Origin of the sequence: Rhizobium sullae (assembly GCF_900169785.1) — a bacterium.
Taxonomy (GTDB): Bacteria; Pseudomonadota; Alphaproteobacteria; order Rhizobiales; family Rhizobiaceae; genus Rhizobium; species Rhizobium sullae.
Window position 1 is genome coordinate 1 of record NZ_FWER01000051.1, and the last position, 46,483, is coordinate 46,483.

43 protein-coding genes and 8 pseudogenes are annotated in these 46,483 nt (G+C 58.7%); 17 read left to right on the top strand and 34 right to left on the bottom strand.

Going from position 1 to position 46,483, the window contains the following annotated elements:
* From BN1800_RS30740 to BN1800_RS30750, 3 genes are all read right to left on the bottom strand, one after another.
* Positions 1 to 887, bottom strand: an 887-nt coding sequence (locus tag BN1800_RS30740; protein WP_179213931.1) for an SH3 domain-containing protein, incomplete at its 3' end; no start/stop codon positions are given.
* Between the two features lie 86 nt (positions 888 to 973).
* Entirely contained in the window at positions 974 to 2,695 is a 1,722-nt protein-coding gene (locus BN1800_RS30745; protein ID WP_087002924.1) for a tetratricopeptide repeat protein, read from the bottom strand.
* 96 nt (positions 2,696 to 2,791) lie between these two features.
* Complete coding sequence (locus BN1800_RS30750) at positions 2,792 to 3,070, bottom strand: hypothetical protein (protein WP_087002927.1); 279 nt, start codon at positions 3,068 to 3,070, stop codon at positions 2,792 to 2,794.
* A gap of 243 nt (positions 3,071 to 3,313) precedes the next feature.
* Here BN1800_RS30750 and BN1800_RS30755 point away from each other — a divergent pair, with 243 nt between their 5' ends.
* The 4 genes and pseudogenes from BN1800_RS30755 to BN1800_RS30770 form a co-directional block, all read left to right on the top strand.
* On the top strand, positions 3,314 to 4,075 hold the full coding sequence (locus BN1800_RS30755) for a hypothetical protein (RefSeq protein WP_087003029.1): 762 nt from the start codon (positions 3,314 to 3,316) through the stop codon (positions 4,073 to 4,075).
* A gap of 25 nt (positions 4,076 to 4,100) precedes the next feature.
* Entirely contained in the window at positions 4,101 to 5,501 is a 1,401-nt protein-coding gene (locus tag BN1800_RS30760) for a DUF1254 domain-containing protein (RefSeq protein ID WP_087002930.1), read from the top strand.
* A gap of 16 nt (positions 5,502 to 5,517) precedes the next feature.
* Positions 5,518 to 6,558, top strand: a complete 1,041-nt coding sequence (locus tag BN1800_RS30765) for a DUF1254 domain-containing protein (RefSeq protein ID WP_087002933.1) — start codon at positions 5,518 to 5,520, stop codon at positions 6,556 to 6,558.
* A gap of 65 nt (positions 6,559 to 6,623) precedes the next feature.
* Positions 6,624 to 6,968, top strand: a pseudogene (locus BN1800_RS30770) (sulfatase-like hydrolase/transferase); the annotation flags it as partial.
* A 188-nt stretch (positions 6,969 to 7,156) separates the two neighbouring features.
* Here the strand turns inward: BN1800_RS30770 and BN1800_RS30775 are convergent.
* The 4 genes from BN1800_RS30775 to BN1800_RS30790 all read right to left on the bottom strand — a co-directional run bounded on the left by BN1800_RS30775 (position 7,157) and on the right by BN1800_RS30790 (position 9,392).
* Positions 7,157 to 7,639 (bottom strand): helix-turn-helix transcriptional regulator, encoded by a 483-nt coding sequence (locus BN1800_RS30775; RefSeq protein WP_087002936.1) that lies wholly within the window; start codon positions 7,637 to 7,639, stop codon positions 7,157 to 7,159.
* Positions 7,640 to 7,878: 239 nt separating this feature from the next.
* Positions 7,879 to 8,268, bottom strand: coding sequence for a hypothetical protein (locus BN1800_RS30780; protein ID WP_087003032.1), 390 nt, complete (start codon positions 8,266 to 8,268; stop codon positions 7,879 to 7,881).
* A 4-nt stretch (positions 8,269 to 8,272) separates the two neighbouring features.
* On the bottom strand, positions 8,273 to 8,686 hold the full coding sequence (locus tag BN1800_RS42960) for a hypothetical protein (RefSeq protein ID WP_244564715.1): 414 nt from the start codon (positions 8,684 to 8,686) through the stop codon (positions 8,273 to 8,275).
* Positions 8,679 to 9,392, bottom strand: coding sequence for a ParA family protein (locus BN1800_RS30790; protein WP_087002939.1), 714 nt, complete (start codon positions 9,390 to 9,392; stop codon positions 8,679 to 8,681). The genes BN1800_RS42960 and BN1800_RS30790 overlap by 8 nt, the downstream gene beginning before the upstream one ends.
* Positions 9,393 to 10,073: 681 nt before the next feature.
* Here BN1800_RS30790 and BN1800_RS30795 point away from each other — a divergent pair.
* The gene (locus BN1800_RS30795; protein WP_087002941.1) at positions 10,074 to 10,475 is read left to right on the top strand and encodes a plasmid mobilization protein; all 402 of its coding nucleotides are present in this window, start codon (positions 10,074 to 10,076) and stop codon (positions 10,473 to 10,475) included.
* A 360-nt stretch (positions 10,476 to 10,835) separates the two neighbouring features.
* Here BN1800_RS30795 and BN1800_RS42965 read toward each other — a convergent pair whose 3' ends face one another.
* A complete protein-coding gene (locus tag BN1800_RS42965; protein WP_244564716.1) occupies positions 10,836 to 11,018 on the bottom strand; it encodes a hypothetical protein in 183 nt (60 codons plus the stop codon).
* 87 nt (positions 11,019 to 11,105) lie between these two features.
* Between BN1800_RS42965 and BN1800_RS30800 the strand changes: the two genes are divergently transcribed.
* Both BN1800_RS30800 and BN1800_RS30805 read left to right on the top strand, forming a co-directional pair.
* Positions 11,106 to 12,986 (top strand): conjugal transfer protein TraA, encoded by a 1,881-nt coding sequence (locus tag BN1800_RS30800; protein ID WP_244564717.1) that lies wholly within the window; start codon positions 11,106 to 11,108, stop codon positions 12,984 to 12,986.
* 6 nt (positions 12,987 to 12,992) lie between these two features.
* Positions 12,993 to 13,202 carry a hypothetical protein gene (locus tag BN1800_RS30805; RefSeq protein WP_087002947.1) on the top strand — a complete coding sequence of 70 codons (210 nt, stop codon included), beginning with the start codon at positions 12,993 to 12,995 and terminating at the stop codon, positions 13,200 to 13,202.
* A 4-nt stretch (positions 13,203 to 13,206) separates the two neighbouring features.
* Here BN1800_RS30805 and BN1800_RS30810 read toward each other — a convergent pair whose 3' ends face one another.
* Genes BN1800_RS30810 through BN1800_RS30875 form a run of 14 tightly spaced genes read right to left on the bottom strand, consistent with a single transcriptional unit; the run spans position 13,207 to position 26,683 of the window.
* The gene (locus tag BN1800_RS30810; protein WP_087002949.1) at positions 13,207 to 13,695 is read right to left on the bottom strand and encodes a hypothetical protein; all 489 of its coding nucleotides are present in this window, start codon (positions 13,693 to 13,695) and stop codon (positions 13,207 to 13,209) included.
* A gap of 17 nt (positions 13,696 to 13,712) precedes the next feature.
* Complete coding sequence (locus tag BN1800_RS30815; RefSeq protein WP_087002952.1) at positions 13,713 to 15,833, bottom strand: type IV secretory system conjugative DNA transfer family protein; 2,121 nt, start codon at positions 15,831 to 15,833, stop codon at positions 13,713 to 13,715.
* Positions 15,830 to 16,858 (bottom strand): P-type DNA transfer ATPase VirB11, encoded by a 1,029-nt coding sequence (gene virB11, locus BN1800_RS30820; RefSeq protein ID WP_087002955.1) that lies wholly within the window; start codon positions 16,856 to 16,858, stop codon positions 15,830 to 15,832. Before virB11 ends, BN1800_RS30815 begins: the two co-directional genes overlap by 4 nt.
* The gene (gene virB10 / locus BN1800_RS30825; RefSeq protein WP_087002958.1) at positions 16,839 to 18,047 is read right to left on the bottom strand and encodes a type IV secretion system protein VirB10; all 1,209 of its coding nucleotides are present in this window, start codon (positions 18,045 to 18,047) and stop codon (positions 16,839 to 16,841) included. The genes virB11 and virB10 overlap by 20 nt, the downstream gene beginning before the upstream one ends.
* Positions 18,044 to 18,856, bottom strand: coding sequence for a TrbG/VirB9 family P-type conjugative transfer protein (locus BN1800_RS30830; RefSeq protein WP_087002960.1), 813 nt, complete (start codon positions 18,854 to 18,856; stop codon positions 18,044 to 18,046). The genes virB10 and BN1800_RS30830 overlap by 4 nt, the downstream gene beginning before the upstream one ends.
* Positions 18,853 to 19,548, bottom strand: coding sequence for a VirB8 family type IV secretion system protein (locus tag BN1800_RS30835; RefSeq protein ID WP_087002963.1), 696 nt, complete (start codon positions 19,546 to 19,548; stop codon positions 18,853 to 18,855). The genes BN1800_RS30830 and BN1800_RS30835 overlap by 4 nt, the downstream gene beginning before the upstream one ends.
* Positions 19,549 to 19,584: 36 nt before the next feature.
* Complete coding sequence (locus BN1800_RS30840) at positions 19,585 to 20,613, bottom strand: TrbL/VirB6 family protein (protein ID WP_087002966.1); 1,029 nt, start codon at positions 20,611 to 20,613, stop codon at positions 19,585 to 19,587.
* Between the two features lie 15 nt (positions 20,614 to 20,628).
* A complete protein-coding gene (locus tag BN1800_RS30845) occupies positions 20,629 to 20,856 on the bottom strand; it encodes a hypothetical protein (protein WP_087002968.1) in 228 nt (75 codons plus the stop codon).
* Entirely contained in the window at positions 20,846 to 21,565 is a 720-nt protein-coding gene (locus tag BN1800_RS30850) for a type IV secretion system protein (RefSeq protein WP_087002971.1), read from the bottom strand. Before BN1800_RS30850 ends, BN1800_RS30845 begins: the two co-directional genes overlap by 11 nt.
* Positions 21,566 to 21,576: 11 nt before the next feature.
* Positions 21,577 to 22,662 carry a lytic transglycosylase domain-containing protein gene (locus tag BN1800_RS30855; protein ID WP_087002974.1) on the bottom strand — a complete coding sequence of 362 codons (1,086 nt, stop codon included), beginning with the start codon at positions 22,660 to 22,662 and terminating at the stop codon, positions 21,577 to 21,579.
* On the bottom strand, positions 22,659 to 25,070 hold the full coding sequence (locus BN1800_RS30860) for a VirB4 family type IV secretion/conjugal transfer ATPase (protein ID WP_087002978.1): 2,412 nt from the start codon (positions 25,068 to 25,070) through the stop codon (positions 22,659 to 22,661). The genes BN1800_RS30855 and BN1800_RS30860 overlap by 4 nt, the downstream gene beginning before the upstream one ends.
* 3 nt (positions 25,071 to 25,073) lie before the next feature.
* Positions 25,074 to 25,373, bottom strand: coding sequence for a VirB3 family type IV secretion system protein (locus tag BN1800_RS30865; protein WP_087002981.1), 300 nt, complete (start codon positions 25,371 to 25,373; stop codon positions 25,074 to 25,076).
* 3 nt (positions 25,374 to 25,376) lie between these two features.
* Positions 25,377 to 25,721: a TrbC/VirB2 family type IV secretion system protein gene (locus tag BN1800_RS30870; RefSeq protein WP_087002983.1), complete on the bottom strand. Its 345-nt coding sequence runs from the start codon at positions 25,719 to 25,721 to the stop codon at positions 25,377 to 25,379.
* Between the two features lie 11 nt (positions 25,722 to 25,732).
* A complete protein-coding gene (locus tag BN1800_RS30875) occupies positions 25,733 to 26,683 on the bottom strand; it encodes a lytic transglycosylase domain-containing protein (RefSeq protein WP_087002986.1) in 951 nt (316 codons plus the stop codon).
* A 159-nt stretch (positions 26,684 to 26,842) separates the two neighbouring features.
* Between BN1800_RS30875 and BN1800_RS30880 the strand changes: the two genes are divergently transcribed.
* Genes BN1800_RS30880 through BN1800_RS30905 form a run of 6 tightly spaced genes read left to right on the top strand, consistent with a single transcriptional unit; the run spans position 26,843 to position 30,029 of the window.
* Positions 26,843 to 27,448: a hypothetical protein gene (locus tag BN1800_RS30880; RefSeq protein WP_087002989.1), complete on the top strand. Its 606-nt coding sequence runs from the start codon at positions 26,843 to 26,845 to the stop codon at positions 27,446 to 27,448.
* Positions 27,445 to 27,981: a thermonuclease family protein gene (locus BN1800_RS30885; protein WP_087002992.1), complete on the top strand. Its 537-nt coding sequence runs from the start codon at positions 27,445 to 27,447 to the stop codon at positions 27,979 to 27,981. The genes BN1800_RS30880 and BN1800_RS30885 overlap by 4 nt, the downstream gene beginning before the upstream one ends.
* Entirely contained in the window at positions 27,978 to 28,673 is a 696-nt protein-coding gene (locus BN1800_RS30890; RefSeq protein ID WP_087002994.1) for a thermonuclease family protein, read from the top strand. Before BN1800_RS30885 ends, BN1800_RS30890 begins: the two co-directional genes overlap by 4 nt.
* Positions 28,674 to 29,075, top strand: a complete 402-nt coding sequence (locus tag BN1800_RS30895; RefSeq protein ID WP_087002997.1) for a hypothetical protein — start codon at positions 28,674 to 28,676, stop codon at positions 29,073 to 29,075. It abuts the gene before it with no gap.
* Between the two features lies 1 nt (position 29,076).
* Positions 29,077 to 29,589: a hypothetical protein gene (locus BN1800_RS30900; protein WP_064697190.1), complete on the top strand. Its 513-nt coding sequence runs from the start codon at positions 29,077 to 29,079 to the stop codon at positions 29,587 to 29,589.
* A 17-nt stretch (positions 29,590 to 29,606) separates the two neighbouring features.
* Complete coding sequence (locus BN1800_RS30905) at positions 29,607 to 30,029, top strand: hypothetical protein (protein WP_087003001.1); 423 nt, start codon at positions 29,607 to 29,609, stop codon at positions 30,027 to 30,029.
* A 51-nt stretch (positions 30,030 to 30,080) separates the two neighbouring features.
* Here the strand turns inward: BN1800_RS30905 and BN1800_RS30910 are convergent, their stop codons facing one another.
* The 4 genes from BN1800_RS30910 to BN1800_RS30930 form a co-directional block, all read right to left on the bottom strand.
* On the bottom strand, positions 30,081 to 30,416 hold the full coding sequence (locus BN1800_RS30910; RefSeq protein WP_087003004.1) for a hypothetical protein: 336 nt from the start codon (positions 30,414 to 30,416) through the stop codon (positions 30,081 to 30,083).
* A gap of 563 nt (positions 30,417 to 30,979) precedes the next feature.
* Positions 30,980 to 32,461, bottom strand: a complete 1,482-nt coding sequence (locus BN1800_RS30920; protein WP_143534173.1) for a hypothetical protein — start codon at positions 32,459 to 32,461, stop codon at positions 30,980 to 30,982.
* The gene (locus BN1800_RS30925) at positions 32,458 to 37,506 is read right to left on the bottom strand and encodes an AAA domain-containing protein (protein WP_087003014.1); all 5,049 of its coding nucleotides are present in this window, start codon (positions 37,504 to 37,506) and stop codon (positions 32,458 to 32,460) included. The genes BN1800_RS30920 and BN1800_RS30925 overlap by 4 nt, the downstream gene beginning before the upstream one ends.
* Positions 37,507 to 37,524: 18 nt before the next feature.
* Entirely contained in the window at positions 37,525 to 38,166 is a 642-nt protein-coding gene (locus BN1800_RS30930; RefSeq protein WP_087003017.1) for a recombinase family protein, read from the bottom strand.
* A gap of 591 nt (positions 38,167 to 38,757) precedes the next feature.
* On the opposite strand from BN1800_RS30930, the gene BN1800_RS30935 reads away from it, so the two are divergent.
* Both BN1800_RS30935 and BN1800_RS30940 read left to right on the top strand, forming a co-directional pair.
* Complete coding sequence (locus tag BN1800_RS30935) at positions 38,758 to 39,576, top strand: IS5 family transposase (RefSeq protein WP_087003020.1); 819 nt, start codon at positions 38,758 to 38,760, stop codon at positions 39,574 to 39,576.
* 126 nt (positions 39,577 to 39,702) lie between these two features.
* Positions 39,703 to 39,963 carry a hypothetical protein gene (locus BN1800_RS30940; protein WP_027513878.1) on the top strand — a complete coding sequence of 87 codons (261 nt, stop codon included), beginning with the start codon at positions 39,703 to 39,705 and terminating at the stop codon, positions 39,961 to 39,963.
* Between the two features lie 160 nt (positions 39,964 to 40,123).
* Here BN1800_RS30940 and BN1800_RS42970 read toward each other — a convergent pair.
* The 4 genes and pseudogenes from BN1800_RS42970 to BN1800_RS30960 form a co-directional block, all read right to left on the bottom strand.
* Positions 40,124 to 40,827, bottom strand: a pseudogene (locus BN1800_RS42970) (transposase); the annotation flags it as partial.
* A pseudogene (locus BN1800_RS40720) lies at positions 40,810 to 42,096 on the bottom strand (Y-family DNA polymerase); the annotation flags it as partial. The pseudogenes BN1800_RS42970 and BN1800_RS40720, both read right to left, overlap by 18 nt.
* Positions 42,097 to 42,105: 9 nt before the next feature.
* Entirely contained in the window at positions 42,106 to 42,846 is a 741-nt protein-coding gene (locus BN1800_RS30955; protein WP_087003022.1) for an ImuA family protein, read from the bottom strand.
* Between the two features lie 91 nt (positions 42,847 to 42,937).
* Positions 42,938 to 43,129, bottom strand: coding sequence for a hypothetical protein (locus BN1800_RS30960; RefSeq protein ID WP_084606773.1), 192 nt, complete (start codon positions 43,127 to 43,129; stop codon positions 42,938 to 42,940).
* Between BN1800_RS30960 and ligD the strand changes: the two genes are divergently transcribed.
* The gene (gene ligD, locus BN1800_RS30965; protein WP_087003025.1) at positions 43,128 to 44,192 is read left to right on the top strand and encodes a non-homologous end-joining DNA ligase; all 1,065 of its coding nucleotides are present in this window, start codon (positions 43,128 to 43,130) and stop codon (positions 44,190 to 44,192) included. The two genes, BN1800_RS30960 and ligD, sit on opposite strands and share 2 nt — an antisense overlap.
* A 61-nt stretch (positions 44,193 to 44,253) precedes the next feature.
* A pseudogene (locus tag BN1800_RS30970) lies at positions 44,254 to 44,622 on the top strand (SOS response-associated peptidase family protein); the annotation flags it as partial.
* Between the two features lie 74 nt (positions 44,623 to 44,696).
* On the opposite strand, the pseudogene BN1800_RS30975 reads toward BN1800_RS30970, so the two are convergent.
* The 4 pseudogenes from BN1800_RS30975 to BN1800_RS40735 all read right to left on the bottom strand — a co-directional run.
* A pseudogene (locus BN1800_RS30975) lies at positions 44,697 to 45,395 on the bottom strand (IS6 family transposase); the annotation flags it as partial.
* Positions 45,396 to 45,445: 50 nt separating this feature from the next.
* Positions 45,446 to 45,727, bottom strand: a pseudogene (locus BN1800_RS44430) (IS6 family transposase); the annotation flags it as partial.
* Between the two features lie 142 nt (positions 45,728 to 45,869).
* Positions 45,870 to 46,260: pseudogene (locus BN1800_RS30980) on the bottom strand (IS6 family transposase); the annotation flags it as partial.
* 12 nt (positions 46,261 to 46,272) lie between these two features.
* A pseudogene (locus BN1800_RS40735) lies at positions 46,273 to 46,404 on the bottom strand (IS256 family transposase); the annotation flags it as partial.
* Between the last annotated feature and the right edge of the window lie 79 nt (positions 46,405 to 46,483).

Here is a 46,483-nt window from a genome sequence, read left to right on the forward strand (position 1 = left end):
AGGCTGGATAGCTGCGGAGGAAGCGTCTCGGCTTCCGTCCAGTCGCCATCGAGGCTCGTCGACTTCAGCCAGCTCTTTTCGTCGCGAAGGTAGAAGGTCTTGTCTGCGTCGGTCCGGAAGACGTCCCAGTTGGTGTTGACCACGAAGGAAAGCCCTTGCACGCCCTTGGCTGGGGACACCACCGCCTTGCCGTCGGTCTGCACGAGGATCGCGGGCGTCTCGCTGGTGAACACGGGCGGCGGGTCAGCTTTCAGTCCCGAGACGTCGTTCAACCGCTTGTAGTCGGCGAGGCTCGCCGTCAGGCGGTCCTGCGAGACGGTAATCGGATCCGTCGGCATGATCTTGCCGACGCCGAGGGCGAGCTTCGAAAGCTGCTCCTTGTCGAGCGTCGAGAAGTTCACTTCGGTCGGCTGCACGTCGGTCAGGACGACGTTGCCCGTCTCGTCGTCGGCGACCGTCTTCGCGGAGATGCCGATCACGCCGTAGACGGGCTGGGCGTCCTCCGAGGTCTTGAGTTCGGCCGCGACGAGCGCGTCAAGCTTTACGAAATCCGGCCAGTCGACGACCTGCGGTTGGAACAGAGTGAGCGTCGCGCCGCTGTCGGCCGTGAATGTCCTCGGCCACGAGGGCGTGTCCGCTGCCGACTGGCTGAGATATCGTCCGCTGACGAAGCCGTTCCCCTTGCCGAACGCGACCGCGCACCATGCGCCGCTCGCGTCGCATTCCTTGAGATCGACCTGGGCGCCTTCAGGCAATTTGCCGACGGCGGCAAAGCCCGTACCGGGGCCGGATCTCAAATTGACCCCGGTCGTGATGACCGCCGGATCGGCGAGAACATTGCCGGTGAGAAATATGGAGGCGACTAGGAAGACTAGCAGCTTTCGCATCGTGGCGGCCCTTCGACATCATCGCCCGCTATCTGCGGACCTGTCGAAGGAATGCCATCGGAGGCTTCAGGACAAGGATGTTACTGTTACATGGCCCCGCTGCTGACGAGTTCCGGCACCTTCAGGCCGGCTTCCTGTATTCCCGCCCTGAGTGCGGCTTCGAGCTCCGGGTCGTAACGGGTGCCGGAGAACATCGCCGCCACCGTGCGGTCGAGATCGGGATGCTGCAGCCGGGCGGCGGCTATCTCCTTCTCAGTGACCGACCGGTCGCCGATCCGGGCGATCGCCGCCAGTTTCAGCACCACCGTCGGGGTGTCGGCCGCGGGAACCTGTCTCGCTTGAAACACCGCCTGCGCGTAGTTCCCCTGACGGTAGGCGTCGAGGATCATCACGAAGCTCGCATCCCTGATCGGCTGACCGGCGACGTCGGTCGCTTTTTGCGCAAGCTCAGCACCCCCCTGCCACTTCCCGCTCAAGAAAAGGACCATCGAGAGCTTTGCAAGCAGGTCGGCATTCTCGGGGTTCAACGCGACGCCGCGTCGACCGGCCGCGATGGCGGTATCGTTTTGTCCGAGCTGGTACTGGGTCGCCATCTGCGCGAGCGCAGCTCTGGGCGACGACGGCGAGATGGTGGCTGCCCTGTTGGCGAGATCGACGCCTCGTCCGAAGTAGCTGTCGTCTCCGGTCGTGCGGCCCGTCCACAACATCACGCGCGCGAGCGTCGCCATAGCGTCGGCGTCCTTGGGATCGGCGGCGATCGTCGCTTCAAGGCACGGCCGGGCCGCTTTCAGGCCCGCGGGATCACGAAGCTCGACCGCGAACTCGCCGCGAAGGACGCAAATGTTGCCGGTCGCCGTCTGAGGGAGGTTGCGCCTGAGCTCGATGGTGTTGACGACGCCCGCTGGTCCCGCGAGCCTGCGCGAGACGCCGTAAACGAGGTCGCGCACCGCGTCGTCGCGTGAACCCTCGGAGGCCGGGCGACGTTCTTCGTCGGTCCAGACCGCCTCTCCAGTGCCAGCGTCGGAGACCTGCCACCATATGGAAACGGATCGCGCGTCTTCCGCGTATCGCATCTTGATGTCGTAGGAGTTTTCTTCCGGCGCGTCGGCACGGGACCGCGTCGCGACGGCGCCCGACTTAAGGCGCACGGTCCCAAAACGGGCCAGCGACACCGCCAGATCCTCCATGGCCGCCCGGCTGGCCGCCTCGTCCGGGCGCGCCGCGTCCATCGACAACGCGATCAAAGGCTTCCGCGTCTCCACGAGCGCGGGGCTCGCGGCGCGATAGGCGAGACCTCCTGTCACGGCGATGGCGGCGACTGCCGCGCCTGCCATGATGGCGTAGCGCCAGCTTCTATCACCTGCCCCTGAACTCGGCTTGACCGCCGCTTCGGTTGCGAGACCGACGTCCTCGTGCTCGTCAGTGTCCTCAGGGCGGGGGCGATGGTTCCGCTCGACGAAGATCGGCACGTAGCGTCCGCGCGGGATGTCGAGCCGCGCGCCCGGTTCGTCGGCGAGCTGCTCGTAATATTTCTGGAGCGTCTCACGGAGGCGGGTCGCCTCGATGCGGACGATCGGATCGGAGGATGGATCGAAGGACGGGGGCCGGTTGAAGACGTCGACGGCGATCGAGTAAGCTTTGACCGCGTCGCTGCGACCCTCGAACAACGCCTCCACGATGTATTTCAAAAAGGCCCGGTGGCGGTCCGATACGTGGAGCCTTGGATCGGCCAGCAGCCGCTCCGCTTCCAACCGCGCCTGTCCTTCGGAGACCGTGCGTACCCCATTGCTCACGCCGTTCGCTGCCATATCGCCCTCGCGCCCGTCCGCCCATAAGCAGTGGGAAATGTTACGCTACAGCACCCTCGGTTGCAATCCGGAAACCTGACGTGGCGTCTTGAACGCTTAAGAACGGGTTCGCGCCTTCCGTGCACGACACCGAGCGACGATGTCCGTTTCCAGTGCCAGACACACGGTCCGGTACTCTTCGATCAATCCGTCTTCGCCGTCTCCCGTGCGTTTCAGGAGCCGCTCGAGCGTCGTGGTCGCGTCTTCGTAGGCCTCGCACAGGGGTTCAAGGTCGGCATCCTTCTGCCAGAGCAGTTGAAGCTGCCCGCGTAGCAAAGGCAACCGGAGCATCAGCTTCAACAATCCGCGGTGCGCGGCCTCCCTGGCGGTGTCCATGGCGTGCAGGCGTTCCTTTCGAGCAGGATGCGTGCGAGGAGCGGGGATACGCCCTCGGTCATTCTCGCGCCGGTCAACGCGAAAAAGCGAGATTGTTACTGTTACATTGAACGTCGACGCGGCCCGGGCAGCCTGCTTGTTACTGTAACAACCTGTGATCCTAACGCCTTTCGTGCTGGATTGCTCGTACTGAAACCGGAGGCCTTCGTGCGCTCGAATTGTTATCGCATTCCTGCGTTCCTGATGCTGACGACCGCCCTCCCGGCGGCCGCGCAGGAGGCCCATGACGTCGTCAACGAGGCGAACAACCCGTTGACGCCGAAGATCACCATCAACTTGCAGGACTATTATATTCCGAGCTTCGTCGAGACGCCCGGCGATCCCGAGGCGAACCAATTCCTGCTGCGCGGCCTCATTCCGTCAGACATGTTCGGTCTGCCTCAGCTTCTGCGCTTCACGCTTCCGGTCGCGATGTCGCCGGACGTTCCGAGCGGCTACGTCACCGGTCTCGGCGATCTGACGCTCATCGATCTCTTCGTCCTGCCAAAAGCGGGCGACATGACGTTCGCCGCCGGTCCTGTGCTCGTCATCCCGACCGCAACGGACGAGCAACTCGGAAGCGGCAAGTGGCAGGCGGGCGCCGCGGAGGTCGTCGTCGCGCCTCAGAGATGGGGCATGCTCGGTGGTCTTCTAACCTATCAGATTTCCTTTGCAGGGGTCGACGACCGCGAGGACGTGAACCTTCTGACCTTTCAGCCGATCGTCAACGTCAACCTCTCGGACGGTTGGTACCTTCGATCCTCCGCGATCTGGAACTTCAACCTTGAGAGCGGCAACAGCTACATCCCGGTTGGTGCAGGCGTCGGCAAGGTCTTCCAGCTCGACAAGGGCGTTACAATGAACGCCTTTGTAGAGCCGCAGTACACGGTCTGGCACGACGGGCCGGGCGCGCCGCGCTGGCAGATCTTCGCAGGCGTGAACTTCCAGTTTCCAATAGGCCGTTGAGGCCGTCGTATTCAAGGAGACCAAGATGCGCAACCTCGCCATGGCAGTTCTCCTGCTTTCCTCCACCGCGACCGTGTCGTTCGCCCGCTCTCCGGAAGAGCTGACGTCGCTAACGGTCGAACGCCGCGCAGTCGAAGCTGTCATCTGGGGCATGCCCGCGGTCAACTACGACCTGATGCTCCAGGAAGCGGTCGATGCCGGGAGTGGCGTCAACCAGATCGTCTATTGGTCGCGGCTACCAACGTGGAAAAACCAGACGCTCACGCCGAACCCCGACTCCGTCTACCTCATGGCCTTCTTCAACACGAAGGCCGGACCTGTCGTGCTGGAAATTCCGCCCGCCAACGGTGGCTCGATCACGGGCAACATCGACGATGTCTGGCAGCAGGCATTGGAGGACGCGGGGCCGAGCGGGGCGGACAAGGGCCGAGGCGGCAAATATCTGATCCTGCCGCCTGGTTATGCGGAGAAGGTGCCCGACGGATACATCCCGCTGCGATCGGACACGTACGGGGGCTATGCGCTGCTGCGCTCGACTCCTGCGAGCGGCAGCGGCGAAGACGTCGCCAAGGCGGTCGAATACGGGAAGCGGGCAAAACTGTACCCGCTGTCTCAGGCGGACAACCCGCCGGCGACAAAATACGTCGACGTGATCGACACCGTCTTCGACTCGACCATTCCCTACGACTTCCGCTTCTTCGAAGCGCTCAACCGCATCGTGCAGGAGGAGCCCTGGCTCGAGCGCGACAGGGCGATGATCGACCAGCTCAAGTCGATCGGCATCGAGAAGGGCAAGCCCTTCGCTCCGGATGAAAAGACCAAGGCGATTCTCGAAGATGCTGCCAAGGAGGCCCATGCCTGGCTGCAATTCAAGTACGAAACAGCCTTTGATCCCTACAACGAGGGCCACCAATGGGGCGTGCCTGCCAAGCCGGAGGTCGTTGAGGGTCAGGCGAATGCCTACGCGAAGCCTGACATCTACCCCACCGACGACCGCGGTCTCACCTACACATACGGTTTCATTGGCATCAAGCGCCTGGGCGCTGGCCAGTTCTACCTGATGACGATCAAGGACAAGGACGGCCAGCATCTGGACGGAGGCCAGACCTATCGCCTCACCGTGCCGGCGAACGCGCCTGTCGGGCAGTACTGGTCGGCGACCGTCTATGACAGCACCACCCATGCGTTCATCCGCGACGAGGAGCGATTCAGCCGATCCTCGCAGAGCCCGGACCTGCAGACCAACGCCGACGGCTCGGTGGACATCTTCTTCGGTCCAAAGGCCTCGGCAGGCAAGGAGTCAAACTGGATACCCACGAGCGCCGGTGGAGGATTCGAAGTCCTCTTCCGCTTCTACGCGCCGGAGAAGCCGCTGTTCGACAAGACGTGGGTGCTACCCGACATCGAAAGGATCGCGGCGCAATGATCAGGGAGGTGACGCCATGAAAGCCATTCGCACATCCATCTGCGCCGGTTTAGCGCTGGCGGCAATCGTTTCCCTTGCGCTCGCACAAGCGCCGTCAGGTGGCGCCACACTGGTCACCCCCGACAATTTCGTGCGCGCTGAGAGCGGCCTTTACTTCGGCAACGTCGTCAAAGATGCGGGAGGAACCGGCAGGTTCTTTCATCATCGCGAAGTGACGCCAATCGATAAGCAACCGGTGATTCGCATGAATCGTGACACGCTCTATTCCGGGGCTCTGTTCGATCTCGATGCCGGCCCGGTGACGATCACGTTGCCCGATGCCGGCCAGCGCTTCATGTCGATGCAGGTGATCGACGAGGACGAGTACACTCCGATGGTCATCTACGACGCGGGGCCCCACACCCTCGCTAAGGAGGAGATCGGCACTCGCTATGTGATGACGGCGATCCGTATCCTCGTCGATCCGGGAAATCCCAGCGACGTCAAGCAGGCTCACGCGCTCCAGGATGCAATCAAGGTCGACCAGCCAGGCGGCCCGGGAACATTCCAGGTGCCCGCCTGGGATCAGACAAGCCAGAAACGGGTACGCGAGGCGCTTCTCGTGCTCGCCTCAACGCTGCCCGACACGAAGAGTGCGTTTGGCCCGCGAGGACAAGTCGATCCGGTGCGGCGCCTGATCCAGGCCGCGGCAGCCTGGGGCGGCAATCCCGAGAAGGACGCGACCTATCTCAACTTTACGCCGGCCCAGAACGACGGCACGGCAATCTACAAGCTCAGTGTCAAGGACGTGCCCATTGACGGCTTCTGGTCGATCAGCATCTACAACGCCAAGGGTTACTTCGAGAAGAATCCGCATGATGCGTACACGCTGAACAATTTGACCGCGAATAAGGAAGCGGACGGCTCGGTCGCCATCCGGTTCGGCGGATGTGACGGCAAGATTCCTAACTGCCTGCCGACCATGGCGGGCTGGAACTATCTGGTGCGCCTCTATCGCCCGCATCCCGAAATACTGGACGGCAGCTGGAAATTCCCGGAAGCGCAGCCGGTGAACTGATGGGGAAACGCCAGCCTGTGTGCTCGGGACGGACCCGCGTCTTCATGTCGATGCAGGAGGAGACCATGGACAGTCAAGAGAAGAGCGATCAGTCGGCAGCAACGGACGTTCCCGTCAGCCGGCGCAGCATTTTGCTGGGTGGCACCGCGCTTGTGGCTGCTTCCGCACTCATTGCGAGCAATGCGGCACCCCAGAGGGCAAAGGCGCAGGAGCAGCCTACCGCACCCTACGGCGGCAAGCCAAACATCCTCGTCATCTGGGGCGACGACATCGGATTCTGGAACCTCAGCGCCTACAGTCGCGGCGCGATGGGCTATCGCACGCCCAATATCGATCGCATCGCAAACGAAGGAGCGATCTTCTCCGACCACTACGCCCAGGCAAGCGGCACAGCGGGACGTGCGGCCTTCAGATATCGACGCTCTGATGCCGTGGAACGTCAAGAAGTAACGGCCTCACGTCACCGCTTACAACCAAGGCGCGGCGTGGTGAATTCTCCGTCGGACCGATGCTGATGGCTCTGGCGCGGACTCAGGATCGTGATGGCTGATTGCAAGGCTTTGCATCTATCTTCGAGCCAAAGCAGCAGCAGGGCAGCTTAGCGTTCTTCGCCCTTGGCTGCGATGGCGTCGGCCGCCTGTTGCTGGGTTGCCATACGCTTGACCAACGCAAGAAGATCGCGCGTCGTATCGTGCGGCAGCGCCAACACAAGTTTCGCCAGCGCGAGATGATCGGAGGCCTCCTCCGGGGTTCTACCCAAAAGATGCGGCGCTGCTTCATAGATCATGTCCAGCGGCATGAAGCCCAAGATCTCACAGAGATGGATCATGCGAGTAACATGCATTTTGGAGAAGGCGCGCTCGTATCGTCCATAGACTGGGATCGAAAGGCCGAGCAGCGGCGCAAGGTCGCCGCGAGTCAAACCTTCGTCCTCTCGAGCCTTGCGAAGGTAGGCAGCGATTTTCTCGTCCATTTCGCCCAGGGAGGTGATGCCATCAAATCCGGGTCGCCGGTATACCGGCTTATCAATTTCCGGATCGGTCGTTTCAACCAACCCCTTTGCACTTCTATAGCTGCTCATATCCCGCGTCACAGAGTCGATCCCTTTACCTTAAGCCGCCCGAAGCTGGCACTATGCTTCAAATCGATTAAATTTGGCACTTTTCCCAATCACCTGAATTAGCTTTGTACCCTACCATTTTGGGGGCGTTTGGATGAAAGCAAGAACAAACGAAATGTTACCGATATGCTTCTGCACGCGAAGGCACTTGGCGAACCGTAGCCGGAATCGATCATGGGAGACCAGCGGCTATCAGAGTATCAGCGATTCTTTGCTGCGACCATATTCCAACCGTCTGGCCCGCCTTCGAAAATCGATTCAACAAGTTTCTCGCCTTCGATCCAGCCAAGATGCGCCACGAGTTCACAAGCTACTGTATTTTCGTAAATACTAATGCACCGCTTCACATTCACCGTCGATCCATCGCCATGCTTCGTTATATCCCATTTGGATATACGAAATAGTTCTGACTTCGCACGGTCGTCCGTTGGCCGTGTAGCCTTATCGGGCACATGCTCAGAGCCGGTTCCCAACTTCGAAAGGACATTTGACATCTTGCTAAGGCCTATTCTCGGGCGGCCGAGCATAGGCGCCGCGTAGAGGCCGATGACGATACCGAGAGCTATTCCTAAGAGGAAGCTGCGGCCCATCCGCTCAGTACCCATTGTCGCGGAGATACTGGTCGATCGCCGCTTTCATGATGACTGTCATCTTCAGATCATTTTCGTAAGCGGCCCGTTCCAGCCGCTTTTTCGTGTCGTAGTCCAACGGCACGTTGACGAAATGTTTCGATTCACGCTCGCGCGCACGTTTCAGGTCTCGTAGCCTGTTACGAGAGTTTTCCTGTTCCAGTGCTCGCTTCGTCACTCGCTCGCGGCGTTCGGTTTCGGTCGCGGGTGCAATGCGAGCAGCGGCTATCTCTTCAGTCTCCGCCGGCGTCGCGGCTGCGAGTGACGAAGACGATTGCTCCTCAGGAAGGCCGACCTCCTGGGCTGGCCTATCCTGGCTCACCTTGGGCCGGCGCGGGGCAACGGCAAAATCAGAGATTGTCGTTTTTTCTTTAGCCATTCGTGGCCTCCTTAGCGGAAGTCGCGAGCAGGCTCTCAATGTCAACAAGCAGCCTATGCACTTCCGCCCTTGCCTTCTTCACCGGCTCGGTCAATTCAAGCATCTGCAATGTCCCGTATCCATTGCGAACCTCACGATAACAGTTTCGTTCCAGCAGCTCCGTTTCCAGCAGGTAGGAGTCATATCCGTTTTCCCGGAGGTTCTGCACAAAAGGCCGGATCAATCGATATGCCTCAAGATTTCGCGCGGGGATCGTTAGGCGAGTGACGAAATTCGCCTGGGGAATCGCGCGCCCGATCTGGTCCGATACTTCCGCCGCCGCTTCGGCCGCTTCGCCAGCGGCTTTAATTTCGTCCTGGTTTGGCTGGATTGGCGTGAGGATCATGTCGGATCTTCGGATGATGGTATCGCGCACGACGCTATCGGTACCGGGCGAATCCATCATCACCACTTCATACTTGTCAGCTTCGGCGTCGAGGATCTGCTGGATCGAATTTTGACGCGCAGCCGTCACCAAATCGATGCCATCAGGGATGTTGTCCTTCGCCGCACAACGCTTCCACCATTCTTGAAGGTTCTGCCTCCCGTCAGCATCGATGAGCAGGACACGCTTTCCTTGCAGAGCATATTCCCCAGCGACCAGGATAACAGCCGTCGTCTTGCCCGCACCGCCTTTGCCGCTCACGGCAGAAATTGAAAGTGGCATGTTTGCTCGATACCTCCGTCTGCCAGTCCAAAGTCAATCCCAGTCCGGATTTTTTGATCAGTGGGCGTTTAGTACATTTCCACATGCTGTGAAAAAGCTGCCACAGCCAGGCTCAACACGGTGCTGAAATGGAATGTGAACCATTTTTCACAGCATGTGGAAATGTACTAGAAAAACTCGCTATGTCCACACGTTATTGAAATGTCGAAATATCACACGTGCAAGATCGTGTGCCTAAGTCGTGTGTTTTTCTCGTGTGGGAACGGCCGCCGATGCTCCGCGCTCTATATCGCGGATAGCGACTTCTCCGGGGTTCTGCCGAAGTGGTGAACCCCGGAGCCGCGTGAAAGGCCGTCTGTGCCCCCCCTCGCACGCAAGCTGCAAGGGCGTAGAGCGCAGCGTCCCTAGCGGCTGAGTACGAGGGGCACACAAAGGCCTCCCTAGCGGTCTTCGGATGTGAACCCTGGTGAGCGTTTCAATGAATAAAAACCGGGACGTTAGGCCCGGTGCCAGCAAAGTCAAAGGGCCGAGCGGAGCGAGGCCATCTCGAAGTTGTCTAGTCGAACTTCACGTTGTTATTGAGTATGGCAGGATACGGAAAATTGTGCTACGCCATTTTCCAACAATCGACGGACGAGCCCTCGATGTCTGTCGCAAGCGCCAGTAGGGGATCCAAAGGGCATGGATGACGTGAAATTCGACGTCCGGCTTGAGCCGGAGAAGAAAGAGCGGACCGTGCATGCCCGCATTACCGCCGATGAGTACGCGGCGCTCGAGGAAGCCGCGAAGGCGGCTGACATGACGGTATCAGGTTTCTTCCGATCGCTGACGCTTGAGGGCGCAGGCGTGCGGCCGATCATGACCAAGGACGACCGGCTGGTTATGGCGATGTTGCTGGAGGACATGCGCATGATCGGCGTGAACCTGAACCAGGTAGCGCGGGCGCTGAACAGCGGCCGGGGTGTTGATCCGAGCGAACTCGACATCAATCTAGCGAATGTGCAGCGGGTACAGGCGGCGGTAATGACCGAGTTGCGAGCCTTGACGAAACGGGCGGGTCATCAGCGGCGCGGCGGGGGCTGAGCCTTGGAATTCTTCTTCGGCGCCTTCGCGAGCGAATGGGAACAGCGACGAGCGGCCCTGCTGCATGAGCTATCGTTTGGCGGCCGACGCCGATTGACGGCCGAGGAAGAGTTGCGGAAGCGGATGAAGGCCCTGGCCGAGCTTGGCGCGGCGGGTGGCGGAGGAAGCGGCGGGAGTAGCACGGCGCCAAAAATGCGCAAGGCGGCAAGGACTGCCCACCACGCGGCGGCAAGAGCCTCCTCCGCAGCACGGCCGATGCAGGTCCGGCTTACAGCGGTGGCGCAGGGGAGCCAGCCAGCCGTCGTTAAGATGGCGTCTTATGGCGGCGGCGCGCGGGTCGGCGCGATGCTTAATTACGTGTCACGCGGCGGCGATCTTTCCGTCGAGAACGAGAACGGCGAACGGCTTCGAAGCCGCGAGGATCTTGCCGGTATTCGTGCGGATTGGGATCATCTTTTCCAGAACCGGGCGGAAAGCCGGGACATCGGCGGCTTCACGGTAGAGATCGCTGCTACGGCTTTCGCGACCGACGATCAGATGCATGAGTTCGTCAGAAATGGCCTGACGAGCGGCTTTGGCGATCGGCGCTTTGCCTATGCGGTCGAAAAGAATGCCGACGGCTCATTGACCGTGCAAGGCGTCGTGGTGCTCCGGAGTGGGCAGGGCGAGCGACTTACGGGTGACGAGAAGGCGGCCGGTATTATTCAGTCTCGATACGATTCCAGCGCGGCGGCAAGCGAAGCGGCCGCGCGGTTTTCGTTTCAAGGTTACGGGAATGGCGTCGAGTACGGCGCGACCAAGTTGCGTGACTTGGTCGCTCGTCACGGCGGCGATGTCCGTGACGATCGCGGTCGGCCTGTCGCGGATGAAAAGAGCGCTGGCGACCTGGTGCAAAAAGAATGGCGCGGAGATCTTCACAGCAGAAAGGGCCGCGACGTGATGCACCTCATCATGTCGGCCCGGGCCGGGACGGATGTTGCGGCCTTCGAAGGTGCCGTGCGCGATTTTCTGGCGGATCAATTCGCCGGCCATCGTTATGTGTTCGCGATGCACGATCCGGCCAATGATCCGAAAGAGGCAGGGGAGGGGGGTAAGCGGCCGCACGTTCACGCCCACGCGATTATCACCATGAAATCGGAATCCGGTGATCGGATCGAGACGACGCCGGCAGTTTTTCGGCAATGGCGGGCGGCGATGGCGGAAAAGGCCCGGGATCATGGTATTGCCATGGAAATGACCGATCGCCGGGAGTTCGCAAGCCCGCCGGCCTACACGCGCAACCAGGTGCGGCCCGTCAATAGGGAAGGGCGGACAGAGCATATCGGCACGAGCGCGGCGGCGCAGGCGCGATATGACGCCAAGCGGGCCGGCCGGAGAACCGTCGCCAAGAGCGATAGGAGCCGCGAGTATACCGTAAAGGCTAAGCAGAGTTGGCAAAAGATTGCCCTCGCGAGCGGAGATCAGCGTATTGTCGCTTATGCCGCTCAGCAGCAAGACCAGCTGGTTTCCGGGATTTCTACCGGACAGGTTGAAAGCAACTCCAATATTGTGCGCGCAGAATTCGGGTCAAAATTCCGCGCCAATCTGGTAACATTGCAGAAACTGGTTTTGGAGGGTGACGAATTACGTGAGACATCGAGGGTAGAATTCGAGGCGTATGAAAAAAAGGTCGAAACGGCCTTGTTCAAGTTGGAGCGCAGCGTTGGGCCGGACGATCGCAGCGACTTTGACGAAGTAGCGAACCTGGCGCGGGAACATGTCAATCAACGGCGCGAGCTCGTGCAGCTTTACGAGCAGCGCAACGAGGCTATGGCCGAGCAGGGTAACGATGATCAGCGGCCAGATCGGCGCGATGAAGTGAACGAGCAGTGGGAAGCTGCAGTCGCCAAGCACGGTGAAGCGGTTGTTGAAGCCGCGAATGAAGTCCTGATGGAGATTGACGCCACGACTTCTATGCTGGCTGATCTTGAGAGGCCGGAACCGAGGCACGATCCTGAAACCGGTGTCTACACATACACCGTTGGCGAAAAGGAACGTGAAGAGACCGAGCAGTTGCGGGCGAAGATCGAGCAGCAGCACGACGAAGCGATTTCGCGCGCTGCGCGTCTTGCGATCGAGGGCAACACCTACATTCGTGAGGTGGCCGAGCAGGATCCGGATCTGCAGCGCGCGATCGATCAGGCCGAGAAGGATACGCGGTGGCCGGAGGAAGAAAAGAACAAGACCCCGACCAATGTCGATGCGACCGACGAGCAGCAACGCGATCTTCGCCAGGAGGAGCCGGATCGACAGCCAAACGACCCGGATGCTCGCGAGGCTCACGAGCTGGCTTCAGCAGTCGACGCTACAAATCGTCTGCAAGATCGGGTAAACAAGGACAAGGAAGCCGCGCAGCGCGGCGGAGAGACAACACGGACCGACCCCGCACAACAGCATATTCCTCGTCTTGAGGAGCTGGAGCGGGAAGAATTGGAAAAGAGGGAACGCGACCGCGACGACCGGGAACGTTAGGCTATCATGAAAGACAACCGTCACGACTATATCTATCAGACCACTGACCCTAAGAGTGATGAAGCTGTCGGGACGATGATTTTTGCGGTCATGGTCCTCGTTGGCATTCTTTATATCCTTCAACTGATCTTTGAGACGGTCGAAGGGTGGTACTATGCCGCTATGAATTGGGCGAGTGAAACGGCGGCCTATGTCGCCAGCTTTTGGCCGTTCTAGCGCTTCATTCCTTGAGGTCGGCGTCAAGCATTCCGGCCTCATACCATCGGCCGTCAGCGGATATCGATCGTTCCCAACAGCCCCTCTCGAAAAGCGGCGTATTTTCAGGAAAATCCGCTACATAGAAGATCATCGGCGACGGCCAGGACGGCTTTGTCGCTCTCTCCAAGAGCGTAAAATAGCCCTGATCAGTCTGGCAGATTGTGTCATATCGCTCCGACTGGTTTCCGTCTTTAAGACCAATCAGATATGCGTGCGCCATGTCGAAGCTCTGGTGCCGGCGAACGACGACGGAATATCGATCGCCGGAGGCGATCGACCGAACCTGCTTCATTTCGACAAGATCCGGGTAGGCCGAGCGATCTGGAGAAAGAGTGTAGTGCACCTGGTCGCGAAGCGCCGCTCGATAGATTCTGGGAAACGTAATGCTCAGCGGTGTGCAAATCACGTCGGCCGAAGATGCAGCATTAGGGAAGGTGATTACATTCGTCATTGCGTGCGCCCAACATATCATTCGGCGGAAATTCCGACCTCTAACGGGTCCGGAACCGTGGCGGAAAAGATGTCGAGATAATTTCGGCGCTTCGTCGGGGATTGGTCGCCAAGCTTTTCGACTTTTCGCGCCACGGATTCTTTCAGGCGCTCAGCACTCGGCTTCAATCCGTCCTCGACGGCCTTGATCCTGTCTTCGACCGCAGTAACGTTCTCTTTCGCGTTCTCAGCACCACCACCGGAAGCCCTCTTTGCGGGCTTTGCGCATAGTGCTTTCTTGTTGACGGTTCGGCCGTTGGCGGCCGGTGTCGACGCTTTCGTTTCCGGTTCTTTCTCTGGTGCGGCCGTAGTCGATGCTACGGGCGCTAGCGCCGGCGCTGCCGTTTTCGTGCCCGTACCGGCCACTGCAATCGGCTGAGGCTCCGCCTCTTCGGACGCTTGTCCGGCGCGCGCATATTCCGTTGTCGTCGCCGGCACTGGCTTTACCGGCAGATATTCTATCTGCGGAACTTCTGGAGTGTGGGCCTGCGAGAATGCTTCGGCCGATTTGAAGGGCTGCGTTTCGAAGAACCGCAACTTTTCTCCGAAAATCGGGCGCTGGCCTTCAATGAGAAGGATCATCTTCCTTTCCGGCATCTGCCGGATTTCCTGCGGCATCATCAGATCCCGCTCACGAATCTGCTCGACTTTTGTGCGCCGAGGCAGGCCCATGAGCTCGATTGTGCGCGATTCCGACTGGTAGCGGATCGTGCGCTTGCCAAGCGCTCGCGAAGCATATTCGGCAGTGGCCTGGTCATTGGCGCCGAGGACGAGCTGATAGCCGCAATTTCCAAGCAGCGAGTGACGCGACGTCTCGCCGTAAATCTCATCCAAGTTTTTGAGGTCTTGAATGATGAAGGCAAGCTTGATGTTGTAACCGGCGACGTAAGGCAGCTTGGTCATGATCTCGTCCATTTTCTTCAGCTGGCGAAACTCGTCGAGAAGGAAGTAGACGGGCAGGGAATTGGGATCGTGCTCGAGCGTCAGGATGTCCATCGTTTGCTGCACAAACAGCGTGAGGAGGGGGCGCAACAGGGTAATATCGGTGATGTTCGGTGCGAGGTAGATCGAGATCGGCCGCCGTTTCATAGCGCGCAGATCCATGTCGGTGACATTTGTCGCCGCTTCGATTCGCTCATTCTTGAAAGGCCGCATGGCCTTTTGAATGTCGAGCAATGCCGAGGCGGCGGCCCGTTCAGAAAGGGAAAGGTAGGAGTTAAAGCTCTCCATGGTGAACTTGGATAGGTAGGGCTCTTTCTCTTTGATGAACCTCATGAGAGCCTGCAGGTCGACACCGCTATTAAAGAACGAATTCACCTCTCCGAGATTGCGACGGTCCTTATAGAACGGGCTTTCCAACACATAGCTGATGGCGCCGGCCATCACCTGTTGGGCCGTCGCCTGCCACACGGAGTTTTCAGATTGGGTGTTTTCGGGGACGAGGATGCTCGCCATGTTCTGGATATCGGTCGTCCTGTTGCCGCGTTCCTGGCGAACGAAGTCCAAAGGATTGTAGCGGTTGGTCGATTCCGCCCCAGGGGCGAAGAGGAAAACCTGATTACCATTTCGGCGGCGATAGCCCGCCGTCGCCTTAAAAACCTCGCCTTTCAGATCGGTCACGATCATCGATCCGTGATGCATGAGGGCATTTGGAATGACGTAGCCAGCGCCTTTACCGGACCGAGTAGGGCCAATGATCAGATGATGACGATCATCTTTGATCCGCAGGACGTTGCGGCCGATACGCCCGAAAATATGGCCTTGCTTGCGAAACCACTTGCCGCGGCGAAGTGATGCGAGGTCTTGAAACGCCGCGTCACCGAGCGGGCTGCTTTGTGTCTTCAGACCGATGTAAGCGGCTAGGCCGGCAACCAGCACTGCTGGCAGCAATGAGCCGATCGCGACCCGTTGTAGCGACGGGCTGGTCCTGTAATGCCAAAACTGCTGAATTGGAGCGAATGGATTGCTCGTGATCGTCGTCTCGAGGATCCGTCCGTCTTTATAGAAGAGTTGCAGCCCGAGGCCGTAGCCGAGCATCCAGACGGCGAATGCGATGCCGACACAGAAGAGCAGATAAAAGGACTGATAGCCCTTACTCATGACTCGTCTCGGGCGAAAAAGATCTCGGAAACGCCACGCTTGCCGCCATCTCGGCGCAGTTGGATGACGATCGGGATCACCATCTGGATATAGGACATGAGATCGTGTTTCGAGTAACCGGAAGACATACCGGCTTGCTGCATCATCATGGCGAGCTGTTCATAAGCGCCCATCGGCGTATCAGCGTGCACCGTCGACATGCTGCCGGGGTGGCCGGTGTTTATTGCCCGCAGGAAAGAGAATGCTTCAGCGCCGCGAATCTCGCCGACAAACAGTCGGTCAGGCCGCATACGTAGCGACGCTTCGAGCAAGCTTTGAATCGTCACGTCCGCAGTGCCCTGGTCGCCTTTCGAGGCGATCAGATGAACCTTATTGGCCTGAGGCGGAAACAGCTCGCGGGTGTCCTCGAGCGTCAGTATCCGCTCATGCGGATCGATGCTTTTCAGGCAGGCATTGAGGAACGTCGTCTTGCCCGACGACGTTCCGCCGCTGATCAGGATCGATACCCGCTTGGTTATGGCCGTATGGATGAAATCATAGATTCTATTTGTCCGGAGGTGAGCGATCAGCTCTCGATCGATATCGCTCAGGCCACCGACGGCGACAGAGACTTTCTCCAGCGAGCCGTTGTCCCGATACTCTTCCAGGGTGAGATTGTTCACGACCTGCTTTCTGATCGAGATTGATCCTCCTTCCGGCGCGGCCGGCGGTAAGACGATCTGGATGCGCTCGCCGGTCGGCAAGGCGGCACTCAGGATCGGCTTGCTACGGCTGATGAACTGGCTTGTGACGCCGGCGACTCGTTCGCCGATATTCTGGATCTCGTCAGCCGTCAGCTCGGCGATTTCGTGATGCTCCATATGTTCAGCCCCAAGCCGTTCCACGTAGACGTGTCCCGGCTTATTGACGGCAATTTCGACCACTCGCCGATCATTCAGAAGGTCGCGGATCGGTTCGAGGGCGCGATCGAGGAAGTAATATGGATTGCTGGCAGTGTTGCCGTTGTTACCTACCGCGACGTTCACGTTGAATTTCCTTCATGGCTTCAGTGACCGGATCGTCGTACATGGCGCTGAAATCGAGATCCTGGCGGACATAGACAAAAATTCGCTCGCCCTGGCTGACGCTGATGGTTGGCGGAATGCGAAGGTTCTCGCTCAAGGCCTGGTTCGCCATGTCGGAGAAGGTCTCGGCGATCGTCTCGCGGGCCAGTTCCTCGCCTCTTTGCGCTTCATCGTTATTTTCTCCGAATGCTTCATCGCTTCCGTACCCCGTCAGGAAGCTGGCGCCGGCGCCGACGACTGAAAGCATGATTGCGGATCCGAATCTTTCCCGCCATTTGTTGTCGACAATGCCTGTCAGGCCAGAACGCCCAAGGCTGTCCGTACCGATCGAATTGAGCCGCACCGACACTCCGTCATCGCGGATCAGCCGGCTCCAGATGACAAAGATGCGTTTTTGTCCTCTCGTGACTTCAGACTGATACTCGCCGATCAGTCGTGTTCCGGTTGGGATGAGGACGCGGCGGCCGTCGAACGAATAGACGTCCTGGGAAGTGATCGCACGAATTTGGCCCGGGAGGTCGCTGTTGATTGCCGTCTCAAGAATGCCGGGGATTAACGTGCCTTCGGGGATCACTGCGTCGATACGCTTGATCTGTGTCGCTTGCGCGCCTCGATCAGCGAGGCTCGACGCCGCGGCAAGGAACTTGCTGTTGCGGTCCTCGCCGGCAACGGTTATTCCCGGGCCGTTCTCGCCAGTGAGGCTTCCGACGCCATCATCGCCTTTTTTGGCATCGAGGGTGATCAAACCCGACTTGAACCGCGCCGGAAATTCTTCTGCTGGCGGCGCAGCTTCCGGGGTCGTTTCAATGGCTTCTGGCGGCGGCGGGACCTTGAACTCGGTCGTATCGACTTCTTCGACCACCTCAGGAGGTGGCGGCAAATTGATAACGTTGTTGTCGGGCTCCGGCTCCGGCTTTTCTTCCTCGCGGACAAATGACGGCGGCCGGAATGTCGTCGTCCTGAATTCTTCGTCGCCGTCTGTCACGTCGCGTGGCCGTTCCTGCGGGGCGGCCAGGACGAAATAGGCCGCTGCGGCTCCGGCGAGCAGCAGAGCAGACATGCCCAGGAGCTGGTTGCGTTTGACGTTTTTGTTGCTGACTGCCGTTTCGTCGGCCGACAGCATGGCCTCTAATTCGGGTGTCCGGTTCATTTGTTGCCGCTCCTCCAACGCTTGGACGCCTGTTGATCCGGCGCCGGCCCGAGGACGTCGGGGTCCGGCGCGCCAAAATCAGGCTTTCGAAGGTTGAAAATGCATGTCCACTGATTGCCATCGCGCAGGGTGTATTGCGTCGCAACTCCATCGACGACGAGATATTCTCCCTCTTTCCGGAAGTTGCGCAGCGTCTCGGAAAAATCAGACTGGACCGCGAAAATCGCGGGCACGCGGCCATTGAACTTGAAGAAGGTCTTCTTGCCGTCGTCAAAGATCATCGATGGCTTCAGCGCGGGGTCGCCTGAAAACGAGTAGTCGATGTTGACGTTCGCCTTGTCGATGCTCGAGACGTTCGGATTTGCCGCCCGGTACTCCGCTTCCTTCCGGAGGGCTGCATTCAGATCCTTCTCAGGATAGACGAACCGGACGCCGAACACCTTTTTGTTGGCATCCGGTGCATAATCGTTGAGCTCGATGAAATAGATTCTCTTCGTCGTCACGATGTTCATGTTGGTCGTGACGTTCTTTGCGACAGGCTTCACGAACAGGATGTTGCCTTTTTCGGACGGGGCAACCTGCCAGCTATCGGTGTCGCCAAGTGAAATTGTCTCGAACTTCTCATCTTCATCGAAAATGATCATCGTCGAGATTCCATAGGTGGCGGCCACCTTCACGACGTTGTTCGGCTGGTAAACAACGCTCGTTACACGGGCGTCGAGATTGCCCGGCCGGGGCGTTTGCGCCGCATGGGCGTGAGTCAAGATCGCGGCGGAGACCGCCGCCGACAACAGGAGCCGTTTCATCATCCCTGACCTCCCGGCGTCACCGTCTCTTGATCACGACGATAGTTGTAGACCTGGAAGCCGAGCGGATTTTCAAAGCGCCATTCGTTGGTCTCTGGCGTGTCAGTGTAGCGATAGCGCACAACGGAGATGTAATGCCGGACGATGGATTCCGCGTCTGATTTCTCCGTGGTCGAAAACCGGACCAATGCGGTGCTGGCGTTCGAGAAGGTCACGGATTTGATGTCAACCAGTACCCGCTTGTTTTTGCCGAGCACTTTCGCCGGATTGTTCGCGTTGGCGGCACTGTACTCTTCCTGCAGCTCCCGGGCGGCATCGCTCGTCGACAAAAGTGCGGCAATGCCGAAATTCTCTTCGATCGCGAAGGGGTCGTATCCTTCGCGGGCGCGGATGTATCGAACGACATTAGCCTGTGTGATCGCCTGCTGTTCGGTCAGGCTCGCCGGCCTGGTCAGGCCTGTTTTCACCTCGACGTAGCCAGTGTTCTTGTCGACTTCGACGATGTATGGTTCGAAGCTCTTCAGCGGCACGAGCAGTACCAAGGCGGCGAGTGCCAGTAGTGTAATAGCTCCAAAAATCGTGGTGACGAACCAGGCAAGCGTCCGAGAGCGCTTAGCCTTCTTGACGATTTCGTGTTCCCAGCGATCACCGTCCTGAAAATAGCTCCTGAGAGCAACGTCCTTCGTTTCTGCCATTTCGATCTAGCCCTTACGTAACTTCTAACTCACAGCTCAACGCGGCATGCTGTTGTTGCTAATTCGGTTCTGCATTGCTTCGGCGCCGGCGTTCCGGATGTTTGTTCTCATGCCTTCGATCGTGCGCTCGCGCGCCTGCATCCCGGCCCGTCCCACGGCTCCGGACGCGGTGCGGCCGGCGTTTAACGCCTGCAACGGACCAGTAATGCCAGTGTATCGGCCGACCGATTTAGCAATATTTCCGACACCCGCTGCCATACCGCCGACAATGCCTTGCGCCAGGACTTGAATGTTAAAAAGCACAAACGCGCCTGCGCAGCAGAGCAGAAGGAACCCTGCAATATCAGAGAGTTCGATTTGCTTTTGGCCCGCGGCGTTGGTCATTTTTGTAAGCTCGGGATCCATCGCGGTGATAAGGAAGGCGGCTACGACGTAAACGAACATCGGGATCAGTGCGTATAGTAGGACTTGTTGAAACCATGCGAGCCCGTAGCTGCGCGTTTGCTCAAACAACATGCAAGCGATGAAAATCGGCGCTGTTCCGATCAAAACCCACATCATCACCTTGGCGAGCAGCAAAATTGCCAACGCAACGGCGATGAAGATCAAGGCGCCAATCATCACGACGACGCCAACGAGAGAGGGAAGAACGGCAAAATACCCGGATTGCTCCGCGAATTCCGACGCTGCTTGGTTAGCGGATCTCCAAATCATCGAGAGCCCGTTTGTTGGCTCCGTGATCCCGGTCGATGTTGCGGTCAGCAGAGCCCGGCCGACATCTTCCGGTGTGTTGGCCAGCCACCGATAAAAGAAGTCATTGAAATAGCTCCACTCCTTTATCAACGTCAGGATCAGTATCATTCGGACCACACGTCCAATGACCTCGCTGACGCTTACTCGCGAAGTACCCATAAAGAGCTGAAGGCCGTAGTAGCCGACATAGGCGATGAACATGATGTAGAGCAGCGGCATAATTTCGCTGCCCAAGATTCCGTACGCCTTCTCAGAAAATTTGGCGCCGGTGTTTTCAATCCTATCTAGGAGATCGCCCAGGAAATCGTTCATGCCCGACCGCGGTCCTTATTTCGCAACAATCGCTTCGATCGCCGCGAAGGCTGCCGAGGCGTCGCCGTTAATATTCATCATTGGGCCGCATTCCTGGCGAGGATCACCCGGTGCATAAGACGTCATGTTAGCCGGTCTCTTGCAGGGTGCCGTCTTCTCCTTCACCGTGCCGCAGCCGGCAATGCCGGCCGCGATCACGACAAGAGGCAGCAGTTTCGCAGTTTTGGTTGCTTTAATTGTCACTGTACCGCAGGACCTTCTTTGTATTGGAAATGTCGGTAAGACGACGCTGGTTTTCGGCCTGCAAAGACGACACTGCACCGTTCATCACGCCGATCAGTTCGTTGATTGTCAGCCCGGCCTGCACCTGCAGCTGCGTGTTTTGGTCGATCGATCCTTTGATGTCTTTCGCCTGGCCGATGCTCTGCCCGGCCTGTTCGAAGGCGCTCTTTCGAGATGTGACCGCCTGTTGCGAGCCATTTACCAGTGCGGCGACGCCGAGAACGGTATTCACCATTTCCTCGTAAGACTTGTCCCCCGAGAAGCTGCTGTTCGCCCGACCGGACAAATTCTTAACGAGTTGCAGGCCGTTGATGAACGTCGTCGCCACCTTGGCGACGTCACCGCCCATTCCGCCAAAATTCGGAACGCCGCCGCCCATGAGGCTGTCGAAGGACGGCATGGACGAGACGCTGAAACCATTGCCAACAGCAAGGTTCTCCATCTGGTTCGCATCGCCACCACGATCGCCGGTCACGGCCTTCAAGGTCTCTTCGACCGTCGTCAAAATTTCCTTGTTGGTCCCAAGGATCTTATCGGTTGTGACGGAGGTTTGTTTCGCCACCTCATAATTGGCTGCGTCGATAACTGGTACGCCGCCGGCCAGAGCAGGCGGGGCGGACAATGCCGATGCAATGGCTAAGGCCGATACCGAAAGAACAAAGCGTTTCATGCTGACTCTCCTCATTGTGGCTGCAACATCAGTTTCACGTTGGACTCGCGTTCTCGCTTCTCAACGCAGGCTTTTTCGGTCGGGCTCCATTCGAGCCCTTCGCGCTCATCACAAAGCCCGGTCGTCTCACGCGGTTTTTCGTCGCGAAGCTTGAAGTCTGAGGTTTGCGACGCCCCGGACAGGCTGCTGGACGACATTGCATTCCGGGAATTCACCAGATCGGCCATCGTGGTGCCGAGGCGGATGACATGGTTCATCATCTCGAGATTGGCGTTGCGAGCGCCCGAATTATGATCCCAACTATCCTGAATCGTTCCGGTCTGAAGGCCGCCCAACTGTTGCAGCCATGACGATACGTTAGCCGAGCTTTCCTGCGTGGCCTGGCTTGTCGCCATAGCGTTGATCGTGGAATCACGCATGCCGGTATAGGCGGTGTCGCCGCCGCCATAGTTCACCGGAATATCGGCGCCGTTCGAACCACCAAAGGCGGGCATCCATCTTTGACTGATGCTCTTCACGTACCCCTGGGTTTCCTTGAAAGGCGGAATCCCACCGTATTTTTGCACGTTGCCCGGCCCGGAGTTATAGGCCGCCAACGCCAGATGTGTATTGCCGTTAAACCGTCTTAGTTGCTGCCGAAGGTATTTTGCGCCGCCTCTAAGGTTTTCCTCAATATTGTGCGGATTGACACCGAGATCCGCGGCCGTCCCGGGCATGAGCTGCGAAAGTCCGATGGCGCCGACACCCGATTTCGCACACGGATTGAACCGGCTCTCCTGGTAGACGAGCGACATGAAGAGGTTCTCGTCAACGCCCTCTTCCCGGGCGACCCGCTTAACCAGTCCGGCAATCTCCGGATTGGCATTGGCGGCCGCAACCGGATCGTCTTTCCTGCCCGGTCGGTACATCGAGCAGGTAACGCTCTTGTTGATCGAGAACCGGTCTTTGTCGATCTTCTCGATTTCCGTCGTCTTATCCTTCCTCACCGTTTTCTCAGTGAGATTGGAACCGTCGATGACAGGCACTCCCGACGCCAATGCAGGTCCGGGAGCGGCAAGCGCTATCATCATCAGCCATAGAGCAGGACGTTTCTTCATTGACCCTTCTCCCATCCGCAAAATTCAGCCAGCCAGTTTTCGGGCTCATCGCCATATTTTTCCCGCAGCGCAGCGCATTCCTCGACCGTCTCCTTGCGGCCCGAAAGCACCTTTACAAGGTCGGGCATGGCGGACAGATCGAGCCGGGCAATGACCGAGTCATTGCCGTGCTTCACGAGGAACGTCCGCTTTTCAGGCGGGGTATTCTTGATGAAATTGAATTCCTTAACCGTCAGGCCAAACCGCTTGATGTAGCTCTCTTCATCGGCGCGAGGGTTCGGAAAGTGGATGTTCGTCGCGGACTGTTCGATCAGAGTGTGCGACGCTTTGGCCTTGGTAATATCGGCGGCAGACTGCGTGCCGAAGCCGACGATACCGTTGAGCTTGCGGATCGTTTTCATCTTATCGACGATGAACGCCGAAAAGGTCTCGTCCATAAGCAGCTGCCAGCCCTCGTCCATAAAGAACATGACAGGATCGCCGTTCAGCAGCTCGTCGAGGCGATGATAGAGATACATCAGCGCAGGCGTGCGCAGATCCTCGTTCCCGAGGATGTTGGTCATGTCAAAGCCGAAGACACTCCGGCCGGAGAACGACAGCACGTCATGCGGCGCATTGAACAGCCAGGCTTTTTCACCGTCGATCCAAGGGCGAAGGCGAGCGTGTAAGTCGTTCGCGTCGGCGCGCGAACGACCGACAAGCAAGCCTGACAGGTTCGGCAAGTTTCGTTCAGCCGCAGGCTCCTGCATGAGGCGCGTGATGGCCTTCTCAAGCGTGTCCTCATCCTCCTGGGTGAAGTCGCGCCGATCGCCGGAGCGCAGCATTGCTTTCAGCAGCCGAAGCAAAAACTCACGGTTTGGGCCGGTGTTATCCATTTGAAGTGGGTTGAAGCCGGTCGGCGTGCCCGGTGACAGGACTTCATAGGAACCGCCCATCGCCCTCACGAAGATCTCGGCGCCCCTATCCTTGTCGAAAAAGACGGCCTTTGGCATCGGAGAAATCCGCATCGCCTGTGCGAGCAGGAATGTCAGGGCAACCGTCTTACCCGAGCCAGTCGGGCCGGTGACGAGAAAATGGCCGATGTCGCGACGATGAAAATTGAACCAGTATGGGGTCTGCGACGTCGTTTCGAGGATCGTTATCGGTAAGCCCCAATGGGTGCGATCCGATTGACCAGTCGCGAAATTGTGCATCGACGACAGGCCCGAGAAATTCGCGCTCGAAAGCATCGCTTTTCGCGCAACATAGCTATGATTGCCGGGGAGCTGCGCCCAAAAAGCCGCTTCGAGATTCAGGTCCTCGCGCAGCCAGTTGATGTTCATATCCGTCAGGCAGGCTCCGAGTTCCGAGACCGTGCGGCTGATGCCGTCCAGATCACGGGACAGGCAAAGCAACGACAGATGATGGAAACCGAATACGGCTTCCTGATTCATCAGACTGTTGAGCGCAAAGTCGATATCGTGCTCGACCGCGCTACCGGATTCATCTGATGCTTTGATTTGTCGCTGCAGGCGGCTGATCCGCTCTTGTGCGATCGGCTTGTCAGCGATGGTGAAGGATTGCGTCAGAATGAATTCGTGATTCACCTGCAAGAGGCCGTCGAGCATTCCGGGGCCGGTGAACGGTGGATATTCCTTCACCGACAGTAGCGCACCAAAGCGGCTATCTTCATCAACCGCCGCCTGTGCCTGCATGGTCCGCTTGCTGAAATGCAACCGCGACGACCCGATGTAGTTGCGGATCCCCATGCGCGGCAAGCGCATCTTCCGAGGCACGCCGCCGGTCAGGATCGTGTTGAAAAACTCGCAGGGCTCAGAGTACGGCTCGCCATTGCGGTAAGTAATGCCGAGCGCCCGCGCGCCATATTTTTGCAGTTCGCGGGTGATGTTGCCGATAAGCTCCTCAAGCTCAGTGACATCCTCGCGGTTTTGCTGGCTCCGCGCATCACTGTTAGTCCGATCGAGCAGTCTCTTGAAGGTGTCGCCTACACCGAGAGCGCCGCGCATGCCCGACCGCACGATGGTCAGGTAAATTTCGTTTGTGAACATGCGCTTGTGGCGCAGCTGTTCCATGTATCGCTTGTTCAGCAAATCACAGAATGGCTCGTCAAATGCGCCGCCGATCTCGGTTTCCACCTCTCGCCGGATCACGGTAGACCAGAGTGAAAATCGGCTAGAGCCGAGTGCCCGGATCATCGTGTTTTGCACGACCGAGCGCATATTAAGTTCAGCCTGGTCTTCCGTCTGAAAGAACAGGCCATCCAATTTGATGACGCTGAGCAGCGACCCGTTTTCCAACCCTATGACCGTATCCGAAACATGCCGCAGGTATGGAATATGAGTCGACATTGGCCGCTCATTATTGGCGACCTTTCCAAATCCAAGCTCTTCTCTGACGACTTTCAGCATAGGTTATGGCCCATACGAGTTGGTTCCCCAAAAGCGCTTGTTAGGCGTGCGAGGCGTCTTGCGAGACGCCACCTGCAGCACTTCGAGGATTTTGTTGTCCCAGGTGCAGAGCGAGAACAGGACGAGGTAAGCCACGGGAGCTATCAGCAGCGCCCATAGGGAATTCGAACCGAGCCAGCCGATGATCGTAATGCCGACGACGATCACGACCGCCATGTAGGGAACGCCCCAAAGCGTCGGTGAACGGGTTAACCCGATCACCAACGGCGTCAGAGCTGGCTTTTCGTCCTGGAACTCACTCATCGGTTACTGGCCGACCGCTGAAATCATCTGGTCGACAATCGCCGGAGCGCCGAAAACCAGACCGATACCGATTACGACCGCGCCAGCCGTGAACCAGGACAGGCGACCGGCAAAGGCAAGGAAGCCAAGGCCGATCACAGCGATGATCGCGATCAACCGGCCAAAGGGACCGGTGATAAAGTCGACGATCATTTGTACTGCCGTCTGCAGCGGCCCGAATGCGCCGCTGCCGCCGGTGCCTTGCGCCAGTGCCACGTCGGCCCCGACCATCTGGACCGCCGCCACGATTCCAAGCAGGGCTGCAAGCTTGAGCGCCTGAGACTTCCCCGTTTGCATTGCAATCTGCATACTTCTCTCCTTTAAAAGTGCATCACACCGCCGACAAAATTGCCGGTTTTCTTCACGGCGATGACACCGACATCGCTGTTGTCGCCCGCATCCGCGACTGCCTCTGAAGCGGCCGACCTCGTCTTGCCTTTCGCTGTCGGCATCGGTAGGCCGAGCTGGTAATTCACGACCTTGGCGACGTATCCGACCGTTTCCTTGAACGGTGGAATTCCGCCATGCTCGTAAATTCGCTGCTCCCCACTGTTGTAGGCAGCGGCAACCAGCAGCGGATTTTGAAACTCGTCGAGAAGCACCCGCAGGTACTTCATGCCGCCCTCGATGTTCTGCTTCGGATCGCAAACGTCCTTCACACCGAACCTTTCAGCGGTAGCCGGCATGAGCTGCATCGGGCCACGCGCGCCCTTGTCCGAATTGCGGATTCGGTCAAATCCGCTCTCAGCCCATGCAATGGCTGTCGCAAAAACTTCATCAACCTTGTGACGACGCGCCGTCTCGACCACTAAGCTCTTGATTTCCGTAGGACTTAATGGAGACGGGCCGCACTCTTGCACGCTAGTAGTGTTGTGAATGACTGGAGAAACAACGCCATTTTGGCTAATTGCGCCAATCGGCGAGTTATCCATATTGGCAATGTTTTGCATATCCTCTTCGGATGCAAAACCATGCGTGACTGTACCAATAGGGGTATGTTGCTTTGGCCCCGATCGGGGCGCTTCTTCGGATGTGACCACCCCGTCAGCGCCCAAGACAAAATCTTTTTCAGAACTAGGCCAGCGGTTCTCGAAAATTGCGGTGATTGCAGTCTCATTAATGGGAGCAGAAGTGCCTTGATTGCTTACAAAATTGGCTTGTTTTCGCACTTCCTGCGCCTGGCTAAAGCCCGCACCCAAAGTGGCCAGCATAGCGGCGCCGATAAGCGCCGCCCCGGGTGGAATGCCTGCAATTCTAGCCCTTTTTTCCATCGTCCCCCGCTTAACTTGCGGTGTTGAGATTGTAGCGAAAACGGATTAAGTTCATTAATGCATGATACCGATTTGGTGTAGTGATACAAGTTTTTGCATCATACTTAAACCCCCTCCTTGCAGGGAATCCAACATGACCAAGATGGTTAGGGCTAGAAAATGAAACGTACCATAGTCGCCGCACTCGCAAGTTGCGTACTGGCAACACCCGCTTTGTCCGTCGAGGACATCAACAAGGACTACATCAAGTCGCTGGCTGCTCCCGGTAAGACGGTGCTGGTCGTCGAATACTATGACGGCTCCGGTAAGGTCATGGATCGCAAGGGATACGCATCCGCGACCGGATACAAAGCAGTGTCGCCAACCGATTTTAAGGTTGATGAGAAGACCACACTTAGGCTGTACGGTGTCGAGCCCTGTGATGGCGACATGGTGAACCGCAAGGAAGATTTTTCCGGTTCCTGCAAGGAATTTGCAGAACGCGAACTGCAAGTGATGCTCAAATCGGCGAAAGTACTGTTTTGCCGAGCGTTCGTCAGCGAACAGAGTTCAGCGGTCCAAAATGCAACTTGCTACGGCTACTACAATTATCCAGGAAGCCTCGATTCTGTAGAAATGTTGGAGGATGAACTTGTGTCGCTTGGTGCGCTCCGGTTGGCAAAAAAACCGGACGGCACCCCCGAGCGATCAGATCTCGACGAGGCCCAGCGTATCGGACAACAGGGCTACGGCATGTGGGCTGACCCACGGGTGAAAGGCCAATGAGAAGGCTTTTGATCCTTCTGGCGGCGGCCTTGCCCCCGATGGCAAATGCCGCGCCGGCTGGCTATTTCGACCTTCAGCCGGGCGTCACCTTAGAAACGGGTGAAACGTGGGTCGCTGATGGACAGCGCTTCCGCCTCTACGGTGTCCAGTCCTGCTTGCGCGGCACTTCCTACACCGACAAGAAAGGGCAGAAGCGAGACTGCGGCGATGCTTCGCTGGCCGTCTTTGCCGCCTACATCAAGGACACGAAGCCGGTTTGTGCGCCTATCGCCAAGACCGACGGCATATCCTTCGTCGTCTGCTATGCCATGGTCGGCAAGGATCGGCTCGACCTCGCCACCATGATGATCACGAGCGGATACGCCTTTGCAGCGCTTAACGCTGACGGTCTGCCGTTTCATCCCCCTTATGCCGTTGCCGAACAGGACGCCCGCGTAAAGCGGGCAGGCCTGTGGCAGTTCGAGGATGTCCAGCACCCTGCCATCCTTTTGAGCAGAGAGGCCAACGAGCGCGCCAAGAAAGCCAAACAATGAAAAAACATGTAGTCGCTGCAGCCGTAGTCGCCACCATCGTTCAGCCAGCGATCGCCGCTGACCTTGTCACCAACCCCGTGCCGCCTCGCCGCGAGCAACAGGCAGTTGCTCCGGCGCCGATCCATCCGGTGTTCAAAGGCCGGGTTGCCGTCATGGACGGTCGGACCCTTTGGTATCCGCAATACGCCCAACGCCTTCGCTTGGCCGACATTGACGCATGCGAACTGCCGCAATGGGCGCTCAATCCCAAATGGGAAAGCCGTCAGCAGACAATGGCCCCGGCGCCCGTTCCTTGCGGACCGCTCGCCAAAGCCTGGCTAAAGCGCACCGTCGGCAACAAATCAATCGAGTGCACCGTAGTCGGCTATAGCCAGGACGGCACTCCAGTCGCCCGCTGCATCGCCAGCGGCCGCGATCTTGCCCTCGAAATGCTGCGCGTCGGTTGGGCGCGTATCGCGTCGCCCTATCCTTCGAACAGCCAGTATCTAGCGTACCAGAATTACGCGATGGCGGCGCGCTATGGCATGTGGGCGACCTACGTCCTCGACATGAACGAATGGCGCCGGAAAGCCGTCGACAAAACACTCGACCGTCGCCCAATCGCTGATTTCAACCTCCTTGCCGAACGTGAAAGCGAGATATCGCCTCCCTTCGTCGACGCTCGGAAAAAGCCCAAGAGGACAGACCGATAGTTGCCGGACTTCGCCCATATTGCGATCTCCTTCGCAAACGATCCCTTGGCGAGCCTCCTGCTCGCCATTCCCTTGTCGTTTGCTCTGATCATCTTCTCGGCAAAAATCTGGTGGGTTCATGCACCTCTGGCCGTGTTGATCCTGATCGTTTCGATCTTCTTTCACGATCAACGCCATCTCGCCCTAGACAGCTTTTTGGTTGGGCTTTTCGCCTTCCCTCCGCTCTGTCGCGATATTCCCAATCAGCCGTTGCTCTTCCGCATCGGAATCTTCTGGTTCTCTGCTTTTGCGCTGATAGCCGCCGTCATTTACGCCGCGGGCGATCGAGCGCAGCACCTCACTCCGATCGACAAACTGGTCATCGATCGGATGCCTTCAGCACTCATCGAGAGGACCACCTGACATGAAACATCTGCTTTATGCCGCCGCCGGCCTCGCCGCCGTTGCGTTCCTTCCTGCCACTGCCAAAGCGCAAGATGCATCCTGGGGGTGCCAAGTTCTCCTGTGCGCGGCCTCGCAAAACCCGTCCTGGCAGGGCGTTCCCTACTGTGTACCGCCGATGAAGAAGCTTATCAGCGCAATGGCGAAGCCGGGATTCGATTGGCCCGTCTGCCACCAGGCGAAAGCCGGCGAACCAGGTCGGGAAGAATACGAAGATTGCCCTGCAGGTACCAAAGTCGGTTACAGGGAACATCGCGACGGGTTTCGCGGCGAACCAGACCAATGCGTCAAGACCGTCGATGTTTGCAAGGAACGTCGGGATCAAGGCTATCGTCGCTTTAACGAGAGCGGCGGCGACAAGCGCTGCATCAAAGAAGTCGCAACTCCTCGTCCGCGCCGCGAAAATCCGTGGTTCTTCGACATCCCGAACGACAAGGGCGTCAAGGAGCGCTTCTGGTTTAACCTCAACACCTGACAACGCGAGGATCCCGCATGAATCAGAATGTTCTACTCACGATCGCAGCCAGCGTTGGCCTGGTGGCCGGCGTCGGCGGCACTTGGTTTGCAACGTCAACGTCATCCAAAGAGGTCGAAGTCGTCTCTAAGGAGGTGATTGCTGCTTTCATCAAGGCTGATCCATCCCTCTGCCCTGTTCCAGAACAAGCCGCAGTACCACGATCGACTTCGACGAATCTTGAAATTCCCTCGGCAGATGAGGCCAATACCGCCTTCAGGAAGGTAAAGCCCAGCTTTCCATCCGCTACGCTGGCTATCGGGCAATGCCAGACGAATACAATGGGACCGGGTGTTTCGTGTGCTGTCGATATCACTTGGAAGCCGGGCCGCGACGCTCAGTCAGGTGTCGTCGGCTTCGCCAAAACGCCTACCGGCTGGCAAGCCATGCACTATTACTAAAAAAGAAGCCCGCGGCGCGGGCTCTCTTCAGTTCGCCATCCTCATAATAGCTCACCCGAACGGCGCAGTCGCTTCCATGACCGCTGCCATTTCGTTTTCCTCAAGCTTGACTTCAGTGGCGATTAGGAATGCCGAGATATAAGTCAGCTTTCGAATTGATTCCTGGTAATCGAGTGGCTGATATTCCATGACGATGCGACGGGCTTTCGCCTCTTCCGTCGCCACTGCCAACAATGCGCTCGCATAGGCAACGCTACTGACTTCGCCGGCCGCGCGACGGTCATCCCACTCTCGCACCGCATCCGCCGCCGCCTTTTGCGCCGCCAAGTGCTGCTCTGTAATTTCGGCCAGGCTGAGCCCAGCAACACCAATCCTCGCTTCAACCATGCCGCATTCAGCTCCTTTTCAAGCGGCCCCCTTTCTTTTCCTTCCAGTGGAAGGCAGGGCAGGCCTCGTCCTGCCCCTGCCCGTCCGGCGAGGACCGGGAGAACGGGGGACAAGCTGAAAACCGGAAGGGGGATCACCCACCCGTAGGGCCGACCGGTGTCCGCAACGCGGACGCCGGCGGTGCTGCAGGCCGAAGGCCGAAGCATGGGGAAGGCCGGTTTTCTGCTTGTGGGGGAGAGAGGGCAGCGCCCTTTCTTCCCTCTCAGTGACTTGAAAATTTGGTTGAACAATCGGACCAACCGCACGGAGGCTGACGTGCGGTTGCATAGGCTGGCTAATTCTATGTCACTGTGGCGAGCTTCTAATGCCGATTCTGCAAACGAGGATCAATATGGCGAGCTATCGTTCTTTGCGTGATCTAGGTTGCATTTTTTGGGACTCTAATACCCTACAGAGGTGACCGCCCGCGACTTGGGACCTCGGCGCTCTTTAACGCTTTGAGAGGCCGTTTGGGGCTGCTTTCGACCTGTCCGTTGTCGCGACTGGTGGATAGTCCCTTCCCTTCATTCCTCCGAGAGCAATACGGCTGAAGCGGCTAGTCGGCGGTTCAACGCCTCTCCCAGCCTGAAGGATGATGACATCGTCTCGAGTAGGTCGGTGGCGCGCGCGACCACTCGCTCGTCGAAGCTGACGAAGCCGAGCGGGACCGAGAGTCCCGAGTGTTGTCCGATCGGTGCGTGCACTGTGGCCGCGACGAACGCTCCGGGGACCAGTAGCATTTCGAAGCCGTTGGGGAAAACGCGCACCTCTGACTGATGGCAATGATCGAATGCCTCCTTGAGCCAACGCTCCGGACGGCCGACGGTGAGCGCTACCGCCTCGACCGGCTGGGGAGTGGTCAAGTCGTGATTGGTGCGCAACACCCGGTCCCGGAGCTGGTCGATTACTTCGGACAGGATGACGGTGCTGCCCCAAAGCGGAACCTGTGGGACGACCCAAAAAATCGGCGCGGCAACCTGTTTGGTCCGGCGCAGGCCGTAGGAGGCCACCTCGAACAGACGACGGGCGTTCTCCGGTGTGAAAAGGTTGCCTACTACGGGGGTGGTCTGACGGTCCGCACGCACGTCGCCTTGACCGGTGAAAGCGTGGCGGTAGAAGCGCTGCACGCTCAGGCCGTCGCGCCTAGTCCACTCCTTTAAATATTCGGGTGCGAGATTAACGAGCAACTGGTACGCTTCCGAGTCATCCTCCCGAGAGGTGATGGCCATGCGGTCGACGACGACGGCTATGGCACGGGCGATCGCCTCGCGGTCGGCCAGTTCGTATTCTGAGTACCACTCCGACAGGTCGATTTCGGCCTGAGATGGCTTCAATCCGCTCGATACCAGGCGCACTCTGACTATCGTGGAGAACCGTTCCTTCGCAGTGACTGTATCGATTGAGTAAAGCGAGCGCCTGGCTGTTGCAGTTGGATCGACGCTCGGCGCGAACTCGCGGAAGAACCTGCGAAAGGATGCCGGCACCCGATCCGTTGCCGAGCTGACCTGCTCCTGGTTCTCGAGCGGAAGCTCGGGCAGGTTCGCCTCGAAATAGCTGAGGTATCGCTTCACGGCGGGGGCGAGGGATATCAGGTCGAAGCCGACGCGGGTCGTCTTGCGTTCGACCTCGTAGATGAGCGGCTCGTCGCTCCCGGGGCGGAAGAGGGTATGCCCCGTCGTTGTCAGCGTCAGCCGGCCGTCGACACGCCGGATATAGTCTGCTTCTTCGACCTCGTTGAGAACGTAGGCCATTTCGCGGCGGTTGTAGCCGAAAAACGCCTGGACAGCGTCTTCGGTGCAGGTGCCCATGGTCCGGACGAACCGGAGCAGGAATTCAGCTGTGACTGAGACCTTCCCCACCTCCGCAACCTTGTGCTCCACGAGAAAGCTGCGACAGGGTAGGGTGAGGTCGTGTATGACAAGCGTAAGAGAACCGTCCTCATTTTCCTCAATGAGGCCTTCGCGCACGGGGCGAGCGGTGTGCTTATTACTCGGTTTCTCCGTCATTTTGCGGTCTCCACCACGCTGTCACTAGATAGTTCGGCAGTTTCATACTTGGTCTTCCCATCCACGAGCTGGTCCGACGCCAGTACGGCCGCCTGCCCTTGGTCGATCTTCGTTGCGAACGCCCCAGCTATTCGTGACATGGGGCCTCCCGGCTCCCATCGGCTGCGGCTTCCAACAATGACCAAGCGGTCCATGGCACGGCTGATAGCAACGTTGATGCGGTTCGGCTTGGCGAGAAAGCCCGGGCGGATCGTGCGAATACCTTCCTCCTTTGGCCCTTCCCAGTTATTCCGCACGAGCGAAACAATGACGACTGGATTCTCCTTGCCTTGGTAGCTGTCGATCGTGTCTACCTTAAGTGCAGTGCGGAGTGTCGGATGGATCGGCGCTAGGCTGATTTTCCGCCGAACTAAATCGCGCTGGGCGGAATAGGCGCAGATGATGCCAATCGCGTGCGAGTGTGGCCTTGGACCCTCGAGCCAGTCGAGAAAAGACTGGCACTCGCTCCAGCGCCTCAGAAGCGCGACGATGCAGTCGGCCTCGAACGGATTTGTGAGGCTCTTGCGCTGGTTGGGATCGGCCTGTTTGGCTCGCTCCCCGACTGGTGAGGTGTCGATCCAGGTCACGGCATGGGATAGCTCTGGCGGGAGCGCGGGCGGGTCGATTATAGGCTCCACGCGGCCATGCCTTAGTTTGCCGTGGTAGAAGCTCTCTGACACGATCTCGCCGATCGGAGGCAGCATTCGATATTGCTGCTCGAGTGTGTGCCCAGCCTCCCGGCCGTAGCGCGTCTCAAAGACCCGCTCGAAGTCGCTGCGCGCTACCTCGGCCACACCGATGTCCAAGCGCTCTGCAACCTCGTCTACGAGCGACTCGGGATGCTGCGGCTCGAGTTGCTGGTGATCGCCGACGAGGACGATCCATCCGCCCGCCTGAACTGGTACCGCGAGTTCACTTGCAGTGCACCTCGCCGCCTCGTCGACGATGACGAGATCGAAAGGCGTGGAGGTGAGGCCTAGCGCCGAGCGCCCAAGACCCACACACGTTCCGGCCACGATCTGCCGCGTGCCTGCGAGAAATGTCTCGAAACTTCGCTGCTCCGTGGACACGGTGCCGACGAAGTCACGTGCGAGCGCGGCCGCAGCTTGGAACTTTGCGACGCGGTCGGCGCTCGGTCGGTCGCTTTGCGGGAGGGTCTTGAGACAGGCCAAGACCACGTCGCTCACTATACGATCAAATGGCGTTTCGATCGCGATACGCTCATCAACGCCCAGCGGTAGCAGCTGCTGACTGATTGTCTGGCGCAGCGCAGTAGACCGCTGCTCCGTGCCGTCCTCGCCACTGATTGCGGCAAGACGCGCTGCCACGGGCCGGATCGCAAGCTCGATATGGCTCAGCATGGAGCCTAGCTCATCCGGAATGCCCAGCCCGCGCGCCGCGACTGCAAGCCGTTCCCGCATTTCGGCGCGGAAACGGTCCTTTTGGAGCTGCTCGACGCGCTGAACATGAAAAGGAAGAAGTCGCTCCGAGACGACGTTCTCATTCCCCACGCGCAGAATGCTAGGGGCCTCACCAGTCCTGGCGAACAGCTTGAGCACGGCCTCGGCGGCGTTGTTCACCGCCTCGTGCGCCTGGCTGGCGAGCAGTACGTTCCGGGCTAGACCCGAGGTAAGGGCCGCATGTACCAGCGCCGCTATGAAGACCGTCTTGCCTGTTCCGGGTGGTCCCTGCACTAGGGCCAACGGGCGCGTGGCGAGCACCGCCGAGAGCGTCTCCGCTTGTTTGTCGTTCAATCCGTAGCGATCCTTCAGCTCCTCCGGCTGGATGCGGTCGGAAAGCAGCAGGGGCTGTGTGCTTGTGCGAGGATCTAGGATGCTGATGAGGTTGCGTGTGCGGGAGGTTCTCCCGGTTATTCGCTTAACTGCAGACTGGCGTCGATCGAGGCTGGTCTCCTCGAAATGGCTGCGGAACCGCAGTTCGTCGCCGAGCTGGACGAGTGGGGTGCCGTTTTTTGGTTCGAACCGGGCGTTCTCAAGGTACAGCGTATCGGGCTTGGACCGCTGGAGGTCAAGCTGGGCTACCGGACGCCAGTTCCCACGGGGGTCTTCCCTCTCCACCAGCACGCGGTCGCGCCGGTTGTAGTCGAAGGACCCACTCAGAAGGTCGAAATGCACTTTATGCCGGTTAACTGAGCGGTCGAGGATGCTGTCCTCGGTGACTTGGCCGTAAGTGATGAGCTCGCGCTCGGCGTCGACCAGAACATCCCACAGCTGTGCGACGTCGATCTGTCCTGTCGGCGGAGGTTCCGCGGCGATTGCCTCAATTAGATCGTCCTCTGGCGGTCCACCTGCGCCAGTATCCTGCTCGCTTTGCTCCTCCTCTGCCGTCACCGCATTCTTAGGCCCAGTCGACGCAGGCGCGAGCGCCTCCACGACATCGCTCCGCTGAAGGACCGGAAGGACCTGAGAGAGGTCTCCGACCGGCCCATCCTCGACCATGATACGCCCGTCGAGATGTCCGAACTCAAAACGGGCCAAGGTGCGTATTCTAGCCTGGTCGAGCGAGCGTCGCTGAATTCGAAAGGGTGCGCCTTCTACATTGAGCTCGACCTCGATTTCCTCGCAAGCGCCCCGGATGATTAGGGCGCGGCGCCATTGAGCCCGTCGTAGATAGTAGAAGCCCTCGTCGGGCAGGAGCGGACCGGGCGCCACGAAAGGGCTGACGAGAGTGATCGCCTCATGTTTCTCAGACGGCGCATCATCGTGCCGGAGTGCGTCAAGTAGAGGAAGCAGCGTGGCGTTTGGCGGTTCGTCAGCGCGAATATGTTCGATCGCGGCCGTAACTCGCTTTGACGCGGCCGAACCCATCAGCCCCAATAGCTCATCCGCGATGACCGTGATGGCGTAGCAATCTCGTTCGTATCGACCGCCTAACTCGGGGGCGTACTTGGTCGTAAATGGCTCGCCGTCGCCCGCAGCAGTGAAATCCACGAGGTCTACAATAATTGGTTCGCTGGGCGCAGCGGGGTCGACGAGGATATTGGCAGGCTTGAGATCGCCATGCGCGAGTCTGAGCGCGTGCAGATCGCTGATCCGCTCCGCCAGCGCGGTGACTAAAGCGAGACGAGCCTCCTCATCCCAAACCTCATTTGGGCCCTTGAGAACGCGGTCTAGATCTGGCTTGTCGACCCATTCTTGCACCAAGACGATAGCGTCGCCGAGCCATATAGAGTCGAGCACTTTCGCGCAGCCCGCGGGTTGTACGGCTGCCAGCTCCGCTAGGCGGTCGAGGAAGTCTAGGATGCGTGCTCCCTCTCGTTGCTGGTCACCCCATGACGCGCGCTTCCAGACCTTTACTAAGACGTCGGTTTCGTCCTTACGCGAGCGCCAAAGCATACGCGTCTCGTCGTCGCGTAGCACCTCGGATGGCGGATATGCTTGGAAGAGCTGCATTTGGCTGCGAATCTCGTGCCGGTGGCGTTCAAGTCCCTCCAGCACCTCTGCCGGACTTGGCCGGATAGCTGTGGCTGCGTTGAATGCCGCCAGGGCGTCACCGGCACTCTCAAACCGTTCCTTTGGAACCCATGCGAGCGCCTTGGCGAACCAGTCGTGGAGTTCGGCGAACTCCGCTCCCGCGTCGGCGTCCGTTGTCCATTCGGGGCAGCCGTTCGGGGAGGCAGGCGGTGCACCCAATAGGATGCGGTGGACCGCTGCGGCGACTAAAAAGACGTCGCGTTGCTTCGATGACCCCACGTCACCAAACTCGTCCTCAGGTAGCCGATCGGTCGCGAGAAACTGGTATCGGTCTCCACCTAGCGACTTAATTTGCGGATAGCTCGCGGCCATGAGATGGGACAGCCGTACTGTTGAGGGGCGCTGTACCCATACGCTATGTTGGCCCAAATCTAGGTGGGCGGCCTCCGCGAGATGCAAGGCATCGACCGCAGCGAGAAGCTGTCTCGCGAGTTCGATACGTTCTCCCCGCGTGAGTTCGGCCAGTTCGGTTCCGGCGAACTCCATTAGGCGATGAAGACGACGTCTCCGGTCAAACACTTCCCAGTAACGGACACTGAAGTTGGGATCGCGCGTCCGTCCATCGATGATCACCTCGTCACAGCGTTCGCACCGGTCCTGTAGATAGGCAATCACCTCCTGCTCTCGACCAGCGATCTCCGTTCGCCCTTCTTCGGATTGGAAGCGCTGATCGGCTTTGGTGAAGTCCCATAAGCGCAGGATGCCAAGGGTTGGCGACTGACGCTCATCGCTGGCCTCGAACTCGGAATAGATCGCATGTGGGTGCTCGAAAACAGGCGCATCGGAGGTCGCGAAGAAGCCACCGTAAGTGCGGCGTCCGGGGACGAAGACCCCCTTACTAACGTTGAAGAACTTTGAAAACTGATCCTTCCACTCTGGGGCGGTGAGCGGGCCGAGAGGGGGAGCCTTGCCGAAAGTCTCGATCCGTCTCGGGACGTGTTTCAGCGTCGACACGAAGTTGGCAATGTCCATGACCATGCGGACCTCCGTCTCGGCAATGCCGCTGAGGTCCTTGCAGTTCGTCAGCACTACCATTCCTTGAACTCGCGGAATGATAACCGATCCGCCTTTCGAATGACGCTTCAAGTGCGTCTGGAGCTGCAGATATATGTCTCGGGCATTCTGTGCGATTTTGGCGACCGGCGATGGTCCGTGATCACGGCCTCCGTTGAACCAGTGTCCGTCACGGCTCTCGATAGGACCCTTCCAGTCCTTGAGGTCAACAACCAGGATACGGTCGTCGATGACCATGATGACGTCAATTTCCCGGCTTGTTCCCGGAGCGTTGGCTAAGTCAAGATTGGTGAATGCATACCAATGGGGGGGTAGTCCCATTAACATGGAGATGCCTTTGACCTCCCGCTCGTGTAGACCTTTACCGCAATTGATTATTTTCAAGAGACGCCCCCCGGCCTGTAATTCGCGCACTGAGTTATTTCCGATTTCACCTGCAGGCGCAACGGTAAGCTGAAATTCCTGCACGAGCTCAATTTGGATTTCGGCTCTCGACACCTATTGCGGACCCTCAGATCAAACAGACAGACCCCCAGCCCTATCTCGCTGATGTTTGGCCCAGACCCGTTTGACCTGACTTTCGCTACAGCCAGCCAGCTTCGCGGTTCGCGCGATGCTATTGCCGCCCGAACGCAAGGCAACGATCCGATCATGCGTCGCCTTGTCGGCGTGGCGACCGGCATATTTCCCATTGTTCTTCGCCAGATCGATGCCTTGCCGCTGGCGTTCGCGCCGATCCTCGAAATCGTCTCGAGCCATTTGCAGTGCCAGTTTCAAAAGCATGTCTTGAATGGACTCGAGTACGATCTTGGCAATGCCATCAGCGCCGGCCGCTATGTCACTGAGATCCACTACGCCTGGCACGGAGAGCCTTGCACCTTTGTTTCGGATGTTCGCGACCAGCCTTTCGGCTTCTGGCAATGGAAGACGGCTTATGCGATCGATCTTTTCGGCAATGACGACCTCCCCCGGCTGAAGGTCTGCGATCAGCCGCAGCAGCTCCGGTCGGTCGGCGCGAGCGCCAGAGGCTTTTTCGCGGTAGACGCCGGCGATGTAAAACCCGGCAATCTTGGCATCGTCGATAATCGACTCCTGTCGCTGAAGATCCTGTTCCTGGGAACTGACGCGGAGGTATATCCTGGCGATGCGTACTGTCATGACTTCTTGCTTGGCTCAATTGGGTATACCTCAATGCGCTCAGGCTCAGAATTCGAGCAAGCGGATAGCCCCATGGGCTGGGTCAGAAATACGCCGCAGCAACCGCCATGGTTGCGGTGGTCGCGAAAGCCTATTGTGGGACGGTGCAAAAATCAGACGCAAAACAGTCGCCTTAATCCAGGCCTTTGCGAAAACCAGGCGGCCGGAATCGACGCTAAGCGGAAGCTCGCTTGCTCCGGATCAATTCTCCGCCATGACCCGCACCGGACCTATGTTCGCGTGTCGCCAATGCCCGCTTTGCGCCCCAATTCAGTCGTTTGCCCGCTCTTGATCGAGTCCTGCATGCTGCCGTTCGTTGCGCGACGATCGGAAGTCCATAGGCGGCGGGAAGTGTGCTTTGGCTGCGCGTGCCCAGGCAACGGTTCGCCTGGGGTGAAGGCAAACATTCCTCTCCCAATCTCACAGCCATGCGCGTTGCGTGCTGCATCAAAGGTAGCTAAGTGTCTGTTCAAGAATGGCTGGCGGTCGTGGGGTTGAGTGAAGGGCGGCAATCAGATTCTTTGTATTTTGCGACAAATACGGAGAGATCGAATGGCCTGGACACCCTTCACCCGGCGTCATCATGACAGAAGCCGCATGCGCTACGCAAGCGATCTGACTGACCGTGAGTGGGGCCTGATCGAACCCTTTATGCCAAGGCAGCCTCGACTGGGCCGCCGACGCAAGACGTCGCTTCGGGCGGTGATGGACGCGATTTTCTATCTGCTGCAGTCAGGCTGCCAATGGGCATTGCTGCCGCATGATTTTCCACCGAAGAGCACGGTCTATCATTATTTCAAGCGGTTCTGCCGGGACGGGACGTGGCGTCGTATCCATGACGCGCTCTACTGCCGGACGCGGCGGCTTGAGGGGCGCGAAGAACAGCCGTCATTTGCCATCATCGATAGCCAATCGGTGAAGACCGGCCCAGATGCCCGTCTCGATATCGGATACGACGCAGGCAAGAAGATCAAGGGCCGCAAGCGGCACATTCTGGTTGATACCCTGGGCATGCTTCTGAAAGCGGAGGTTCATTCGGCAGGTATTCAGGATCGTGATGGAGCAGCACTTGTTTTCGACAGGCTCGTCAACCGCTTTCCATTCATCGAGAAAATTTGCGGCGATGGCGGGTATCAGGGCCCGACAGTCGAAGAGGCCAGTCCGCGATCGATGGAAATCGTCAAACGCAATCAGGCCGGCTTTCAGGTGCTCCCGAAGCGATGGATCGTCGAGCGGACGTTGGCGTGGCTCGGCATAAACCGCCGAATGGCAAAGGATTTCGAGCGCTTCTCTGGCACAAGCCTCGCCTTCATTCAGACCGCTATGATCAAGCTAATGACAAGAAGGCTCGCTCGATATCCGCTTTCTTGAACGGACTCTTACAATACCGAACTAAAAACCGAGCCGCTCGGCAACGGTTTCCGGCTATTCGCAGCGATTTCGGCAGACTCGTTCAAATCGACCGAATTTTTCAATAGCGATTCGATAAGCGAGTACATGTACACTTTTGAAGTGCATTTCTCCGAGCAGGAAGCTTCACAGCAGGCGTCAATTATGATTACGAAGCTCTATGAAGACCAGATTACGGCCTTCGTTCAGAAGAGCGAGGATTTGCTGAGCCAGCTCGAAAATAACAGGCTGGATCCTGTTCAGTATCAGTCACTTGCTGATGTATATCAGAACATGATTGAGGCGGCGAGAGCAAAGCTCAAGTCGCTCGAAACATCGCCTCAGAGCCTTGCAGTCGTCTCCATGTAAGGACGGTGAGACAATCGATGTATGAATAGCCCCTAGATTTGTAGACGCCTTCTCCCCTAAATTGAGGCAGGAGGCCTACATGGGCAAAGTAATTTCACCTCTTCAGAAAATCGCCGCGCACACATGAGGCCGCCGCTCGGGCTACGCCCTCCCGAAGGTCTCATGCGTGCGCCGCTAGTGTGACGTCCCAGAGATTATGAGTCGTTGAACAAAGGTATTGGATAAGACTTGCCATCTTTTCGCGGGCTTGGTCTGTCGAGGACATCCATCGGATTTGAGCGCCACTTTCGGTTCGACGCCGCTCCCAGGCGTCAAACTCGGATTTGGGCAAGTCGCGGTTGTCGATGCGGCGGTCAAGACACTGTCGGCGCATGACGCCGATCTCGATCTCGGCCATATTGAGCCACCTCGCTTGGCGGGGCGTGTAGTGGAATTCCAGACGTCGCAAGATCGACGCGCCTCGGCTAGGTTATCCGTCACGACACGGACCCGGTTGGCGTCGGGATAATCGAGGTCGACGAGGTCGCGCATGCAGACGGCGAAGTCCTCGTTGGCGCGCCGATCTGTGACCTTGACCTTGCGCCATGACCTATTGGCGTCTACCATAATGAAGAGATTGGCCATGCCATTGCGCTTGTATTCGGAGTCGTAGCGGTATCGCTTCCCCGGTTTCTGGACGATAGGCACGCGCACCTCGCCGATGAGCTGGATCGGACTTTCATCGAAGCAGACGACTGGCCGCTTAGGATCACTCGGCTCGGCGTAAAGATCGAGGAGATCCTCCATCCGGGCAATATATTCGCCATCGATTTTGGCGATGCACCACATCTTCTTCTGCCGGGGCTTCGGCGGCCGGTCCGGCAGCAAGGCAATTGCCTCGATCAACTCGGGACGGGCCAGCAGCCGGACCGGCCGGCGCCAATGGCTGACCCAGGTGACCTCGACCGGATCGGCAGCAGGACTGATGCGCTGGACGGAGCGCTCGGGCACATCGGAGGCAACCGGTGCCACCCGATACACACGCTGGCCGCGGTTGCCGTAGATATCGATCAGCGGTGTGACGTCCTTTATCTCGTCCTCGACCAGCGAGGAGGATTTCTGGCGCTCCTCCAGCGGCTCAGCCATCACCGCAACCAGAGTGAGCTTCTCGATCCCGAAGCCGGGCTCGATCTTCTCCGTTCGATCGCGAAACAATTTCGTCAGCCACGCAACATCGCGCACTGGCTTCACCGTGCCGGCGCGGATTGCCTGCCGCGTACCGTCAACCTTTTCGACGATCAGGTCGGCGCGCCGAACACCAAGGCCGCGCCTCTGCAGCTCCTCGATCAGTTGCACGACCAGACGGCCGACATATTTGTTGATGGTTTCGGCAGCACCGATCGGCTCGGCGAAGGCGCGGCTCACCTCGACGAGCTCGGCGGTGCGGATCGGATCGATCGGTTCAGGGACGCGGCCGAACATCTGGTCCAGCCGCCGGCCAATCTCCGGACCGAAACGAAGCGTCAGCGGCGCGCGCGGCGTATTGGCCAATTCGCCGATTGTCTGGAAACCGAGCGTGCGCAGATCGCTGACGACTTTCCCGGAAAGGCGCAGCAACGATATCGGTAGCTTTTCGACGGCGCGAACAGTCTCACCTGAAGGCACGATGACCGTTTCGCGGCTGATGGCGCGGGCGCAGGCGTGTGTTGCACCCCAGGTGTCGGCGATCGCGACACGGGGAGTGAGTTTTTTGGCCAGGAACTGATTGGCGATCTTCGACATCATGGCGAGCTCGCCGCCCTGCAGGTGATCGGCACCCTCCGTGTCCATGACGATCCCGTCGGTCCCATCGACTGCGACGATCGGGGAATAGAGCGTCAGCGCCCAAAGCGTAATGCGTTCGAGTGCTGCGGCATCCATTGCAGGATCCGCATCGACCAGCATCAGGCCGCGGAACAGCGCCTGTGCTTTCGCCGCCGGCATGCCGACATGCACGCCGGCTTTTCGGGCGGCGGCGTCGGCAGCCGATACCCAGCGTTTCGAGCCGCTCCTGGCGATCACGGCGATCGCCTGTTCAGGCGGAATAGACGGATCGGCGCGACGAATGCGATCCGTCGGCAGATCCGGAAGATAGATCGAGACGACCCTTGTCATCGCACGCCCTCACGAGAAACTCAGCACATNCGATCCGTCGGCAGATCCGGAAGATAGATCGAGACGACCCTTGTCATCGCACGCCCTCACGAGAAACTCAGCACATTCACCCGCTTTCACGCGCATCAATTCCAGCAACCATTGGGCTCGTCCGACACCCGGCACTGGCAATTCCTCCGACGGCATGACGCTCACCCGCCACCGCGTGGTCGACGCCGTCGGCTGCCCGAAATCATTGGCCTCCGTCTGCCGTCGCCAGCGTCGGACGGCGAGCGCCATCGTGCCTGTTCGCTCAGCCGCCAACTGCAGCCGGCGCGAGCTGACCATCGGCAGGCGAACGAGTTCACCGACGACGGCGCCGAGCCCGCCAAAGGACAGCCCTTCCTCCATGTTTGCCAGGACGTCCTCCTCCCTGTCTGATTCGACAAAGATCACCCGGTCGGGATGGAGACCGACCTCGGCGAGCGCAGGAAAGAACAGATCGGGACGCGTCAGGCACCAGACGATCGGACCTTTGGTCCGCGCTGCTATCCCCGCCGCACACAGGGCCACCGCCGCACCATCCACCGTGCCCGACCCGCCGCCGGCAAATTCGTGCAACGCGCCATGGGCCAGACCACGTCCCGGCAGGACAGAGTCGATTTCCGGCACGCCGAAGGACAGACAGCCAGCCTTCATGGCTGACACGCCCTCCAGCGAGGCGATGCGCTCGCGCAGATCGGAAATCACCCTTTCACGGGCAGCAGTCATCGTTCACGGCTCCCTTCAAGGTCGTGTTGTCGGCCGACGTCATGTCAGACAAATGCGGATGTTCTCTTTCTGTTCCGAGGCAATTAAAGAGTCAAGCGACCTGAGGGATGGGAATATTATCCTGAACATTAGAAATCAGCAGAATACCCATGGGAATCAGCCGAATAGCGGCCTGCAGATTTTTTTCCGAGCGTCTGCGATCGCTAATCCCTTTGTGTGAATTGCGGGGACAAGTCGGCATCGTCACAGTGTCTTTAAGATTTTTCTGCTGAACTCCCGGCATGAAGAAGCCTCCGAGATCAAAGCCCCTCCTTCGTGACACCGAGGCCCCGATCCGTTCCCGGCCGCGAGGCAAGCGAAATCCAGCCCAGCCACAGCTCCCTTTCGATCCCATGCCTGAGCGCGTCGAGCCTGCGCTGGCGCAATTGAAGTCTCATCCCCCGAAGGGAAGCGAATGGAGTTGGGAGCTGAAATGGGATGGCTATCGCCTTGCCGTTCATATCGAACCGCGGGGGATCCGGATCCTCACGCGTGGCGGACATGACTGGACGCATCGGTTTCCGGCGATAGAGCAGGCCGCCCGAGCGCTCGGGTCGGCGACGATGATCATCGATGGCGAGGCGGTTGTGCTCGACGAAGAGGGCCGGCCGGATTTCGGGCTGCTGCAGCAATCGCTGGGCGCATCCGGCAAACAAACCGGCAACCGTGCCTCCGACGCCGTCCTTTACGCTTTCGATCTTATCTATCTTGATGGCCACGATCTGCGCGGTGTCGAATACCGGTCCCGACGGCACCTTCTCGAGGACACGTTAAACGTCGCAAACAATGATGAAGCCGGCTCCATTCGGCTATCGGAAACACTCGATGCCGAACCGACTGTCCTCCTGGAGCATATCTGCCGCCTCGGCCTGGAAGGCATCGTCGGCAAGCACCTCGATCGGCCCTATCGTTCCGGCCGAACCGGCGATTGGGTGAAAGTCAAATGCGTCCAGAGCGAGGCCTTCTTCATTGTCGGCTATGAGAGGTCGACAGCGTCCCCTGCCGCCTTCGGCTCTTTGGTGCTCGCCGCCTACCGCGGAGCCGACCTCGTCCACGTCGGAAGCGTCGGCACGGGCTTCAGGCAAGCCGAGATCATCAGGCTGCGGAAGATGCTGGACACGCTGCGATGGAAGCGAAAGCAGCCGCCTCTGCCCTATTCCGGAAGTGCCGATGTTATCTGGGTCCAGCCTACGCTCATTGCCGAGATCGAGTTTCGCGCCTGGTCGACAGACGGGAAACTTCGCCATCCATCCTACAAGGGCCTGCGAGAGCGCCAGGACAATGCAGACGTCTTCCGGCTCGGCTAGCGAAATCAGCGCAATCCGCTAGATTGCCTCCATTGAGCTCGAGCAAAGTAGATGGCCTGCTATGTGCAATCTGTATCGCATGGAAGACAAGGACTGGGTCGCCAAATGGGCCCAGGACGCCGAAAGCCTGATCAACCTGATGCCGGCCTACCAGATGAACCCCGATCAGATGGGGCCGATCGTCCGCAACACCGCCGACGGAAAGAAGCAACTGGTCCATGCGCGCTGGGGTCTCCCCTCCCCGCTATTCGCCCTCAAGAAAGAAGCTGAGAAGAAGGCCGAAAAACTGCGCGCCAAGGGCAAGCAGGTCGACTTCGAAGCCTTGCTGCGTGATCAGGTGGATGGCGGCACCACGAATGTCCGCACTCTCAATTTCCCCCACTGGAAGCGTTGGTTCGGCATCGAGCATCGCTGCCTTGTCCCTGTGACCAGGGCACTGTAAAGTTATCAGCGGATTGATGCAGCGATAGCTGGCCGGGACGGCTGTCAGGCTGGGGCGACACACGCGATTTTGTTCCAGATTTGCATGGCGGCGTTACGCAGGTCTCGATGTTGAGCCGATGACAACGTATTGCGGGAAAAGTGGAACAGGTTGGCAATCGGATCATGGATGGAAACGAACCGCTGAAGCTGGCGTGCCGACTTGAAGCGTTTCATGGTCCTTTCGCGTCGTCGGGTCGGCTGGTGCGAATTTTCCGCTCGATTATTGAGGCCTTTGTGCGACCGGTGTTCGACACCGGGCATGAGGTCGCGCCTGGCGGCATCATAGGATCGGAGCTTGTCGGTGATCATGACCCGTGGTGTCCGCCCTTGAGCCTTCAGCAACTTACGCATCAGACGCTTTGCCGCCTTGGCATTTCGGCGGCTTTGCACCAGTACGTCGAGGACGAAGCCGTCCTGATCGACCGCACGCCAGAGCCACTGCTTCTTGCCATTGATGGCCACCACACATTCGTCGAGATGCCATTTGTCGCCCAGGCAGCCGGCTGACCGTCGCTTGATCTCCCGGGCGAAATGCCGTCCGAATTTCTCCGCCCAGCTTCGAATGGTCTGATGCGTGACGATGATGCCGCGGGCCGCCAGCATGTCCTCAACCATGCGCAGGCTGAGCGGAAAGCGAAAGTAGAGCCATACCGCGTGCGCAATGATCTCAGCGGGAAAGCGGTGGCGACGATAAAGCGGATCACGAGCAACTTCTGACATGGCCCATGTACGCACATCTTCATCAGCCGTCCGTTAACTTTACGGTGCCCAACCGCTCTCCCCAACCAGCATTTCTGACCGTTGATGCGCACCACGACTTCATCGAGGTGCCAGACATCGCCTTTCGTCGGCGCCTTGCGGCGTATGCGGCGCGCATAATCAAGGCCATGCTTTCGGCACCATCGGCGGATGGTCTCGTAGGAAACGAAATCGAGCAGCATTTCCTCGACATCGCGCAGGCTCAGATTAAAGCGAAAGTAGAGCCAGACAGCACGGGCTACGATTTCGATCGGATAGCGGTGGTTCTTGTAGGTCGGTGCACTCACGGTCATGGGCGCGCTGCCACCTCAATTTCCTTACCGCTCAATCAATGTGACAGTACGAAGCATGGCGCCAAATCGCGCGCCTTCACGCCGAATGAACCAAAGCCTCACTCCCAGATCTTGTCTTCGCAGCGTTAAGTTTACAGTGCCACACGAAATGTTGCCATGAGCCAACCGACCGGAAACCCTGTCGCGTTCGCTCCCGTTTTCTCGCAGGTGAGAATTCTCCGCCCGGTTGTTCAAGCCTTTATGCGAGCGGTGTTGACCTGGCGTTTGGCGTAGGAGCGCAATTTGTCGGTGATCATACGCTTTGGCGGCATGCCCTGCTTCTTCAGAAGTCGCGTCAGCAGGCGCTTGGCCGCCTTGGTGTTACGGCGCGTCTGGACGATCTCGTCGAGCACATATCCGTCCTGATCAACCGCTCTCCCCAACCAGCATTTCTGACCGTTGATGCGCACCACGACTTCATCGAGGTGCCAGACATCGCCTTTCGTCGGCGCCTTGCGGCGTATGCGGCACGTAGAGCTATGCTGGAATTTGGGTGACGAGGTTGATCAAGCGGCGCTCTGTGGCTTCAATTCGATGACCTCGATTCCGTCCTGGAATTTGGCACCTGCGATGAGTTTCGGCAACTGATTTTGTCCTTTCAATCGTCGCCACGTCCTGGCGGCGGCGATTACCAGCTTGAGGCATCGTCAACTTAACGGAATGTGGAATTCGATGTGCGATGAAGGTTGATGACAGACCGTGATCCACTCTATCGTC

What these genes read in the sequence shown, in the direction of transcription:
- BN1800_RS30745 (WP_087002924.1), bottom strand. Translation starts at nt 2,695, where the DNA reads ATGGCAGCGAACGGCGTGAGCAATGGGGTACGCACGGTCTCCGAAGGA.
- BN1800_RS30750 (WP_087002927.1), bottom strand. Translation starts at nt 3,070, where the DNA reads ATGGACACCGCCAGGGAGGCCGCGCACCGCGGATTGTTGAAGCTGATG.
- BN1800_RS30755 (WP_087003029.1), top strand. Translation starts at nt 3,314, where the DNA reads ATGCTGACGACCGCCCTCCCGGCGGCCGCGCAGGAGGCCCATGACGTC.
- BN1800_RS30760 (WP_087002930.1), top strand. Translation starts at nt 4,101, where the DNA reads ATGCGCAACCTCGCCATGGCAGTTCTCCTGCTTTCCTCCACCGCGACC.
- BN1800_RS30765 (WP_087002933.1), top strand. Translation starts at nt 5,518, where the DNA reads ATGAAAGCCATTCGCACATCCATCTGCGCCGGTTTAGCGCTGGCGGCA.
- BN1800_RS30775 (WP_087002936.1), bottom strand. Translation starts at nt 7,639, where the DNA reads ATGAGCAGCTATAGAAGTGCAAAGGGGTTGGTTGAAACGACCGATCCG.
- BN1800_RS30780 (WP_087003032.1), bottom strand. Translation starts at nt 8,268, where the DNA reads ATGGGCCGCAGCTTCCTCTTAGGAATAGCTCTCGGTATCGTCATCGGC.
- BN1800_RS42960 (WP_244564715.1), bottom strand. Translation starts at nt 8,686, where the DNA reads ATGGCTAAAGAAAAAACGACAATCTCTGATTTTGCCGTTGCCCCGCGC.
- BN1800_RS30790 (WP_087002939.1), bottom strand. Translation starts at nt 9,392, where the DNA reads ATGCCACTTTCAATTTCTGCCGTGAGCGGCAAAGGCGGTGCGGGCAAG.
- BN1800_RS30795 (WP_087002941.1), top strand. Translation starts at nt 10,074, where the DNA reads ATGGATGACGTGAAATTCGACGTCCGGCTTGAGCCGGAGAAGAAAGAG.
- BN1800_RS42965 (WP_244564716.1), bottom strand. Translation starts at nt 11,018, where the DNA reads ATGCATCTGATCGTCGGTCGCGAAAGCCGTAGCAGCGATCTCTACCGT.
- BN1800_RS30805 (WP_087002947.1), top strand. Translation starts at nt 12,993, where the DNA reads ATGAAAGACAACCGTCACGACTATATCTATCAGACCACTGACCCTAAG.
- BN1800_RS30810 (WP_087002949.1), bottom strand. Translation starts at nt 13,695, where the DNA reads ATGACGAATGTAATCACCTTCCCTAATGCTGCATCTTCGGCCGACGTG.
- BN1800_RS30815 (WP_087002952.1), bottom strand. Translation starts at nt 15,833, where the DNA reads ATGAGTAAGGGCTATCAGTCCTTTTATCTGCTCTTCTGTGTCGGCATC.
- virB10 (WP_087002958.1), bottom strand. Translation starts at nt 18,047, where the DNA reads ATGAACCGGACACCCGAATTAGAGGCCATGCTGTCGGCCGACGAAACG.
- BN1800_RS30830 (WP_087002960.1), bottom strand. Translation starts at nt 18,856, where the DNA reads ATGATGAAACGGCTCCTGTTGTCGGCGGCGGTCTCCGCCGCGATCTTG.
- BN1800_RS30835 (WP_087002963.1), bottom strand. Translation starts at nt 19,548, where the DNA reads ATGGCAGAAACGAAGGACGTTGCTCTCAGGAGCTATTTTCAGGACGGT.
- BN1800_RS30840 (WP_087002966.1), bottom strand. Translation starts at nt 20,613, where the DNA reads ATGAACGATTTCCTGGGCGATCTCCTAGATAGGATTGAAAACACCGGC.
- BN1800_RS30850 (WP_087002971.1), bottom strand. Translation starts at nt 21,565, where the DNA reads ATGAAACGCTTTGTTCTTTCGGTATCGGCCTTAGCCATTGCATCGGCA.
- BN1800_RS30855 (WP_087002974.1), bottom strand. Translation starts at nt 22,662, where the DNA reads ATGAAGAAACGTCCTGCTCTATGGCTGATGATGATAGCGCTTGCCGCT.
- BN1800_RS30860 (WP_087002978.1), bottom strand. Translation starts at nt 25,070, where the DNA reads ATGCTGAAAGTCGTCAGAGAAGAGCTTGGATTTGGAAAGGTCGCCAAT.
- BN1800_RS30865 (WP_087002981.1), bottom strand. Translation starts at nt 25,373, where the DNA reads ATGAGTGAGTTCCAGGACGAAAAGCCAGCTCTGACGCCGTTGGTGATC.
- BN1800_RS30870 (WP_087002983.1), bottom strand. Translation starts at nt 25,721, where the DNA reads ATGCAGATTGCAATGCAAACGGGGAAGTCTCAGGCGCTCAAGCTTGCA.
- BN1800_RS30875 (WP_087002986.1), bottom strand. Translation starts at nt 26,683, where the DNA reads ATGGAAAAAAGGGCTAGAATTGCAGGCATTCCACCCGGGGCGGCGCTT.
- BN1800_RS30880 (WP_087002989.1), top strand. Translation starts at nt 26,843, where the DNA reads ATGAAACGTACCATAGTCGCCGCACTCGCAAGTTGCGTACTGGCAACA.
- BN1800_RS30885 (WP_087002992.1), top strand. Translation starts at nt 27,445, where the DNA reads ATGAGAAGGCTTTTGATCCTTCTGGCGGCGGCCTTGCCCCCGATGGCA.
- BN1800_RS30890 (WP_087002994.1), top strand. Translation starts at nt 27,978, where the DNA reads ATGAAAAAACATGTAGTCGCTGCAGCCGTAGTCGCCACCATCGTTCAG.
- BN1800_RS30900 (WP_064697190.1), top strand. Translation starts at nt 29,077, where the DNA reads ATGAAACATCTGCTTTATGCCGCCGCCGGCCTCGCCGCCGTTGCGTTC.
- BN1800_RS30905 (WP_087003001.1), top strand. Translation starts at nt 29,607, where the DNA reads ATGAATCAGAATGTTCTACTCACGATCGCAGCCAGCGTTGGCCTGGTG.
- BN1800_RS30910 (WP_087003004.1), bottom strand. Translation starts at nt 30,416, where the DNA reads ATGGTTGAAGCGAGGATTGGTGTTGCTGGGCTCAGCCTGGCCGAAATT.
- BN1800_RS30920 (WP_143534173.1), bottom strand. Translation starts at nt 32,461, where the DNA reads ATGACGGAGAAACCGAGTAATAAGCACACCGCTCGCCCCGTGCGCGAA.
- BN1800_RS30930 (WP_087003017.1), bottom strand. Translation starts at nt 38,166, where the DNA reads ATGACAGTACGCATCGCCAGGATATACCTCCGCGTCAGTTCCCAGGAA.
- BN1800_RS30935 (WP_087003020.1), top strand. Translation starts at nt 38,758, where the DNA reads ATGGCCTGGACACCCTTCACCCGGCGTCATCATGACAGAAGCCGCATG.
- BN1800_RS30940 (WP_027513878.1), top strand. Translation starts at nt 39,703, where the DNA reads ATGTACACTTTTGAAGTGCATTTCTCCGAGCAGGAAGCTTCACAGCAG.
- ligD (WP_087003025.1), top strand. Translation starts at nt 43,128, where the DNA reads ATGAAGAAGCCTCCGAGATCAAAGCCCCTCCTTCGTGACACCGAGGCC.
- BN1800_RS30960 (WP_084606773.1), bottom strand. Translation starts at nt 43,129, where the DNA reads ATGCCGGGAGTTCAGCAGAAAAATCTTAAAGACACTGTGACGATGCCG.